Source organism: Microbacterium arabinogalactanolyticum, from assembly GCF_030268005.1.
Lineage (GTDB): Bacteria > Actinomycetota > Actinomycetes > Actinomycetales > Microbacteriaceae > Microbacterium > Microbacterium arabinogalactanolyticum.
This window is the reverse complement of record NZ_BRZC01000003.1, coordinates 1-57,483: the sequence shown is the minus strand read 5'-3', so window position 1 is coordinate 57,483 and position 57,483 is coordinate 1. Positions and strand designations below refer to the sequence as shown.

Sequence of the window (57,483 nt, the reverse complement as noted above, 5' to 3'; positions counted from 1 at the left end):
CGTTGTACTTCACCTTTCGCAGTGGGCCCACTGCAGGCGATCCCATGCTAGTCGCACAGGGCGAAGCCCCCGCTACCCCGAACAGGGCTGTGACGGCCTGTCCGTCCACATCCGTCTGGTGATCGGGGAGCCCTTCACTGAGATTGATCTCTTAACGGTGTTAACAACTGTGGATTCTGTGGATAAGTCGGTGGATAGCAGCGGAGAGTAGGAAACTACACGCTTGTCAGTTGTGGAGACCCTGAGGATTCCGGGGCTTTCGGAGGGATCCGACTCCGAGGCGGCGGTTCCTGTTATCCACAGGTGGGTCTGCTCGACAGCATCCGGAAGCCGAAGTTTCCACAAGTTATCCACAACCCCTGCGGACAACCGTCCCGATTCCGCGGGACTTCAGGCGTGTCGGGGGCGTCAGCGACGGCTGATCTGGGTGGTGATCTCGGTGACCTGGTTGTAGACCGAGCGGCGCTCCTTCATGAGCTCGCTGATCTTCTTGCAGGCGTACATCACGGTGGTGTGATCGCGGTTTCCGAACAGCTGACCGATCTTCGGCAGCGACAGGTTCGTGCGCTCGCGGCACAGGTACATGGCGATCTGGCGGGCGATCGCGATCTGCTGCGAACGGCTCGAGCCGTACAGGTCGTCGACGGTGAGCTTGAAGTACGCGGCCGTCGACGTGATGATGTCCGTCGGCGAGATCACGTTGTCCTCGGTGGTGTCGACGATGTCGCGCAGCACGGTCTGCGCCAGCGAGATGTCGAGCGCCGAGCGGTTCAGGCTCGCGAACGCCGAGACCCGGATCAGCGCGCCCTCCAGCTCGCGGATGTTCGAGGAGACCACGGTCGCGATGTACTCCAGCACCTCATCGGGGATGTGGAGCGACTCGCTCTGCGCCTTCTTGCGCAGGATCGCGATGCGGGTCTCCAGGTCGGGCGCCTGCACATCCGTGATCAGACCCCACTCGAAGCGGCTGCGCATCCGGTCCTCGAAGCCGGTGAGCAGCTTCGGGGCGACATCGCTGGTGATCACGACCTGCTTGTTGTGGTCGTGCAGCTGGTTGAAGGTGTGGAAGAACGCCTCCTGCGTCTCGGCGCGACCCTGCAGGAACTGGATGTCGTCGATCATCAGGATGTCGACCTCGCGGTACCGGCTCTGGAAGGCGGCGCCGCGGTTGTTCGCGATCGAGTTGATGAAGTCGTTCGTGAACTCCTCGCTCGAGACGTAGCGAACCTTCACCCCGGCGTACAGCGACTGCGCGTAGTCGCCGATCGCGTGCAGGAGGTGGGTCTTGCCCAGTCCGGAGTCGCCGTAGATGAACAGCGGGTTGTACGCCTTCGCAGGTGCCTCGGCCACGGCGACCGCCGCCGCATGCGCGAAGCGGTTGGACTGGCCGATGACGAAGTTGTCGAAGGTGTACTTCGGGTTGAGGCGCGATTCGTGGCGCAGAGCCTGAGGCGTCTCCGCCGCGGGTTCGGCGCGAACAGGCTCGGGAGTGGTGAAGTCGGGAACCGAGATCGGGGCCGTCGGCTGGTCGGCCAATTCGTGGTTGACCACCGTGCGATACGAGGTGACCTCATCGCCGATCTGGGACAGCGCCTCCATCAGCGGGATGCGCAGTCGCTTGTTGATCTGCGCGGCGGTGAGATCGTTCGGCACGTCCAGGTACAGCACCCCGCCCATCACGCCGGCGGGAACCACCAGGCTGAGGAAGCCGTGCAGCTGCGGCGAGACCCGCTCATCCTCGGCGAGACGATCGCGCAGAGTCGACCAGATCGGCACATCGGGGTGGGCTGCAGTGGTCATGGTGCTCCGGGCGAGGTTGTGGAAAGGTCGCTCGAAGCGTGGTCTCCCCCTGTGGATAACGTCGGATGCCACGGTAGTCATCACCCGCCAGAACATCAAGCCGCCCGCGGAAACACGAGGGTGTGTCGCGATCCGGCGCGGTCTCCACAGTTGTGGATAATGGGTGTGCGCAACTGACGGGCGGCATCGAGGCATCCGGCGGTGGATTTGCCCTGCGCGGCGGCAGGTCGTACCCTTAATCGGTTGACTTATGCCTTTTGGCAGTACCCCCTGTCTCCGGATGAAAAAGCCCGGTGACACCATTCCCGGAGTGATTCCATGAGCAAGCGCACCTTCCAGCCCAACAACCGCCGTCGCGCCAAGAAGCACGGCTTCCGTGCCCGCATGCGCACCCGCGCCGGCCGCGCCATCCTTTCGGCACGCCGCTCGAAGGGCCGTGCTGAGCTCTCGGCGTAAGCCCGCTCACCCGGACCTGCCGTGCTCGCCCGGCCGAATCGCCTGACGCGTGGCGTCGACTACCGACAGGTGGTCCGCCGCGGCACGCGATGCGGTGGGCCACGTCTGGTGACCTCGGTTCTGCCGGCGTCCGACGACCGTGCACCTCGGTTCGGGTTCATCATCAGCAAGCAGGTAGGAACCGCTGTGGTTCGGAACACCGTTCGCCGCCGCCTGAAAGCGGTGTGCGCCGAGTTCCTCGACACGGTCCCCGAGGGCACGGATGTCGTCATCCGTGCCCTTCCCGCATCCGCATCCGCCGACTTCGCCGACCTGCGGAGCGACGTGGCACGCTGTCTCAATCGGCTCGTGGCCGGGCCGGTGCGGGCATGAGCGCGCTCCCGTCCTACGCTTTCGGAACGGCGCGGTTCCGGGCATCCGATCTGATCCGCGGGATCCTCGTCCTGCCGAGGAACGCGGTCCTCGCGTTCCTCGTCGTCTACCGAGCGGTGATCTCGCCGCTGTACGGGGATGTGTGCAGGTATTACCCGTCCTGTTCCGCTTACGCTGTAGGTGCGGTGCAGCAGCACGGCGCGGTGTGGGGGACGATCCTGTCGGCCTGGCGCATCCTGCGCTGCAATCCGTGGAGCAAGGGCGGCGTCGACGACGTGCGCCCGCATGCTCATTTCCACTACGAACTGACTCCGCACGGATTCGTCGTACCCGCTCGAAAGGACTGAACAGTGGGTCTTGACCTTCTGCTCGCAAGCACCCCCAGCCCGGCCGCCGGCAACGGGGGTGGTTTCGATCTGTTCAGCCTCCTGCTGTGGCCGTTCAAGTGGATCGTCGAGGCGATCCTGGTCGCCTGGCACTGGCTCTTCACTGCATTCGGGATGGCGCCGAATGCTGGACTGACCTGGGTGTTGTCCATCGTCGGTCTCGTGATCGTGATTCGCGCGGCGGTCTTCCCGCTGTTCGTGAAGCAGATCAAGAGCCAGCGCAAGATGATGGAGATCGCCCCGCAGCTGAAGAAGGTGCAGGAGAAGTACAAGGGCAAGCGCGACCAGCTCTCTCGTGAGGCGATGAGCCGCGAGACGATGGCGCTGTACAAGAAGCACGGCACGACCCCGGTGTCGTCGTGTCTTCCGATGCTCGTGCAGATGCCCTTCCTGCTCGGCATGTTCTACACGCTGCGCGATGTCGGCGACCACGCCAAGCACGGCATCGGCGGTGTCGGTCTGCTGCACGCCGACCTCACCAAGCAGTTCTACGACGCGACCCTGTTCGGCGTCGCCCCGCTGCACATCGACCTGATCACGGCGATCAAGACCCACCCGGTGGGCTGGGAGGTCACGGTCACGATCCTCGTCGTGCTCGTGATCCTCATGATCGTGTCGCAGTTCTACACGCAGCTGCAGATCATCTCGAAGAACCTGTCGCCCGAGGCCAAGACCGGCCAGGCGTACCAGATGCAGAAGATCATGCTCTACGTGCTGCCGCTGGGCTTCATCTTCTCGGGCGTCTTCTTCCCGCTCGGCGTGGTGCTCTACTGGTTCGTCTCCAACCTGTGGACCATGGGTCAGCAGTTCCTGGTCATCCGCGAGATGCCGACGCCCGGATCGGACGCCGCACGCGCACGTGAGGAGCGCCTGGCCCGTCGCGGCAAGGCGATCAACGCGGAGGGCAAGATCGTTCCGGTCGCGGTGTACGAGGCTGAGCAGCAGCGTCTGCTCGAGGAGGCCGAGCGCGCCAAGGAGCAGGCTCCGAAGCGGGAGCAGCCCATGAGCAAGAAGCGTGCGAAGAAGAAGGGGTCGAACTGATGACGACGGATGAACTGAAGTCCTCGGCCGAGTCGACGATCGAGGAGCTCGAGCAGGAAGGCGACATCGCAGCCGACTTCCTCGAGGAGCTGCTCGACATCGCCGACATCGACGGCGACCTGAACCTCGATGTGCGCCAGGGTCGCGCCTATGTGTCGGTCGAGGCGGAGGGTGACGCACTGTCGCTGCTGTCTGAGCCCGAGACCGTGCAGGCCCTGCAGGAGCTGACGCGCCTCGCGGTGCAGAGCAAGACGGGCTCGTTCTCGCGCATGATCCTCGACATCGGCGGTTCGCGTGACACACGTCGCCGGCAGCTCGAAGGACTCGTGAACGCTGCGGTCGCCAAGCTCGACGACGGTGCTTCGCAGGCATCCCTTCCCGCGATGTCCTCCTATGAGCGCAAGCTCGTGCACGACATCGTGTCCGAGCGTGGGCTGGTCTCGGAATCGTATGGCGAGGGCGCTGATCGCCACACGGTGATCTCCCGCGGCTGACTCTCCTCCCGTGATGTTTCACGTGAAACATCACGGGTTACGCGATCGTTGAGTGAGCGACTCGCGTCGAAACGCACATCCCTCGAAGGAGCCCACCGCATGACCGAGTCGCAGCTGGAATCAGAACCCGCTGCCGCGGGGGAGATCTTCGGTGACCGCATCGATGTCGCGCGCCGGTTCACGGCATCCCTGGCCGCCGAGGGGGAGCTGCGCGGACTGATCGGTCCGCTGGAACTGCCCCGGCTCTGGACCCGGCACGTGCTGAACTCGGCGATCGCAGCGCCGCTGTTCCATGGTTCGGTGGCGGATGTCGGATCCGGAGCCGGTCTGCCGGGACTGGTCCTCGCCATCGCGCGCCCGGACGTGGAGTGGACACTCATCGAGCCGATGGAACGCCGCGTGGCCTGGCTGAACGAGCAGGTGGACTCGCTGGAGCTCCCGAACGTGCGGGTAATGCGAGCTCGCGCTGAAGATGTCGGGCTCGAATTCGACGTGGTGACGGCCCGCGCGGTGAGCGCGTTGCGCACGCTGGTCCCGATCACGGCCCCGCTGGCGAAGGACGGTGGTGAGCTGATCTTCCTCAAGGGACACAACGTGGATGCCGAGATCACGGCCGCGCAGAAGGCGCTGAAGAAGCACAAGGTGACGGACATCTCAGTCGAGGTCCTCGGCGAAGGTATCCTCGGCGAGACGACTCGCGTCTTCCGTGCGCGGGTGCGCTGAGGGGGAGTCCCCGGTCGTCGACCGAGTGTGACGAGCGTGATGTTTCACGTGAAACGCTGCGCCCGGTCCCCGGTCGTTGAGCGAGCGAAGCGAGACGAAACGCTCAGGTCCTCGGGCATTTCGTCTCCTCGCTTCGCTCGTCGCTCAATGACCGGCGGAGAGGAGTCGAACCTACTGCCCTCCACAGAAGGATGTTTCACGTGAAACATCCACAGTCACCGAGATCGAAATCCGCAAGCGTCGACGTCGCTCAGTACCGTCTCCTCATAACCGGTTACACATATATATCCTCTGCTGTGCTGACGACTCGTTCTACGTCGGCAGTACAATCGACCTCGACGCTCGACTCGCATCTCACGCGCAGGGTCTGGGGAGTGACTACACGACCTGCCGACTTCCGGTGGATCTGGTCTGGTTCGCAGAATTCGAGCGGATCGATGAGGCATTCGGCCTGGAGAAGCGCATCCAGGGCTGGAGCCACGCGAAGCGGCAGGCTTTCATCGAGGGCGGCTTCGATGCGATCAAGGGCTGGAGTGTGCGGGAGCGCGCCCTTCATGCCCCCAGTCGTTAAGCGAGCGCAGCGTGCCGAAACGGACCATGCCCTCGATGCCTCGCTCAATGGCTGTCCGCTCCGTCGATTAGAGTGGTAGACGGTCCCGAAAGGAGTCGATGTTTCACGTGAAACCATCCGACAACGCATCGCCGAGCCACGATTTCGGGATGGATACCCCGCTTGCTCGGGAACTCGCTGATCTGTCCAGCCGACGCAAGGCCCTGCGTGAGGTCAATGTCACCTTCTCGGGTCAGACCCGCATCTTCACGGTCTCCAACCAGAAGGGCGGCGTCGGAAAGACGACGTCGACGGTGAACCTGGCATCCGCTCTTGCTGAGCTCGGCGCGAAGGTCCTCGTGATCGACCTCGATCCGCAGGGGAACGCATCCACAGCGCTCAGCATCCCGCACACGGCAGACACCTCGAGCATCTACGACGTGCTGATCAACGATCTTCCGTTCGCGGAGATCGTGCAGCCGAGCCCGGAGTCCGAGAACCTCTACTGCGCGCCCAGCACGATCCACCTCGCCGGCGCCGAGATCGAGCTCGTCTCGCAGGTCGCGCGAGAGTTCCGGCTGCGTCGCGCGCTGAAGACCTATCTCGACCACAACCACATGGACGTCGTGATCATCGACTGCCCGCCGTCGCTGGGCCTGCTCACGATCAACGCCTTCACGGCCGCGACGGAGGTTCTGATTCCGATTCAGGCCGAGTACTACGCACTCGAGGGCCTGAGTCAACTGCTGGGGAACATCCAGATGATCCAGAAGCACCTCAACCCAGAACTCCACCTCTCCACGATCCTGCTCACGATGTTCGACGCGCGCACGCGCCTGTCGCAGCAGGTCGCGGACGAGGTCCGCAACCACTTCCCGCAGCAGGTTCTCGACGCCGTCATCCCGCGTTCGGTCCGCGTGTCCGAGGCCCCGAGCTTCGGCCAGACCGTGATCGCGTATGACGGCACGTCAGCCGGCGCCGTCGCCTACAGGGAAGCAGCAGTCGAGATCGCACAGCGAGGCGAACGGTCCTCGCAGAACAAGGAGCAGTGATGGCCGCCAAGCGCACCGGACTCGGTCGGGGGATCGGAGCCCTCATTCCCACCGCGGATCAGGCCGAGCGTCCCGTGGATGTGTTCTTCCCCGGGGCTCCCAAGCCGAAGACGGATGCTGACTCGGCACCCGTGGCCGCCGAAGCCGATCTTCCTGAGATTCCCGGCATCCGGCTCATCCAGGTCGACCCGAACAGCATCGTCCCCAACCCGCGTCAGCCGCGCACGCACTTCGACGAGGACCACCTCGCGGAACTCGTGCACAGCGTTCGGGAGTTCGGCGTGCTGCAGCCGGTGGTCGTGCGCAAGAACTCCGACGGTGACTACGAGCTGATCATGGGGGAGCGGCGCACGCGCGCCGCTCGCGAGGCCGGCCTCACCGAGATCCCCGCGATCGTTCGTGAGACCGCCGACGAGGACCTGCTGCGCGACGCGCTGCTCGAGAACCTGCACCGTTCAGAGCTGAACCCCCTGGAAGAGGCATCCGCCTACCAGCAGCTGCTCGAGGACTTCGGCATCACGCAGGAAGAGCTGGCCACGCGGATCGGTCGATCCCGCCCGCAGATCAGCAACACGATCCGCCTGCTGCGCCTGCCGGTTCCGGTGCAGCAGCGCGTCGCTGCCGGGGTGCTGTCGGCAGGTCACGCGCGCGCGATCCTCTCGGTGGAGGACCCCGAGCGGATGCAGCGCCTGGCCGACAAGGTGGTGAACGAGGACCTGTCCGTGCGTGCCACGGAGGCGGCTGCGAAGGCCCTTCCCGCGGCGCCGGGAAGCAAGTCGAAGCCGCAGGCGGGAGCGCGCCGCGCCTATCTGGATGAGGTGTCCGCGAAGCTTGGAGATCGACTGAACACCCGTGTCCAGATCGCTCTGGGAGCACGTAAGGGCCAGGTCAAGATCGAATTCGCATCCATTCAGGATCTGAACCGCATTCTCGGGGAGCTCGGCGAGCAGGAGTACGGCTCGCGCTGACCTTCTCGTACAGGGCCTGGGATGTTTCACGTGAAACATCCCAGGCCCTCTGTCGTTGACCAGGTCCCCCGGTCGTTGAGCGAGCGGAGCGAGACGAAACGCCTGCCTCGGAGATCGGGGCATTTCGTCTCGTCGCTGCGCTCCTCGCTCAATCACCGGAGAGCGTCGCCACCGTTTCACGTGAAACATCTCGCGTCGATCACTCCGCGTTCACAGCGGGTTCACCGGGATCCGCCACTGTGGCCGCATGACCGACAACTCCCGAAAGACCACGCGCCGCGCCGCTGGAGTCGCAGCCATCGTGACGCTCGCTGCGGCGTCGTTGCTCGCTGCGCCCGCCGCGCAGGCAGCTCCGAAGTGCCCGACGCCCGCCAAGGGGACGCCCGCCATCAACATGTGCGCGCAGCCCGGTGACCTGCTCGATGTCCGCATCGGCGACGTGCTGCCCACCCAGCCCTCCCTCGGTTACGACGAGGTCTACTACAAGCTCGGCCGGTACACGCTGGGCAAGGACAAGATCAACAAGAAGTTCGACGACTGGTGCGAGGCGAACGGGCAGGGCGAGGCCGCGACCGCTGACGCGAACTCGCGCCTGGCCGACCCCACCAGCTTCACCTGCACGATCCCCGTGGGCCAGGAGACCACGGAGAGCATCGCGCCGATGAAGACGGTGGTGATCGGTCCCGGCGGCAAGCTGTACCTCACCGATGGTCACCACACTCTGACGTCGTTCTACGAGCTGGCCGACGGCGGCCCGAACCTACACGTGCGCCTGCGCGTGCTCGGCAACCTCACCGGTCTCGGCCAGAAGCAGTTCTGGAACACCATGCAGGAGAACGGCTGGACGTACCTGAAGGACGCCGAGGGCGTCGCGATCACGCCCAAGCAGCTGCCGACCTCGGTCGGTCTCGCCAACTTCGAGGACGACGAACTGCGCAGCCTGCTCTACTTCGGTCGCGACATCGGCTACGCATCCGGTTCCGTGCCCTTCCAGGAGTTCTACTGGGCGGACTGGGTGCGCACCTCCGGTGCGGTCGATCTCGCCGGCTGGAACCGCGACGACCGCGCCAGCTACCTGAGCACGGTGGAACGCCTGACCCGCGCGCAGACCGCCCTGGCGCCGGATGCCGTGGTCGCGAACGGCCTCACGGCATCCGAACTCGGCGCCCTGACGGAGTGGAACGACGGAAAGAAGCCCACGGGCGGTGAGTTCGGGAAGCTCTCCAAGCCCTATGAGGACGCCAAGCCCGGCAAGCTCGCGTACGCGCTGGAGTTCAAGCAGCTGCACGGCATCACGAGTGCCGAGACCGTCGGAGTGCGCTGACACACGCGGAATCCACGAGAGCGCGGTCGGATGCCCTCCGGCCGCGCTCTCGTGCGTAGGCTGGAAGTCATGACCGAGTCCATCCCGCGCCGCGCGAGCCTCGAGGTGCTGCGCGCCGAAGCGTCGGACGAACTCGCGGTTCTCATCCAGGAGCGGCTGCGCGGGGGAGAGGACCCCTGGGAGTTCATGGAGGACCTGCCGAGCATCGACGAACTGGTCGTCTTCCTGCTGCGCGCCGAGAACATCAAGGCGAACGACGGTGTGCGGCCGAATTCCGCGCGTCACTACCGCGTGCTCCGGCAGATCGCACTCGAATATCCGGAGCTGACGAAGACCGTGTGGGGGATGCTGGGGGAGAGGCGTCACCGCCGTTGGGATCCCACGATCGCCGACGCCTCCTGACACGGGCATCCGGGCACCCGCCGCACCCCCGAACGGCGCCGGATACGCTGTCGTCGGAGGCGCAGATGCTGGTGGAGTACGACTCGGATTGGCCCCGTCTGTTCGATGACGCGGCTGAAGCGCTGCGCTCCGCCGGCAACCCGGCATGGACGATCGAGCACATCGGTTCCACCGCCGTCCCGGGGATGATGGCGAAGCCCGTCATCGACATCGCCGTCCGTCTCGTGGATCAGGGTGATCTCGACCATCACCGGCAGGGGCTGGAGCGGGGCGGTTGGCGTGTCGGCAGCGGGGTGCGGACGCATGTCGTGATGCTCTTCGAACAGGGCGGCGCACGCCTCAGGATCGCGCACTTCTTCGCGCCGGAGCAGTGGCCGAACGCGCATCAGCGCGTACTGCGGGACTGGCTGCGGACGCACCCGGACGATGCCGCCCGGTATCAGCATGCGAAACAGGAGGCTGCCCGCAGAGCCACGGGGCGCCGCAACTACAACGACGCGAAGACGGCGGTCATCCAGGAGATCATGGACCGCGCGCGGGCCGCCCGGGGTCTGCCCGCAGTGAACGTCCACGACAAGCAATCGCACGCATCCGGAAACGAAGAAGCCCGCCACCCCGAAGGGTGACGGGCTCGCTTCAGCAGATGGGCTGCTGAGCCGGTCGAAGGATCAGCCGATGAACGCGGCGAGATCCTGCTCGAGGGCGAACTTCGGCTTGGCGCCGATGATCGTGGTCTTGACCTCGCCACCCTGGAACACCTTCATCGCGGGGATCGAGGTGATCTGGTACTGCATCGCGAGGTTGGGGTTCTCGTCGACGTTCAGCTTGAGGATGGTGATCTTCTCGGGGTGCTCGGCCTGGATCTCGTCGAGCACCGGCGCGACCATGCGACACGGACCGCACCACGCAGCCCAGAAGTCGACGAGGACCGGGCCATCGGCCTGGAGCACGTCCTGCTCCCAGGTCGCCTCGGTGGTTGCCTTGGCAGTCATGATTCTCCTTAGTTGGATGTCACCCGATGCAACACCGGATGCGGGAAAAGTGTTCCGGATGCTCAGCCGGCGATGGCTTCGACCGGAACGGAGGCGTCTTCGAGACCGGCGAGGAAGTGCTCCACGTCCAGCGCGGCGACGACTCCCGATCCGGCGGCGGTCGCAGCCTGACGATAGGTGGGGTCGATCACGTCGCCTGCGGCGAACACGCCGGGCACCGAGGTGCGCGACGAGCGACCATCGACCCAGATCGTGCCCTCCGGGGTGAGCTCGAGCTTGTCGTGGACGAGGTGGGTGCGCGGGTCGTTGCCGATCGCGACGAACACGCCCTGCAGGTCCAGCTCGCTGAGGGTCCCGTCGACCGTGGAGCGCAGGCGCACACCGGTCGTCTCGAACTCACCGAGGATCTCGGCGACCTCGCTGTTCCAGATGAACTCGATCTTGTCGTTCGCGAATGCACGCTCCTGCATGATCTTCGAGGCGCGCAGCGTGTCCTTGCGGTGGATGACGTACACCTTCGACGCGAACCGGGTCAGGAAGGTGGCTTCTTCCATGGCGGAGTCGCCGCCGCCGACGACGGCGATCGCCTTCTCGCGGAAGAAGAACCCGTCGCAGGTGGCGCACCAGGACACGCCGTGACCGGAGAGGCGCTCCTCGCCCTCGATGCCCAGCTTGCGGTAGGCGGATCCGGTCGCATAGATGACGGCGGATGCCTCGTGCACGGCGCCCGTACCCAGGGTGACCTTCTTGACCGGGCCGTCGAGCTCGAGCGAGACGACGTCGTCGTAGAGGACCTCGGTGCCGAACTTCTCGGCCTGCTCCTGCAGCTTGACCATGAGGTCGGGACCCTGGATGCCTTCCGGGAAGCCCGGGAAGTTCTCGACGTCGGTGGTCTTGGTCAGTTCGCCGCCCACTTCGACGGAGCTGGCGATCAGCAGCGGCTCCAGGTTGGCGCGCGCCGCGTAGATGGCGGCGCTGAACCCGGCCGGACCCGAGCCGATGATGATGACCTGACGCATGTGCTCTCCTCTGTCGGCGGGCGCGCGATGACACGCGGGAAAAACCGCCACGATCTCTTCAACCCATGGTAACCGCGCGACATTCCCTGTCGCTGAGCGCGGCAGGAGCGGCGGGAGGCGCTGCGGAGAACAGGGCGGCGATCAGCGCGACGCGCGCGCCGGCAGGAACCGCTTGACCAGTCCGGACACCACGCTGAGCTCCGGGGCGCGCAGCACGAAGAGCACGACGAGGTAGACCACGAACGCCACACCGCCGACGACTCCGGTGCCGACGGCGCCGAGCAGACGTCCGGTCATGCCCGTCGAGGCGACGGCCCAGCCGTCTGCGCCGCCGATCAGCAGGTAGACGCCCCATCCGGCGAAGCCGGCGGGGATGGCGGCGATCACGAAGCGGCCCAGCGACAGGGCGACGCGGGGGAGCTCCAGGCCGCCCAGGCGGCGACGCAGCAGCACCACGGCGATGATCGTCTGCACGAGCCCGGCCAGGGACTGGCCGAGCGCGACGGCGGCGGCGAGCTGGCTGAGCGGGACGAGCAGCGGAGCCACCAGCGCCGAGACGACGATCAGCGAGCACTGGACGATCGTGAACCAGAACGGCGTGCGGGTGTCGCCGTAGGCGTAGAAGGTGCGCTGCACGATGAACAGCAGGGAGAGCGGCAGCAGGCCGACGAGGTAGCAGATCAGCACGGGCGCAGCCTGCTCGGCGAAGGCGCCGTTCTCGGTGAAGATGCGTGTCGCGGGAACGGATGCCACGGCCAGCGCCACCGCGGAGATGACGATGAACAGGCTGATCGCGCGGATGCTGCGGGCGACGTCGCCGCGCACCTGGTCATGCCGGTCCTCGGCCGTGTGCTCGGCGATCTGCGTGAAGTAGGGCGTTCCGATCGAGACCGCGAAGATCGAGTAGGGGAGCATGAACACCAGCCAGGCGGCCATCATGATCGTCCCTGCCGGGTGGTCGCCGGATGCCTTGGAGACGATGTTCGACTGGGCGAGGCCCGCCAGCTGACCGGCGATGACCATCATGAACGTCCAGCTGGCGAGCTTGCCGACCTCGCCGAGCCCGACGCCCTTCCAGCGGAAGTCGGGTCGCAGATGCAGCCCCGTGCGGCGCCAGGCGAGCAGCAGCAGGGCCGCCTGCACGGCGATGCCCAGGGTGGCGGTGCCGCCCATGACGGCGATCATCGTCGGATCCCACATCTCGACGTGGTTGCGGTTGTCGCCGAACAGCATCATGAAGACGATGAAGCCGATGATCGAGATCACGTTGTTCGCGATCGGAGCCCAGGTGTAGGGGCCGAACACGCGTTTGGCGTTGAGCGTCTCGCCGATGAGCGCGTAGAGACCGTAGAAGAAGATCTGCGGCAGGCACCAGTAAGCGAACGCCGTGCCCAGGGCCAGCTGATCCGGAGTGAACTGGCTCGAGTACATGAACACCAGCCACGGCGCGAGCACCATGGCCACACCGGTCGCGGCGAGGAAGACGACGGTTCCGAGCGTGAACAGCTTGGAGATGAACGCCTGTCCGCCGTCCTTGTGGCTGGCGGACTTCACGATCTGCGGGATGATGACGGCGGTCAGGATGCCCGTCTGGATGATCGTGAAGACGTTGTTCGGCAGCTGGTTCGCGGTGCTGAAGGCGTCACTGGCCCGCCCGACGGAGCCGATCGCCGCGAGCAGCACGATCGTGCGCACCAGACCGGTGACGCGCGAGATCAGCGTCCCGGCCCCGAGGATCGCGCTGGCGCGGCCGAGACTGCTCATTCGTTCTCCTTCGTCGGCGAGGTCGGTGCCTCGTCCGGACGGGTGTCGTCCGCCGGATGCTCGTCCGCCGGATGCTCTTCCGAACCTGTCCCGTCGATGCTCGCGCGGGCCCGGCGCCGACGCACGGTGCGGATCAGGCCGAACACGAACAGCAGTCCGATGATGCCGCCGAGGATGCCGAGTCCGATCGCCTCCCAGTCGGCGCGCAGAGTGACATCGGCGGTCTCCGCCGAGCCGATCGCGACGCCGGTGGGGCTGGTGAGCCGGAAGTCGACTTTCACCTCGCCGCTGGCGACGCGGGCCGAGATGGGAACGTCCACGCGCGTGCTGCTGGCACGGCCGGCAACGATCTCGGTGGTCTCCTGGATGTCCAGGCGTGGATCGGACGGCGTGCTGTGCAGCGACACGTTCACGTTCCAGGGCAGATCGTTGCGCACCCACACGGGCAGCGGTGCGGATGCGGCGATCAGCTGCACGGGCTTCGGGCGCTGGATGCTCACCGTGCCCAGGAGATCCTGCACGTGCTTCGCGCGATCCGTCGTCGCCGTCGTGAAGGCGGCGTCGGAGAGGCCGACCGCGATCGTCCTCAGCATCCGGATCCGCTCAGGGGCCAGCATCAGCGCCGGAATGTCGAGGATCGACGAGAACGCCTGCAGCCGCTGCTCGTCGGCCAGCATCGCGGTAAGCGCGCCGGCGCGCACGGTTCCCGCCGTCGTCCGGAGAGTGGCGGATGCCGGGGGTGAGTTGCGCAGCGTGGCGAGGCCGACGGCGGGAGACGCGAAGGCGCTCAGCACGTCGCGCAGTGCGACGGGGGAGCGCTTCTGCGAGCGGTCGAGGCCCACGAGCACGGTCTGCGAGGTGCGGGACGTGAAGAAGAGGTGCCCGGCGGCGGCGGCGATCTCGCGGTCCGTCGCGATGGGGTCGGTGCTCGTCGCGGCGGTGGAGAGGCGAGCGGAGGCCGCGGCGTCCGTCACCAGCACGCTGTGGCCGTCCACCACCGCGTGCGCGCCCGGGTTTCCCTCGAACGAGGTGGAGGGGACGATCGTGGTCCCCGGAGCGCCCAGGTACCCGTCGAAGGTCGCGAGGTCGGACGAGGTGAGGTCGCCTCGGGGCCACAGGATGCCGGGCTGCGATCCCGCGACGGCCATCAGCGCGGCGTTGTCGGGCAGTGCCGGGGTCGGGGTCGCCGTGCTCGGCGCGGTCGGGGCGGAGGTGCTGGTCGGGAAGTCCGCGGTCTGCAGGAGGGGCGTGAGATCCGGCGCCGTGAGGAGGGACTTCTGACCGGCATGTGCCTGGGTGGCGGGGTCGGCGTCGCCCAGCTGCAGCGCGAACTTGTCGTTGGGAAGCCGCTCCAGCCGCTGCAGCCAGGCGATCGCGGAGGCCGGGGCGCTGGTCCCCAGCATCCGGATGGCGGCCGGAATCGCGGGGTCGACGGCGAGGATCGCCGGGGTGTCGGTGACCGCGTCGATCTGGCCGGACAGCATCCCGTTCGGCGCGGTCAGCTCGGCCAGCTCGTCGGCGCTCAGCAGGACGCCGTCGTCGGGAGTGGCGGTGATCGGCACGACGATCCCGACGCTCTGCGTGTTCGCCGGGGCGATGACGAGCACGGAGGTGGCGGTCAGGGTCCACGCCGTGGCCTCGGGATCGTTCGTGGTCGCTCCGGTGAGCCGCGCCCGCACCGCGTAGACACCGGGCGCCAGGGCGCCCAGCTCCGCGGCATCCGCGACGCTGCCGACGTCGATGCTGTCGCCCGCCGCGACGGGCGGTGACGGTTCGGTGGCCACAGTGCGGAAGTCGCCTGCGGCGCTGCCGTCGTCGAGCCACGAGTCCAGGGCGGCGGCGTCTCCGAGCGGAGTCGGGTTGACCTCGAGGTCGACCGAGCCGGCGCTCAGGGCGTCGTCGGTGCTGTTCGCGATCGTGATCGTGCTCACCAGGGGCCCGTTCGGCTCCACCCGGGCGCCGGAACCGGTGGAGATGCCCAGCGCGACCACCTCGTCGGCGGATGCCTTGGGTTCATCGGTCGCAGCGGATGCCGGCGCGCTGCCGCCCAGTGCGATCCCGGCGACGACGAGCACCGCGGCGAGTCGGCTCAGCAGCCTACGCGCGCGCGGGTGGGAGCCGTTGCGGGGGGAGTTCGCGGTCATGGTGTCGGGTCGACGGGGCCGGGAGACCGGCGCAGGCGACGCCCCGATTCTAGCCAGCGCGCCGCGGTGAACCCTGAAGGCGCGTAGAGTGACGGCCGTGCCGGATCGTGCCCACCCCCGCCCCGACCTCGTTCTCGCGCAGGCGCTCGCCGCCGATCTGGACGCCGCCGACTTCCGCTCCGAACCCCTGCGACGGCTGTGGGGCGAGGAGGCCGATGACGCGCTGGCCCGCGGACTGCGCGAGCCGATCCTGCGCGCCATTGCCGATCGCGACGATCCGCTGGCGACGCTGGGCAGGCTGTGGGTGCTCGGGATGCCGCAGCCGCACGCCGCCGTCGAATGGGCGGTGCCGCGCGTGGGCGTCGACGGGCTCGAAGCCCTGGGACTGGCAGTGGCCGATGGTGCCGATGTGCGACCGCTCGCCGTCATCCGTCCGCAGTCGTTCGTGGATGCCGACGGTGTCGGCGAGTGGTGGATCGCGAGTGACCTCGACGAGATCGCCCTGGGCACCTCGCTTCCCGCCGACCACGTGCTCGGCGTGGGCGGGGCTTCCCGCACGCTGGCGGAGCTCGTCATCCCCACGCCGGTGGAGCGCGCCCTGGACCTCGGCACCGGATGCGGCATCCAGGCTCTGCTGGTGTCACGGCGTGCGCAGCACGTCGTGGCGACCGACATCTCGGCGCGGGCTCTGGCGTATGCCGAGCTGAACGCGCAGCTGAACGGCGTGCGCAACGTGGAGCTGCGCCTGGGCAGCATGTTCGAGCCGGTGGCGGGGGAGGCGTTCGATCTGATCGTCTCCAACCCGCCGTTCGTCATCACGCCGCGCGTGTCCGGGGTTCCGGAGTACGAGTACCGTGACGGCGGGCTGGTCGGCGATGCGCTCGTCCAGCAGTTCCTGCAGACCGCGCCCGCTCACCTCACGCCGGGTGGCGTGGCGCAACTGCTCGGCAACTGGGAGTCGCGCGACGGCGAGGACGGCCTCGAGCGGGTGCGCTCCTGGATCGGCGAGGAGCTGGACGCCTGGGTGATCCAGCGCGAGCAGCTCAGCCCGCTCTCGTACGCCGAGCTGTGGATCCGCGACGGCGGGACGCTGCCGCGCGATTCCGGCTTCACTCCGCTCCTCACCGCCTGGCTCGACGACTTCGCGGCCCGCGGTGTGACCGCCATCGGATTCGGCTACATCCTGGTGCGGCGACCTTCGGCGCCTGCGTCTGTCGAGGGATCCGCTCCGCTCCGCCGTTTCGAGACCATCACGCAGCCGGTCTCGAACCTGGGCCGGGCTCTGGGCGCGGGTCTCGCCGCGCATGACGTGCTCGCCGACGGGATCCCGGATCGCCTGGTCGTCGCATCCGATGTCACCGAGGCCCGCCATCACATGCCGGGCAACGACGATCCGAGTGTGATCGAGCTGCGGCAGGGCGGCGGTTTTGCCCGCACGATCAGCGTCGACTCCGCGCTCGCCGGTTTCGTCGGCGCCTGCGACGGCGAGCTCACCGTGATGCAGATCGTGCAGGCGCTGGCGGACATCTTCGAAGTGCCGCTGACCGATCTCTGGGCCGATCTCGAACCCCGCATCCGCCGCCTCGTCGAGGACGGCCTGCTCCTGCCCGCGGAATAGCCGCAGGATATATGCGGTTGCATGCAGCATGAAGGCTTTCGGGTTCCTCTCCTTCGGGCACTACGCAGACGTGCCCGGCTCCGTCACGCGCACTGCCGGCGACATGCTCAAGCAGACCATCGAGATCGCCGAGGGCGCGGACGAGCTCGGTGTGAACGGCGCATACGTGCGCGTGCACCACTGGGCCCGGCAGGCGGCATCCCCGATCCCCCTGCTGACCGCCATGGCCGCGCGCACCGAGCGCATCGAGGTCGGCACCGGCGTGATCGACATGCGCTACGAGAACCCGTTCCAGTTCGCCGAGGAGGCGGCGGCGCTCGACTACATCGCCGACGGCCGCATCGCGCTCGGCGTGAGCCGCGGGTCACCCGAGACCGCCATGCGCGGCTACGAGGTGTTCGGATTCCACGACCCGGAGGACCCGGAGCGCGGCAGCGTGATGGCCCGCGAGAAGTTCGAGCTGTTCCTGCGCGCGATCGACGGCGAACTGATCGCCCCCGGCGATCCGCGCATGGTCGGTGCCGGCCACTACCTGGCGATCGAACCGCACTCGCCGACGCTGCGCGACCACATCTGGTGGGGCGCCGGATCCCGCGCGACGGCTGAGACCACCGGTCGCATGGGCCTGAACATGATGAGCTCCACGCTCCTGACCGAGGCGACCGGCCAGCCGTTCCACGAGCTGCAGCGCGAGCAGATCGACCTCTTCCGCGCCGCGTACAAGGAGGCCGGGCACACCGGCAGCCCGCGCGTCTCGGTCAGCCGCAGCGTCTTCCCGCTGGTCAGCGACAAGGACCGCGCCTACTTCGGCCTGCGGTCGGAGGAGTCGAACGACCAGATCGGCATCATCGACGGCATGCGCTCCACGTTCGGCAAGACCTACGCGGCCGAGCCGGACGTGCTGATCGAGCAGCTCCGGGCTGACGAGGCTGTGATGGCCGCCGACACGCTCATGCTCACCATCCCGAACCAGCTGGGCCCGGAGTACAACCTGCACGTGCTGCAGGCCTTCGCCGAGCACGTCGCGCCCGCCTTGGGCTGGAAGCCCAACACCGAAGGACCCGTGCAGGGCGATCCGATCGCCTGAGCAGCGCCGCTGCGTGCCCGGCGCCCCGCCTTATGAAGGCGGATTCCGCTTCTGAAGGATGCTGAATGCCTCAGCATCCTTCAGAACGTCGAACGTCCTTCAGAAGCGAGCCGCCGCGACGCTGTTCCCGGCCACTCGGTCGCCTTCATGCGACGCTTCTCGGCATGGATGCTGACCACGACACCTCGATCTCAGGCCGGGAGGCCCGCGTCAACGCCGAGTTCCAGAAGCGCCAGACGCAGCTGTTCACGCGCTTCGCGCTCGCTGAGGCGTCGGTGCTCGCGCTCGCCGTGCTCGCGATCTTCGTGTTGAAGCTCGTCGAGCTCGAGACCGGCATCCTCATCCTGCTGGGCATCGCCGTCCTGAGCGGCGTGGTGCTGACCGGTCTGCTGATGCGCACGATCAGGGCCAGGCAGCAGGCGCTCGCCCAGGCCCGAGGCGAGGCCGGCAGCATCTGGTGAGCCGCTGACCCGACTCGCCCTCCTCGAGCGCGCGACGCGGTGACACGCCGCACGTCTCCCCGTCTTCCGCAGACGTTCACCTGAGACGCGCGTTCGTTCTCAACCCGCAACCTGTGAGCCACCTGGGATCCCTATAAAGGGGACGGCTCCTCTGCCGTCCTCCCCCAACGGAACAGGTTCTCCCGTCATGCCCCATACGCCCCTGAGAAGGATCGGCGCGGGCACGGTCGCCGCGGTGATCACCGCAGTGCTGTGCACGTCCGCGCTGCCGCTCGCCGCCGCGCCCGCGTTCGCCGAGGATGCCGTCTCGACCCCGGTTCCGACGCCCGGCGCGACGGAGTCCCCGACGCCCGCGGAGACTCCGACACCGACGGAGACCCCGGATGCCCCGACGCCGCAGCCGACCCAGGACCCGGAGCCTGCACCGACCGGCACTCCGACCCCCGGCGCGACGTCGCCGGCCGAGACGCCGGCGCCAGAGCAGACGCCGGAACCCGATGCCGCGATCGCCCGCATCTCCGGCACCTCGGGCAACGCGGGTGAGCACTGGCCGCTGGCCATCACCGAGATCAATGGTGACAACGACGGCGCCGACACCTACGAGTTCCTCGAAGTCGCCAACACCACCGACCAGCCCATCGACCTCGATGCCGCGGGCGTCCAGTTCCGGTACCACACGTCGCAGTGGAACACGGGCGCCGTGCAGCCCCTCATCCACCTCGACGGCGAGGACGACGCACCCGCGGTCATCCCCGCCGGCGGCGTGGCCGTGCTCTGGATGAACTACGCCGAGGGCGACGCGCGCCGCAGCCTGACCAAGGACCAGTTCCGCGCCTTCTACGGCATGCAGGACGCCGACGTGCCGATCATCCGCTTCGGCCCGCAGGGCGGATTCGCCAACAGCGGGAACCGCGGCTTCAGCATCACGGATGCCGGTGGCACGACGCTCATGCGGGCCTGGGTGCCGGCGGACGACGGCGACGGCTCCACGCCGTGGAACGCCCAGTTCGGAGTGCCGGACCAGACCGACAGCGTCGACGCCCGCATCCTCGCCCACGACGTGACCGGTGCGACAGCGGCGCCCACCCCCGGCGCCATCACGACCGAGCAGATCACCAGCCGGCTGATCAAGCCGACCGACCCCTCATCCGAAGGGCCGCTGCTGCAGATCACCGAGGTGGCGCCCGACACCGCGAACGTGGCCGGCTCCGACGCCTACGAGTACATCGAACTCTACAACGCCTCCGATGCGCCGATCGACTTCGGCGACTACGTGCTGAGCTATCTCAGCACCGACAACGACCTCACCGATCCCAAGGCGCTCGCGTCCACCCTGTGGCCCGCCGGCCCCGGTGAGCCGACGATCGAACCCGGCGCGACGATGGTGCTGTGGATCCAGAATCCTGCCGTCATGTCGGCAGGTCTCACCGTCGCCGACTTCAACACGGCGTTCGGCAGCGACCTGACTCTCGGCGAGAGCATCCTGACGATCCAGTCCGGCGGCATGGCCAACGGCGGGTCCCGCGGTCTGCAGCTGATGACGAAGTCGGGGCACGTGATCTCCCGCGCCTTCTACTTCGACGACGCGCAGACCACCTCCAGCACGGCCATCCAGTACGCCTGGAATCCCGGTGACCCCGCCGCCGCATGGAAGCCCGCCGATCCGTCCGGCGTCACGCAGACGATGCTCGGCCTCGCCGCGCCCACACCCGGCGCGGTCACCGAGGCGCAGGTCGCCCCGACGTCCGTCGCCTACCCGGCGCCCGGCTCCGCACCGAAGATCGTCGACCTGACCGGCGGATCCGAGCTGCCCGACTCCGGGAACGTCGAGCTCGGCTTCGACATCACCGATGATGTGCTCGTGCGTCGCGTGACGCTCACACTGAAGGACAGCCTGGGCGCGACCGATGTGCGCGACCTGACCTTCGGCTCCGGCGACCGGTACCAGTACGCGATCCCCGCGGTCGACGTCTACGGAAAGCGCTGGATCGAGTACACGGTCACCGCGGGCGACGGCAGCCAGGTCACCACTCTCGGGCCGGTGCGCATCGCACTGGACGACTCGCCGGTCGACCCCGTTCGACTCAACGTCGCCGACGGGCAGTTCGTCAACGCGCAGACCCCGCTCGTCGGCACCACCGACGGCGACCCGGGCGCGCTGCAGGTCGGCATCGACGGAGAGCCCGCGGGCGAGACCGTCCCGTCGCTGGAGAGGGCGCCGAAGTTCGCGATCGACGCGACCAGCACGGACTCCTTCTTCCGCAACGGGATCAAGCTCGGCGACAACGTGCTGAAGATCTTCGACGAGGGCTACTACGACCGCATCGTGACGGTCGACGCCGATGTCCCGGTCGAGGAGGTCGTGCGCGGCGAGAAGCTCACGCTCGGCGTGTACGCCGGCACCAAGGCCTGGCCCGAGCCGAACCTCGACGAGAACAACGACGACTTCACGATGATGAACCCGCGCCTGGCGCTGCCGGACGGCCGGGTGCTGCGTCCGACGACGTGCGCCGGTGCGGGCGAGGGCAAGGAGCTCGTCGAGCGGGCATGCCCGGCGGATGCCGCGGAGCGGATCGCCCTCAGCGACGCCAACCTCGTCTACATCCTCTTCACCTTCACACTCCCGGACGACGCGTTCGACTCGGTGTCCACCACCTGGGACACCACGGCTGTCGCCGACGGCGAGCACGTGATCACGGCGTCCGAGGGCGATCGCACCGCGACGCGCACCGTGATCGTCGACAACACCGCCCCGCGCATCGAGAGCACCGTCACCGACGGCAGCCAGTACCGCGGCGACTTCACGATCGACGCCTCCGTCACCGATGAGGGGTCGGGCTTCAAGAGCGTCAGCGCGACGCTGGACGAGCAGGACATCACGCTCCCGCTGCAGACCTCCTCGCTCACCCTGACCCCGGGTGACCACACCGCGGTCATCACCGCGAGCGACAGCGTCGGCAACATCTCCACCAGCACCGTCACGTTCTCGACGGCCGACGAGAAGCCGCACACCACGCTGATCAGCCCGGACGACGGCGCGAAGATCGACGCCGACCAGGTGGACCTCGTCGCGAGCCCCGGCTCGAACGTCGACGACCGGCTGGAGCTCTGCTTCGCGGAGGGCTACCGATTCGTGCCGACGGATGCCCAGGTCCACGTCGCCTCCGGCACCACGACCGACAGCCGCTCCACCGAACGCGGCGACGCCAGGGCGCTGAGCGCCGACGAACTGGCCCGGATCACCCGTATGGACGGCATCGAGGTCGCCGAGACCTCGGGGACGGCGCTGCCGTACCAGCTGTTCACGGTCGACGTTCCGGCGAACGCGAAGGACGGCTCCGACGTGCGCGTGGCCTGGGAGGGCTCCGCGAACGCCGACGCCAAGGTGCTGCTGTACGTGCAGACGGCGAAGGGGGACTGGAACGAGGTCGACCGGTACGTCACGACCGGCGGCGCCCCCACGTCGTTCACCCTCGACGCGCAGGTTCCCGTCACCGGCAACGCCCGGGACGGGAAGGTCACCTTCCTCGTGCAGCACTCCGAGGGCTGGGCGGCGACCGGCCGCAGCGGCCGCGACTCGCAGACGACGCCCTACAACCCGGGCGCCACCCCGCGCGATCAGTACGACTTCACGCTGGCATGGGAGTCGGACACGCAGTACTACAACAGCAACGAGGGCAAGCGTGCCGGCACCGGCGGGACGGATGCCTGGTACCGGCACCAGCTGAACATCAACCGGTTCCTGATCGACCGCCGCGACGAGCTGAACCTGCAGTACGTGGCCCACACCGGCGACATCGTCGACAACCAGGACCAGGACTACCAGTGGCGCAACGCCGACGACGCCTACCGGATGCTCGACGAGGCCGGCGTGCCCTACGGCGTACTGGCCGGCAACCACGACGTCGGTCACTTCGAGGGGAACTACGGGCCGTACAGCTCGTACTTCGGTGAGAAGCGCTTCGCGCAGAACCCCTGGTACGGCGGCTCGTACAAGGACAACCGCGGCCACTTCGATCTGGTGAGTGCCGACGGCGTCGACCTGCTCGTGCTGTACATAGGCTGGCCCGACCCCAACGACACCGTGTCGAACTCCGAGGACATCGCCTGGATGAACTCGGTGATCCGGCAGTTCCCCGAGCGCAAGGTCATGATCAACCTGCACGAGTTCATGCTCACCACCGGCGGGCTCGGGCCGTTCCCGCAGCGGATCTACGACGAGGTCGTGGCACCCAACTCCAACGTGATCGCCGTCGGATCCGGCCACTACCACGACGCCTACACGCGGCTGGACGAGTTCGACGACGACGGAGACGGCGTCGCCGACCGCACCGTCACCTCGATGCTGTTCGATTACCAGGCGCTGCCGGAGGGCGGCCAGGGCTACCTGCGCCTGTTGCACTTCGACAACACGAACGGTCGCATCATCGTGCGCACGTACTCGCCCTCGCTGGACGACTTCGACTCCGACGAGGCGTCGCTGAACAGCCCCGCGGGGATGCAGGAGTTCGAGATCCCGTACGCGGCCGGGGGCATCAGACCTGCGCAGAAGACACTGTCGACCGACTCGTTCCGCGCCGACGTACTCACCGCGAACCGGATCGGCTGCGTGCAGGACGTCGTGAGCGGTGAGAAGACGTCGGTCACCTGGAAGGATCTGACCTCGGGCGCGGCTCCCGGCCAGGCATCCGCTCGTGCGCGGCTGGCGGCCGCGACGCCGGCGAAGCGCGGCTGGTACGTGCGCACGACGGGTCCGTACGGCGGCGTCGAGTACACCGAGGTGCGCACCTTCACGGCGACCGGCGCGTCGACCGACCCCACCGATCCGGGTGAGGGCGGGAACACCCCCGGCGGCGGGAACGGCGGCACCGGCCCCGGCCAGGGCGGCAATGGCGGAGGCGGCGACGGCCACGGCAACGGCCGCCCCGGCGCCACCCGCCCGGGCGATCTGGCGACCACAGGTGGCTCCGCCCTGTGGCCGATCGGGCTCGCGGCCGGCGCACTGCTGGCAGTGACCGTCGGCGGCATCCTCGTCCGCCGGGGTCGCCGGGACGCCTGACCCTCGCAGTTCTGAAGGATGGATGCCGTTCTGAAGGATGCCGTGACCCGGATCGTCCTTCAGAACGAGCATCCTCCTTCAGACCCGGGCACGCTGCCGCGCGCCGTGCTGCAGTGACCGCCCCGGTAATCTGGAACCCATGCTCAACATGGCCGAGGGCCTGTCCCGACTCGGCGCGCTCGCCGCGCATCCGGTCGTCCGCACCCTCGGCGAGGCCTTCCAGGCGGCCGGCTTCGAGCTCGCGGTGGTCGGCGGCCCGGTCCGCGACGCCCTGCTCGGCCGCGAGACGCACGACCTCGACTTCACCACGAACGCACAGCCCGACGAGATCCTCGCGATCGTCAAGCCGCTGGCATCCGCTCATTGGGACATCGGCCGCGCCTTCGGCACGATCGGCGCGCGCGTGCAGGGCGAGCAGGTGGAGATCACCACCTACCGTGCCGACAGCTACGACGGTCTGACCCGCAAGCCGGTCGTGGAGTTCGGCGACAGCATCGACGGCGACCTGCTGCGTCGCGACTTCACGGTGAACGCCATGGCGCTCCGCGTTCCCGAGACGAAGCTCGTCGACCCGACCGGTGGCGTGGAGGACCTCGTCGCCGGCATCCTGCGCACCCCGATCGACCCGGCCGTCAGCTTCGGCGACGACCCGCTGCGGATGCTGCGCGCGGCGCGCTTCAGCTCCCAGCTCGAGTTCGCGATCGACGACGCCACCTTCGCCGCCATCGAGCAGCTGGGCCAGACGCTCAGCATCGTCAGCCCCGAGCGGGTGCAGAGCGAGCTGATCCGGCTGATGAGCACCTCCGACCCGGTGCGCGGACTGCGCGTGCTGGTGGACAGCGGGCTGATCGAGCAGTTCCTTCCCGAGGTCAGCGCGCTGCGCCTCGAGGTCGACGAGCACCACCACCACAAGGACGTCTACGAGCACTCGCTCACGGTCGTGCGGCAGGCCATCGAGCTCGAGAGGACCCGCAACCCCGGCGCCGACCCCGACGTGCCGCTGCGGCTCGCCGCGCTGCTGCACGACATCGGCAAGCCGCGCACCCGCAAGCTCGAGCCGGGTGGGGGAGTGACCTTCCACCATCACGACGTGGTGGGCTCGCGCATGGCGCGCAAGCGACTGCAGGCGCTGCGCTTCGACGGAGAGACGACGGATGCCGTGGCGAAGCTCATCGAGCTGCACCTGCGGTTCTTCGGGTACGCCGAGGGAGCCTGGACCGACAGCGCGGTGCGCCGCTACGTCCGCGACGCCGGAGACCTGATCGAGCGCCTGCACATCCTGGTGCGCGCCGACGTCACCACCCGCAACAGGCGCAAGGCGGCGCGCCTCGCCGCCGCCTACGACGACATCGAGCGCCGCATCGCCGAGCTCCGCGAGCAGGAGGAGCTGGACAGCATCCGCCCGGAGCTCGACGGCAACGACATCCAGCGCATCCTCGACATCCCGCCCGGTCGCGAGGTCGGAGAGGCCTACCGTTTCCTGCTCGACGTGCGGCTGGACGAGGGCGTCATCGGGGCGGATGCCGCCGCGCAGCGCCTGCGCGAATGGTGGGCCGCGCGCGACTGATACGGCCGTGTGAACGCCGTGTGTCGGTCTAATCACGATCCTGACCGCTCGGTTGGGTATGTACATGCGGGTGATTAGATTGACAATCATGAGCCGCGCCGACGACGTGCGCGGAAACCCGACATCACAGGGCAGGTCATATCAATGAAGATCTCCAGAGGCCGACTCGGCCTTGCCATCGGCGCGCTCGGCGTCGCGGCAGTCGTTCTCTCCGGTTGCGCTACGAGCACGGCCGACAAGGGCGGCGACAGCGGCAATGCGAAGGGCGGTGACCTCATCGTCGGAACCACCGACAAGATCACCTCGCTCGACCCGGCCGGTTCCTACGACAACGGCTCCTTCGCGGTGATGAACCAGGTGTACCCGTTCCTGCTGAACAGCAAGTACGGCGACGCCAAGGTCTCGCCCGACATCGCGGAGTCGGCGGAGTTCACCTCGCCGACCGAGTACACCGTCAAGCTCAAGAAGGGGCTGACCTTCGCGAACGGCCACAAGCTCACCTCGAGCGACGTGAAGTTCACCTTCGACCGCATGGTCAAGATCAACGACCCCAACGGCCCGGCCTCGCTGCTCGGCAACCTGGCCTCGGTCGCCGCACCCGACGACACCACCGTCGTCTTCACGCTGAAGAACGGCAACGACCAGATCTGGCCGCTGATCCTCTCCAGCCCCGCTGCTCCGATCATCGACGAAGAGGTCTTCTCGCCCGACGCCGTCACCCCCGACGCCGACATCGTCAAGGGCAACCCCTTCGCCGGCCAGTACACGATCGACTCGTACAAGGTCAACGAGCTCATCTCGTACAAGCCGAACAAGGACTACCAGGGCAACCTCGGCGCAGCCGAGAACTCGGGCATCCAGGCGAAGTACTACGCCGACGCCTCCAACCTGAAGCTCGCGATCGGCAACGGCGACATCGACGTGGCCTTCCGCAGCCTGTCGGCCACCGACGTCGAGAGCCTGAAGGGCAACTCGAAGGTGAAGATCGTCGACGGCCCCGGCGGCGAGATCCGCTACATCGTCTTCAACTTCGACACGATGCCGTTCGGTGCGAAGACCCCTGAGGCCGACCCGGCCAAGGCGCTCGCCGTGCGTCAGGCGATGGCCGACCTGATCGACCGCGACGCCGTGGCGAAGGACGTCTACAAGGACACCTACAGCCCGCTGTACTCGTTCGTCGCAGACGGCATGCCCGGCGCCACCACCGTGCTGAAGGACATGTACGGCGACGGCAAGGGCGGCCCCGACCAGGCCAAGGCCGAGAAGGCGCTGAAGGATGCCGGTGTCACCACGCCGGTCACCCTGAACCTGCAGTACAACGGCGACCACTACGGCCCCTCCTCGGGTGACGAGTACGCCGCGTACAAGACGCAGCTCGAGAAGGGCGGCCTGTTCAAGGTCAACCTGCAGCAGACCGAGTGGGTGCAGTACTCCAAGGACCGCACGGCCGACGTCTACCCGATGTACCAGCTCGGCTGGTTCCCGGACTACTCCGACCCCGACAACTACCTGTCGCCGTTCTTCGTGAAGGACAACTTCCTCGCGAACCACTACGACAACCCGGCGGTCAACGACGCCATCGTCAAGCAGCAGACCGAGACCGACTCCGCCAAGCGCGAGGAGCAGATCGGCCAGATCCAGGAGATGGTCGCGAAGGACCTCTCCACCCTGCCGATCCTGCAGGGCAAGCAGGTCGCGGTCGTGGGCAAGGACGTTCAGGGCACCACGCTCGACGCCTCGTTCAAGTTCCGCTACGCGCCGCTGAAGAAGTAACGCGTTCCGCATTCGGGGGTGCTGCCCAGCGCAGCACCCCCGAGTGCGCTCGCCCCGAAGAACGCAACAGTTAGGTAGTACCCCATGGCCGTCGACGGCGCCGTCCTCGCCCCTGTCCAGCCCCGAAGCCGCTCAAAAGGCGGCGGGCTGTGGCGTTACATCCTGATCAGACTCCTGCTGATCATCCCCACGGTCTTCATCCTGGTGACCACCGTCTTCTTCCTGATGCGGATCACCGGAGATCCGATCACAGCCGCGCTCGGCGGCCGGCTCCCACCGGAGCAGCTGACGCAGCGCATCCACGAGGCCGGCTACGATCGGCCCCTGATCGTGCAGTACCTCGAGTACCTCGGCAACGTGTTCCGCGGTGACTTCGGCACCACGATCACCGACCGTCGTCCTGTCACCGAGATCCTGCTGCAGTACGGCTCCGCCACTCTCGAGCTCGCGATCTACGCGCTGGTCGTGGCGCTGATCATCAGCATCCCGCTCGGCCTGATCGCCGCCTACCGCCGCGACCGCTGGCAGGACGCGTCGCTGCGCGTCATGGCGATCCTCGCCTACGCGACTCCGATCTTCTTCGCGGGTCTGCTGCTCAAGCTCATCTTCTCGGTGTGGCTGGACTGGCTCCCGGTCTCAGGCCGGGGGAGCACCCGCACCGAGCTGTTGATGGGCGGCATCGACACCCCCACCGGCATCTACCTGCTCGACGCCATCCGCCTCGGCAACGGCGCCGCCATCGCCGACGTGCTGCAGCACGCCATCCTCCCCGCCATCGCGCTCGGGCTGCTCACGGCGGGCGTCTTCCTGCGCCTGATCCGCACGAACGTGATCGGCACGCTCGGTCAGCAGTACGTCACCTCGGGCCGCTCGCGCGGCGTGAGCGAGTACCGTCTGGTCACCAAGCACGCGTACCGTCCTGCGCTCATCCCGATCATCACCGTCATGGGCATGCAGATCGCCATGCTGCTGGCGGGAGCGGTGCTGACGGAGACCACCTTCGAATGGAAGGGCATCGGCTTCATGCTGGCCGACTACCTGAAGTCCCGTGACTTCGTGGCCGTGCAGGGCATCGTCGTGATGATCGCCGTGGTGGTCGCCGTCACGAACTTCCTCGTCGACATCATCGCGGCGTTCATCGACCCGAGGGTGAGGTACTGAGATGTCGATCCCCGACTCCTACGACGAGATGCCCACGCCCCAGACCGCGGTGCTGGCCGCCGCTCCGGTGCGGAAGAAGCGCTGGACCGAGAGGGTCCCGGTCATCAAGGAGCTGCGCCAGAGCGTCGGCCTGCAGCGCGGGATGCTGATCACCGGCCTCGTGATCACCCTGCTGTTCGTCGTGATCGCCCTGCTCGCCCCGGTGCTCGCCCCGTACACCTGGGCGCAGCAGCAGACCGCCGACGGACACTCCTTCGGCACGCAGCAGGCCCCGAACGCGCTGAACCTGCTTGGCACCACCGTCTCCGGCTTCGACGTGCTCTCCCGCGTGCTGTGGGGAGCGCAGACAGCGCTGCTCGTGATCATCGCGGCCATCGCCTGCTCGATCTTCATCGGCATCGCGCTCGGCCTGATCTCCGGCTACTTCGGCGGATGGCTGGACCGGCTGCTGGTGGTCGTCGCCGACGCGATCTACGCGTTCCCTTCGCTGCTGCTGGCGATTGTGATGTCGATCGTGATCAGCCGCGGGCAGTCGACCCTCGGCGGCGGCATCATGGCCACCGCGATCGCGATCACCGTGGTGTTCGTGCCGCAGTACTTCCGCGTCATCCGCGCCGAGGTCGTGCGTGTGCGGGCCGAGCCGTTCGTGGACTCCGCGAAGGTGATCGGCGTTCCGACCACCCGCATCCTGCTGCGCCACGTGCTGCGCAACTCGACCCGGTCGCTGCCGGTGATCATCACGCTCAACGCCTCCGAGGCGCTGCTGACGCTCGCCGGCCTGGGCTTCCTGGGCTTCGGCATCGAGGCGACCGCCGCGGCGGAGTGGGGCTACGACCTGAACCGCGCCGTGGGAGATGTGACCAGCGGCATCTGGTGGACCAGTGTGTTCCCCGGCGTTGCGATCGTGCTGGTCGTGCTGGGCGTCACCCTGGTCGGCGAGAGCCTGAACGACCTGGCCGACCCGCGACTGCGGCTGCGCCGCCGTGCGGGCGGCAAGAAGAAGGCCGGGGCTGCGAATGAGGGAGCGAAGGCATGAGCGCCGCTGAGAAGAACCGGATGCCGGCCGACCTGGCGCCCGCGGTCGCCGAGATCCGCGACCTGAAGGTCGTGTTCGCCACCGACGACGAGCCTGTCGAGGCCGTCAAGGGCATCTCGCTGAGCGCCTACGCCGGCGAGGTGCTCGCGATCGTCGGCGAGTCCGGGTCGGGCAAGACCGTCACGGCCAACACCCTGCTGGGCCTGCTGCCCGAGACAGCCACCACATCGGGCGCGGTGATCGTGCGGGGCCGCGCGGGGGACGAGACCGACATCGTGCACGCCGACCACGCCCGCATGCGCCGCATGCGCGGGCGCGACGCTGCGATGGTGTTCCAGGAGCCGTCCACGGCGCTGAACCCGGTGTACACCGTGGGCTGGCAGATCGCCGAGGGCATCCGCGCGCACGCGAACGTCTCGAAGAAGGAGGCCAGGGCGCGCGCGATCGACATCATGCAGCGCGTCGGCATCCCGGACGCTGCCAACCGCGTGGACGACTACCCGCACCAGTTCTCGGGCGGGCAGAAGCAGCGCATCGTCATCGCGATGGCGCTGGTGCTGGATGCCGGGTTGATCATCGCCGATGAGCCGACGACGGCGCTCGACGTGACCGTGCAGGCCGAGATCCTCGACCTGCTCCGCACGGCGCGCGACGAGTTCGGCGCGACCATCGTGCTGATCACGCACAACATGGGCGTGGTCGCCGATCTCGCCGACCGCGTGATCGTGATGTACCAGGGCGACATCGTGGAGGAGGCGCCGGTCCGCGAGCTGTTCGCGAACCCCCGCGAGGAGTACACGAAGAAGCTGCTCGCTGCGGTCCCGCACGTGGGCCAGGGCAAGTCGGCGGCGAGCTCCGCTGCGCGGGTGACGGAACCGGATGCCGGGCCGCACACCGCTCCGTCGGTGCCGGAGGGTTCGCTGATCGTGGCATCCGGAGCCGAGATCGGCTACCCGGGCCGCTTCGGCCGCAACGCGGTGGTGGCGGTGAAGGGCGTCGACTTCCACGTCGGCCCCGGCGAGGTCGTCGGCCTGGTCGGAGAGTCCGGCTCCGGCAAGACCACCATCGGCCGCGCCGTGGTGGGTCTCACGACCGTGCTCGGCGGCTCGCTGACCGTGCTCGGGCAGGAGATGCGCGGCGTGAAGCCGCGCACCCTCACCCCGCTGCGTCCGAAGGTCGGGTTCGTGTTCCAGGACCCGGCGACCAGCTTCAACCCGCTGCTGTCGATCGCCGAGTGCATCGCCGAGCCGCTGATCGTGCACGGCCGGGCGTCGAGCCTGCAGGCGGCGCGCCCGCGCGTGAACGAGCTGCTCGACGCGGTGCGGCTGCCGACGAGCTTCGGCGACCGCTATCCGCACGAGCTCTCCGGCGGTCAGCGCCAGCGGGCGTCGCTGGCGCGCGCGCTGGCACTCGACCCCGAGCTGCTCATCGCCGATGAGCCGACCAGCGCGCTGGACGTCTCGGTGCAGGCGACGGTGCTGGAGCTGTTCGTGCAGCTGCAGGCCGATCTGGGGTTCGCGTCGCTGTTCATCAGCCACGACCTGGCCGTGATCGATGCCGTGTCCGACCGGATCATCGTGCTGCAGCAGGGCCGCATCCAGGAGCAGGGCACCACCGCCCAGGTCCTCGGCGACCCGCGCGACCCGTACACCCGCGAGCTGCTCGCCGCCCTGCCCGTGCCCGACCCGGTCGCCCAGGCCGAGCGTCGTGCCCAGTGGGAGGCGGTGCGGCGGCACTAGCCGGCCGTTCCGCAGGCATCCGCTCCGATCAGGGACTGAGAACAGGAGAAACGCCCGGAACAGGAGGGAACACGCGAGATCTCTCCTGCACTGAGCTGTTCTCCTGTTCTCGCCCGCGCGCCACCCGTTCCCCGTGACCGGGCATCCGACCTACACTGGGCACACCCCGTCAGCGCCGAACGGAGGCTCTGTGCCGTCTGGATGGTCATCGTCGCGCGACCCCTCGCCGGAGGCGTCGCGGCTGCTCATCGAGCGCGCGCATGAGGAGCTCGTCGCCGGCAATCTCGACGATCGGCGCCTGCAGCAGGTGCGTCCGATCGTGCGGGACTCGTGGCAGCGCGCCTGGCGGGACCGGGTCGGTGCCGAAGGGCTGCCACGGCTGGACTTCACGCGGGAGGCGCTGGAGACCTACCGCACCGCGCACCCCCTGGCAGGGGCGATGGACCTGATCCGCACGCTGCTGCTGCCCGGCGCACCGGAGGACTCCGGGGTGATCGTCGCGGTCGGCGACCACGCGGGGCGGCTGCTGTGGGTGGAGGGCGATCTGCAGCAGCGGATGCTCTCGGGCGAGATGGGCTTCGTCGAGGGGGCGAACTGGTCGGAGGCCGTCGTGGGCACAGCCGCGCCGGGCACCGCCCTTGCGCTGGGCGAGTCGGTGCAGATCCACCACGCCGAGCACTACAACCGGCTCGTGCAGCCGTGGTCCTGCACGGCGGCACCCGTGTTCGACCCCGAGACGCGCCGCATCCTGGGCGTGCTCGACGTCACCGGCGGGAGCGAGGCGGCGACGCCGCAGGCGCGGATGCTGGTGGACGCCACCGCGCGCGCGGTGGAGGCGGAGCTGATGATCGCGCGGCTCCGGGCGCGCGCCGAGGCGCCGGCCACGGCATCCGCTCCCCGCCGTCCCCTCCGTGCCAGCGTGCAGCGAGCCCAGCTGCAGGTGCTCGGTCGTGACCGCGCCCGGCTCGAGGCCGCCGGGGACGCGTCTTCGGGGGAGCGGGTCATCGAGCTCAGTGCCCGGCATGCCGAGATCCTGCTGATGCTCGCGGTGCACCGGCAGGGCCTCTCGGCGGACCGGCTGGCCGAGCTCGTCTACGGCGAGGGTGCGTCGCCGGACACGCTGCGGCCGGAGATGGTGCGCCTGCGCAAGGTGCTGGAGCGGATCTCTCCCGAGCTCGTGCCGCAGTCCCGCCCCTACCGGCTGCCGATCGCGCTGGAGACCGACGCGCAGAACGTGCTCTCGCTGCTGGATCGCGGTGCGCACCGGGTGGCGCTCTCGGCCTACCGGGGTCCGGTGCTGCCCGACTCCGACGCCCCGGGCGTCGTGGAACTGCGGGAGGGGCTGCGCGGCACGCTGCGCGAGACCATGCTCACCGAGGCGAGTGTGGACGTGCTGCTCAGCTACGCCGACATCCCCGAGGGCGCCGACGACGTCGAGGTGCTGCGCCTGTGCCTGGAGATGCTGCCGGCGCGCTCGCCGCGGCGAGCGGGTCTGGTCAGCCGGATCGAGAAGCTCGAGGCGTCCGCCTAGTCGCAACCCGATGCAACGTGACGCACGGGACTGCAACCTCGGGCGACCTACTTTCGACGCATCAGATCGTGCGGCATCGGAGCCGCCGGATGTCGAAGGAGACGCCATGACCATCGTCGAGGAGAGCGTGTCGACCGCCTATGCCGCCCCCGGGCGCCCGGGGGCCATCGCGAACTACCGCCCGCGTTACGGGCACTACATCGGCGGCGAGTTCGTCGATCCCGTGAAGGGGCAGTACTTCGAGAACATCAGCCCCGTCAACGGCAAGCCGTTCACCGAGATCGCCCGCGGCACGGCCGAGGACATCGATCGGGCGGTCGAGGTCGCGTGGAAGGCGTTCGAGTCGTGGAAGCGCACCACGCCCGCCGAGCGCTCGGTGATCCTGAACCGCATCGCCGACCGGATGGAGCAGCACCTCGAGGAGATCGCGGTCGCCGAGACATGGGAGAACGGCAAGCCCGTCCGCGAGACGCTGGCCGCCGACATCCCGCTGGCGATCGATCACTTCCGGTATTTCGCCGGGGTGCTGCGGGCGCAGGAGGGCGGCATCAGCCAGCTCGACGAGAACACGGTCGCGTACCACTTCCACGAGCCGCTGGGCGTGGTCGGCCAGATCATCCCGTGGAACTTCCCGATCCTGATGGCCACGTGGAAGCTGGCGCCGGCGCTCGCCGCGGGAAACTGCGTGGTGATCAAGCCGGCCGAGCAGACCCCGGCATCCATCCTGTTCCTGTTCGAGATCATCGGCGACCTGCTGCCGGCCGGCGTCGTGAACATCGTCAACGGATTCGGCATCGAGGCGGGCGCCCCGCTCGCTCAGCACAAGCGCATCCGCAAGGTGGCCTTCACGGGTGAGACCACCACGGGCCGGCTGATCATGCAGTACGCCTCGCAGAACCTCATCCCGGTCACGCTGGAGCTCGGGGGCAAGAGCCCGAACGTGTTCTTCGAGGACGTCGCCCGTGCCGACGACGCCTTCTACGAGAAGTCGCTCGAGGGGTTCACGATGTTCGCGCTGAACCAGGGCGAGGTGTGCACCTGCCCGTCGCGTGCGCTGATCCAGCGCTCGATCTACGACGGCTTCCTCTCGGACGGGCTCGCGCGGGTCGGCAAGGTCATCCAGGGCAACCCGCTGGACCCGGCGACCATGATCGGCGCCCAGGCGTCGAACGACCAGCTCGAGAAGATCCTCAGCTACATCGACATCGGCAAGCAGGGCGGCGCGAAGCTGCTGACCGGCGGCGAGCGGGTCGATCTGGGCGGCGACCTCACCGAGGGCTACTACGTCGCACCGACCGTGTTCGAGGGCACGAACGACATGCGCATCTTCCAGGAGGAGATCTTCGGCCCGGTGCTCTCGGTGACCAGCTTCAGCGACTTCGACGACGCGATCTCGATCGCGAACGACACGCTGTACGGCCTGGGAGCCGGCGTGTGGAGCCGCAGCGGCGACACCGCCTACCGTGCCGGCCGGGCGATCGAGGCCGGCCGCGTCTGGACGAACACGTACCACCAGTACCCGGCGCACGCCGCGTTCGGCGGGTACAAGCAGTCCGGTGTCGGCCGCGAGAACCACAAGATGATGCTCGACCACTACCAGCAGACCAAGAACCTCCTGGTCTCGTACGCGGAGGGCCCGATGGGCTTCTTCTGATCCACCGTCCGGGCGGGGCCGGGAGGCCCCGCCCGGATTCCATGCACGCAGGAGGGAAGAGGGCCCATGGTCAGCATCGGCAGGTACGAGCGGGTGGACGTCACGGATGCCGCGGCATCCCTCATCCGCGATCTCACGGCGCAGCACGGCCCGCTGATGTTCCATCAGTCGGGCGGATGCTGCGACGGGTCGTCGCCCATGTGCTATCCGGTCGGGATGTTCATCACGGGACCGAGCGATGTGAAGCTCGGCGACCTCGACGTCGGGCTGGACGCCCCCGTCGAGATGTACATGTCGGAGTCCCAGTTCGAGTACTGGAAGTACACGCACCTGACCGTCGACGCGGTGCCAGGCCGCGGTGCGGGGTTCAGCGTGGAGGGCCCGACCGGGATGCGTTTCCTCACCCGGTCGCGGATGCTGAACGACGCGGAGCTGGAGTATTTCGGGCTCGCGCCCGCGCAGTCCTGAGCTTCCGGCGTCAGCGGAAGAGGGCGAAGCCCAGGATGCCCAGGAACTGCGGCACGATGAAGAAGCCCAGCATGAGCAGGATCGCCACGATCGTCACCCACGAGACGCCCCGCTTCAGACGGCGGCCCTGCACGGCGACGCCGGGCGGCGGAGCCAGCATCCCGGCGGGCGGCGCGAAAGGCAGCGGTCCGGCGGGCGCGGGGACCGCGTCGAATCCCGCGGGGGCCGTCGGCGCCGGCATGCCGGGCTGCAGCGGGGGAGCGGTCGGACCCTTCGACAGGCTCAGGGACCCATCTGCCGAGGACTGCGCCTCGCGCAGCCGGTCATCGCGCCAGCGCGCCCACTGGTCGAACTTCGTCATCAGGGCACCGACGGTGCCGAACAGCCACGCCCAGGTGGCGGCATCCGTCGTCGACGCCGGCCGCTGCATGTAGAGGAACATCCAGTCGTCGACGATCTCGACGTCGAGCTGGGCGGCGTGGTCGATGAAGCGCGCCATGATGTCGGGTGTGAACAGGTACAGGGCATCCGCCTCGTAGCCGCGGGGGCAGTACAGCGAGAAGTACCGGTCGAAGTCGCCCTCGAGCGAGAGGCGCTGGTCGCGCGAGAACGTCGCAGGCAGGTTGCTGCCCAGGGCGTTGTTGCCGAGCGCGTCGAGCACGATGTTCGGCAGCGGCACGTCGAGCTTGACGGCCACATAGCCCCAGTGGTGGGTGGTCTGGTTCTTGCCCGAGCCGGTCGTGTACCGGTAGTTGCCGAACTCGACGAACCGCGGCGAGTAGCCGCGCACCAGTGAGGACCCCACCCGGCTGGAGCCGTTGCCGAAGATCATCCCCGGAAGGGCCGGCTGGTTCACCTGGTGCTCGTATGCCATTCCGTTCGCGGCCGCGAACTGCGCGATTCGGAACGCCTCCGCGCGCTTGCGGCGCATGCTCACGATGCCGATCGGCACACCCGCGCCCAGGGCGACGAGCATGATGAGGAACGGGATGCTGAACACGCCGCCCGCCGGCCCCATGCCGGAACCGCTGGCGATGATGCCGATCACGGTGATCCCGAACATCGGCACGAGGATCATGATCGCGACGACGCCGATGATCACCCAGGCCACGATCGTGCTCGCGGAGGTGGGGTGGCGGGAGCGGATCGAGCGCCAGAACTCGCTGACCGCGCGCGGGTCGACCGGATCGGTGAGCGGCCGCGTGTCGAACGGGTACGTCTGCGTCGGCGGGTTGGTCATCGGTTCACCTCGTCGGCATCCCAGGTCAGATCGGCGTTCTCCGTGACGGGCAGCGCTTCGATGGCGGGATCCTCGCAGATTGCGCGGATGAGGTCCGCCGAGCCGGCGACGATCGTGGAGTCGTAGTCGATCTCGCTGATCAGCGCCCACGCCCGGTCGTCCGGCCAGATCAGGCTCGGATGCTGTGCCGACGGCGAGAAGCCGTGCTCCTCGGCCTCGACGTCCCGCCAGGGGGCGTCGAGCACCCAGGCGGGGTCGGCGAACGCCCGCGGCGGCGCGGAGAACAGCACGTGGTCACGACCGGGGAGCTCCAGGCGTGCGCCCTTCGAGATCTCCTCGGACAGGATGCCGGGCTGCCAACGGGGCTTGCGGAACGCGTCCTCGAACGGGTTGTGGATGCTGCGCTCCAGCATCCGCTCGTGGCCCGGCTCGTCGCCGAACATCAGGAACGCGCGCGACGGAGTCTGCCCGAAGTGCCCCAGCAGGCCGCCGTGGCCCTCCCAGAGCGCGGCGAACCCGGCACCCGGCGTCGTGGTGTGCGCGACCAGGTGGCGGGCGATCGCCGCGAGCAGCTCGGGCGGCATCGAGCCCTCCTCGGGCGAGGTGAACTCGCGCCCGTCGGGTGCGTTCCTGGTGCGCCAGTCGCCGTCGCCGGGGGTGCGCACCACGCGCTGCCACTGGGCGAGGGGATGAAGCTGCGTGCCGAATGCCTCGGCGGTCTCCGCCCAGGTCGTGGTCTCGTCGATGTAGGCGCCGTGCAGGGCGGCGCTCTCGGCATCCGTCATCCGTGCGTAGTCCTGCGGCGTCGGCACCGCGCGATCCGGCAGCGACCGCACGTAGGCCGGGTGGAAGATGCGCGCATACGCCGGGAACCCGCGTGGCACCACGCCGTGCATCGTGGCGTACCCCTCGTCCAGCCGCTCGCGCAGCCATCCCCCCGGGGAGGGGTCAGCGATCCACTCCATGGCACAACGGTACCTGCCATGATCTATGGGTGACTCAGACAAGCACCCTCCCCACGCTCGACGGCCGCACCTTCAGGATGGTCTCGTCCACGACCTCGGCGGTCGACCCCGACGCGCCGAGCGTCTTCCGCTACTTCGAGCAGGACGGCGTGATCTGGGGCGACTACACGGGAGACACCGTCACGATCGGACGATTCGTCGGCACCCGCAGCGGTGACACGATCCAGGTGTCCTTCGTGCACGTGCTGGCCGCGACCGGTGAGGTCGTCACAGGAGACGGCGAGAGCGACATCGAGCGCGGCGATGACGGGATGCTGCGCCTCGTCGAGCACTACGAGATGCACGGCGCTCCTCAGCTCAGCGTGTGCGTGGAGACTGCGGCGGGCTGATCCCGGCGGGGGTGTCCGGTGCCGTGTCAGCGCGGCGGCAGGGCATCCCGCCCGGCGGTCGCGGGCGTCCACTGGGTCATCCCGAGCGGTGCGTCCAGGTTGCGCTCGGGAAGGTCCGGGGGCAGCACGTAGGGGCGCCGGATCACCTCGTCCAGCACCACCACGCTGACGACGGTGCGGACTTCGGGCAGCTGCGCGATGACGCCGGTGGAGAAGGCGTGCACCCCGCTGACATCGGTGGCGCGGATCAGCAGCATCGCGTCGTGCTCGCCGGTGGTGACCGCGCAGTACTCGACGTCGGGCATGTCCGCGATCTGCGCACGGAACGAGGCCCACGCCTGCGGGTACACCGTGACGAAGATCATCGCGCCGATGGAGAGCCCGGCCCGCGCCGGGTCGACGCGGGCGCTGAAACCGGTGATCACGCCATCCGCCATGAGCGATTCCACCCGGGTGTACGCGTTCGCGCGCGAGATGCCCACCTTCTCGGCCAGCGCGGCGATCGAGATGCGTCCGTTCTCGCGCAGAAGATCGAGGATGCGGTAGGCGACAGCATCCAGGGCGGCGGCACTTCGTCCAGAATCCTTGTTGTGTTCAGCCTCAGTGCTGGACATTCTGCATTCCAATCTCCATTGTTCGAGCAGACTCTGTCTTCATGACGCAATGTCATTGGACAGATCGTCGCACATCATGGGAATCTGATCACGGTCGTCCACTGTAGGGCGATCTGGACTCCCCGAATCCACCCTGCCAACGGAGGTACCCATGCTGTCGACCCTGCGCACGTCGGCGATCGCCCTCGGAGCGGTCGCGCTCCTCGCCCTCACAGGCTGCTCGGGAGGAAACTCCGCGAACAACAGCAGCAACGGATCGAACACCTCCGGTGGTTCGCTGGTGATCGACACCGCGTTCTCGGTCGAGACCGCAGACCCGGGCCACACCTACGACCCGACGGGCAACATGCTCGCGAAGGCGATGTACGAGACGCTCGTCGACTTCAAGGGCTCCGACGTCTCCACTCCGATCCCGGGCCTGGCGTCGTGGAAGGCCAACGACACGGCCACCGAGTTCACCTTCACGATCGAGGACGGCCGGGTCTTCTCCGACGGCTCGCCGGTCGAGGCGAAGGACGTCGTCTTCTCGCTGCAGCGCATCCAGGGGATGGCCGACGCCAAGCCGAACTTCCTGCTCTCCGGCGTGACCATCAAGGAGGTGGATGCCAAGACGGTCACCTTCACCACCGAGACGCCGCTGCTGCAGCTGCCCGCGATCCTCGCGAACCCGGCCCTCGGCATCGTGAACTCCGACGTGGTCAAGAAGAACGGCGGCGCGACCGACGGCAAGGACACCGCGCAGAAGTACCTCGACGGCGCCTCCGCCGGCTCCGGCCCCTTCGTGCTCGGCTCTCTCGACCTCAGCTCGCAGATCGTGCTGAAGAAGAACGACAAGTACAACGGCGACGAGAAGCCCGCCTACGACCGTGTCGTCATCCGCAACGTCACCGAGAGCGCCACCCAGCTCGCCAACCTCAAGGGCGGCGACTCGATGGTCGCGATGGACCTCAACGGCGACCAGGTCGCCGGGCTCGGCGACGGCATCAAGGTCGACTCGGTGCCGTCCGGCCAGACCATCTTCCTGCTCCTGAACCAGTCCAAGGGCATCGCTGGTGACCTCGCGAACGTGAAGCTCGCCGAGGGCATCCGCTACGCACTCGACTACCCGAAGCTGCTCGAGCTCGCCGGCGCCGGCGCCGTGCAGGCCACCGGCGTCATCCCGCCCGGGTTCGAGGGCGCGCTCCCGAAGGGCGTCAGCCAGGACCTCGCGAAGTCCAAGGCCGCGCTCGCCGAGGCCGGGTACACCGGCCAGACGCTCAAGCTGCAGTTCCCGAACGACTACCCGGTCGGCGGCGTCGAGTTCACCCCGCTGGCCGAGCGCATCCAGTCGCAGCTGAAGGACGCGGGCGTGAACGTCGAGCTGGCACCGGCGCCGTTCGCCACCGAGCTGGACGCGTACGTCAACGGCAAGGAGGGCTTCGGCCTGTGGTTCTGGGGCCCGGATTACGCCGACTCCGCGAATTTCCTGCCCTTCGCCCCGGGCCTGAAGGTCGGCCTGCGCTCCGGCTGGGAGGCATCCGCCGATCCCGAGATCGCAGGACTCGCCGCCGGCGCCGCCAGCGCGACCGACCCGAAGCAGCGCGAGGAGGCGTTCACGAAGTTCGCCGAGGAGATGCAGGCCAAGGGCCCGTTCGTGCCGATGATCGTCCCCGGCCGCAACATCGCCACCTCCGGCAAGGTCGCAGGCGCCGTGTACAACTCCGTGTGGGAGATGGACATCGCCGAGATCACGCCCGCCGGCTGAACGGACCGACCGTGATGACGACAGTGGCTGTGCGGACCCAGGCGCAGCGGAAGAAGTCACCCCTCGCGGGGTACCTGCTGCGCCGGGCCGGCACGTCCCTGCTGCTGCTGATCGGCGTCACGGTCGTGACGTTCCTGCTCACCAACCTGGTGCCCGGAGACCCCGTCTCCGCGGCACTGGGTGAGGGTGCATCGCAGAACCCCGAGACCCGCGCCGCGTTCATCAAGGCGCAGGGCCTGGATCAGCCCCTGTTCGTGCAGTACTTCATCTACATGGGCAAGCTGCTGCGCGGTGACCTGGGCGTGTCCCTGGTCACCGGGCAGCCGGTGACGAAGGACCTCGCCACCGCCGTGCCCGCCACGATCGAGATCGCGATCTGCGCGATCATCCTCAGCCTGGCGGTGAGTCTGGTGCTCGGCACCCTCGCCGCGTACCGCCGCGGCCTGGTCACCGACCAGATCGTGCGCATCGTCACGCTGATCGGGCTGAGCGTGCCGACCTTCTGGCTGGCGCTCGTCAGCTTCTACGTGTTCTTCCTGAACCTGCGCATCGCGCCGGGCTCCGGGCGGGTCTCGCCGTCGATCATCCCGCCGCCGCGGGTGACCGGGCTCTACACGATCGACTACCTGCTCGACGGAGACGGCGTCGGCTGGGCGGATGCCATGGCGCACCTGGCGCTGCCGGTCATGGTGCTGTCGCTGGTGACCATCGGACTGCTCACCCGGTTCATCCGCACCTCTGTGCTGGAGGTGCTCGCCAGCGACTACGTGCGTGCGGCGCGTGCCAAGGGCCTGCCGGCCCTCCGCGTGATCGTCGACTACGTGCTGCGTGGTGCGGCCCTGCCGGTGCTGACCGTGGTGGGCGTGGCCTTCGGGTCGTTGCTGTCGGGCACCGTCCTGGTCGAGTCGGTGTTCGCCTGGCCGGGCCTGGGCACCTACGCCTACAACTCGGCGGCCAACCTGGATCTCCCCGGGATCATGGGCGTCGGCCTGGTGGTCGGCGTCATCTACCTGGTGATCAACTTCGTCGTCGACCTGCTCTACGGCGTGCTCGACCCGAGAGTGAGGATCGCATGAGCACCGTCGAACCGCGGATGCCGCTGCGGCTGAAGCTGCGCTGGCCGCGCGCGTGGCGCACGCCGCTCGGCATCATCGGCACGGTCATCGCCGTCGCCTGGATCATCGTCGCCTTCACGGCGCAGTGGTGGGTGCCGTATCCGCCCAATGCCCAGTCGCTGCCGCGGCTGCAGGCGCCGGGGGTCGAGACGCTGCTCGGCACCGACGGCAACGGGCGGGACATCTTCTCCCGCCTGATGACCGGCGCCACCGTCACCATCCCGCTCGCACTGACCCTAGTGGTCGCCGCGCTGGTGATCGGCACGATCATCGGGGCGCTCGCCGGATACTTCGGCGGCTGGATCGACGAGACGCTGATGCGCATCACCGACCTGTTCATGGCGTTCCCGACCGTGATCCTGGCCATGGTGGTCGCGGCCTCGCTCGGCCCGTCGCTGTTCAACGCCGTGATCGCCGCGGTCGTGGTGTCGTGGCCGCAGTACTCCCGCGTCACCCGCAGCATCGTGCTGTCGCTGCGCAACCAGAACTACGTGATCGCCGGGCGCCTGCTCGGGCATTCGCCGGCGCGGACGCTGGTAGTGGACATCCTCCCGAACGTCGCCGGCCCGCTGCTTGTGCTCGCCACGCTCGACATCGGAGCGGCGATCCTGCTGCTGTCCGGGCTGTCGTTCCTCGGCCTCGGCGCGCAGCCGCCGATGGCCGAGTGGGGATCGATGATCTCCGCGGCCATGCAGAACTTCGACGCCTGGTGGCTGGGTGTGTTCCCGGGTCTGGCGATCCTCACGGTCGTGCTGGCCTTCAACTTCCTCGGAGATGCGATGCGCGACGTGCTCGACCCCACTGCTGAGGTCACTCACGAGAAGCAGAGCGAGCTGGCCGCGAGCGGAGCGGCCGCATGAGCATCCTCGACATCCGCGACCTCACCGTCGACATCGGCCGTCCGCTGGTCAAGGGCCTGTCCCTGCAGCTCGAGGCCGGCCGCATCCACGGTCTGGCCGGCGAGTCCGGCTCCGGCAAGACGCTCACCGCCATGTCGGTGCTCGGCCTGCTTCCGCGGCACGCCCGCACGGGCGGCTCGATCCGCCTGGGCGACACGGAGCTGCTCGGGTTGAGGCGTCGCGCGCTCAACCGCATCCGAGGCCGCCGCATCGCGATGGTCTTCCAGGATCCGTCGTCGTCCCTGCACCCGCAGATCCCGGTCGGCCGTCAGCTCACCGACCACATGCGGGTGCACCTCGGGCTGCGCGGCGCGGCGGCGCGGCAGCGTGCCGTCGAGCTGCTCGAGCGCGTGCAGGTCCCCCACCCCGAAGAGGCGCTGAAGCGGTATCCGCACCAGTTCTCCGGCGGCCAGCGGCAGCGCATCGCGATCGCGTGCGCGCTGGCCTGCGACCCCGAGGTGCTGCTGGCCGACGAGCCGACCACCGCGCTCGACGTGACGGTGCAGGCCGGGATCCTCTCGCTGCTCCGCGAACTGGCCGACGAGCGACAGCTGGCCGTGCTGCTGGTGACCCATGACCTCGGCGTGATGAGCGCCGTCGCCGACGTGGTCACGGTCATGAAGGACGGCCGCGCCGTGGAGCACGCCGACCGCGCGACGCTGTTCCACGATCCGCAGCACGAATACACCCGGCAGCTGCTCGCGGCTCTGCCCGGATCGAGCATCGAAGGAGGCGATCAGGATGCCTGAGAGCGTTGTCCTCGACGCGCAGAACATCGTCGTGCGCTACCCGGGCAACCCGCCCGTGGTGGCGGTGAACGACGTCTCGCTGCAGGTGCACGCCGGTGAGACGGTGGCGCTGGTGGGCGAATCCGGCAGCGGCAAGTCGAGCCTGGCCCGCGCGGCCGTCGGCATCGAGAAGCTCGCCGGCGGGCAGGCCCGCTTCCTCGACGGCGAGGTCACCCCGATGCGGGTGCGCCGTCGGCCGAAGCACCTCACCGGTATCCAGATGGTGTTCCAGGACCCGTCGACCTCGCTGAACCCGCGCCGTCGCATCGGCGACCAGATCGCCGACGGCATCGCCACCGCCCGCGCCCGCGGCGCGGAGGGGTCGAAGGTCGAGGAGTGGCTGGAGAAGGTCGGGCTGCCCGCAGCATCCGTCTCGAAGTACCCGCACCAGTTCTCCGGCGGGCAGAAGCAGCGCATCGCGATCGCACGGGCGCTCGCCGCCCGTCCGCAGCTGCTGGTGGCCGACGAGCCGATCTCCGCGCTGGACGCCTCGACTCAGACCAGCGTGGCTGCGCTCATGCGCGACCTGGTGCAGGAGGCGGGGGCCGGGATGCTATTCATCTCGCACGACCTCGCCGTCGTGCAGCGCATCGCCGACCGCACCTTCGTGATGTACTCCGGGCGGGTGCTGGAATCCGGTCCCACCGCGCAGCTGTGGGCTGATCCGCAGCATCCGTACACGCAGGCGCTGCTGGCGGCGATCCCCGAACCGGACGGGCTGGGCCGGATCCCGGCCGCGCCATCGACCGAGGAGCGGGCGATCTGGGCCGACGTGCCGGCGGTGCAGCGCTGAGCACCGGGTGAAGTCCTCAGGTCGCTGATCGCGTCACCCGCCGTTCACCCGCGCGTCGGCAGCGTGTAAGCGCGGCCCTGCACCATGACCCGGTGGCATCTCCGACCGTGACCGTGATCGTGCCCGCCAAGGACGCCGGCGAGTACATCGGCACGGCACTCGAGACCCTCACCCGGCAGTTCGCCGACCCGGCGCGGCTCAAGCTCGTCGCGATCGACGACGGGTCCTCGGATCACACCGGCGAGGTCATGCGGCAGTACGCCGAACGGTTCCCGCACGCGGAGGTGCTCGTCAACCCTGCGCCCCGCGGCCTCGCGACCGCCCGCAACCAGGGACTCGCGCACGTCGATGGCGAGGCGTTCACCTTTCTCGACGGCGACGACTGGATGCAGCCCGGCCGCCTGCCCGTGCTGGCCGCCGCGCTGCACGACCTGGACTGCGACTTCGTGCGCACCGATCACGTCGCGGTCAAGCGCTCGGACCGCACGCTCGTGCGTGCGCCGTTCACGCACCGCGGGGTGGTCGCCGATCCCCGGGCCGCGATCCTGCCCGTCGACGACCGCAGCATGGTCGACTATCCGTACGCGTGGGCCGGGATGCTGCACCGCCGCGTGCTCGAGCGCGGACTGGCCGGCTTCGGCGACGGCCTGTTCACCGCCGAGGACCGGCCGTGGATCTGGCGGCTGCACCTGGAGGCGGAGTCATTCGCCGTGGTCGACGCACCGCACCTGCTGTACCGGCGCGGGCTGTCCGACTCGCTGTCGAAGACCCTCGATCATCGGCAGCTGCACTTCACCCGCGCGCTGGGCGAGGTGCTCGACCTCGTGGAGGCCGATCGCGAGGCGGAGCGGATGCTGCCCAAGGCCGTCTTCTCGGCGCTCGCGCTCAGCTCCCATCACCTGGTGCGCGCTCGCCGCATGCAGCCCGCGCTGCGCAGGCGGCTGCGCAGCGGCATCCGGGACCTCCTGGCCCGGCTCCCTCGGGACCAGGCGGAGGCGGCGATCGCCCGCATCGGCGGGCCGCGACGGCGTGTCCTCGCGCGCGTGCTCAGGGAGGCGGATCACGCATGATCCAGCTGTTCGCGCTGCACAGCGGCTACGGTCTGATGGCCGCCGCCGCCGCTCTCGACTCCGGGCTGCTCGGAGAGGCGGAGCAGCGCATCCTCGTGCCGATGAACACGGCGTCCGTGCCCGAGACGGCCGTCGATCTCGCCGGCTCGCCGCGCTTCGCCGCGCTGCGCGCCCGGTTCGACCGGGTGGAGCCCCTGAACGCCCTGATCGATCCGCTGCATCCGACGGCCTGGAAGCCGGACGAGCAGGACCTGCCGATGCTGGAGAGGCTGTTCCGCCGCGCGTGGGGATTGGGCGGTGCGCAGCTGGAGCTGTTCGTGCAGTCGCCGCAGGTCGCCCCGGCGCGCACGCTGATGGCGCTGTTCCACGACGCGCAGCTGGGTGTGATCGGCGACGGCCTGATGACCTACGCGCCGATCCGCAGCCGGCTGCCGCGGCGCATCACCGAGCGCGTGGGCCGTGTCGTGCATCCCGACGTCGTGCCCGGGGTGGAGCCCCTCGTGTTCGCCTCGACCGACGCCGCGTGCGTGCCCGTGCCGCCTCCGGCCTTCGCGGCGGTGCTGCAGGAGGTCGGCGAGGCCGAACCGGATGCCGCGCTCGATGCGCTCGCCGGCGACCCGGTGCCCACCGGGCTCGTGCTCGGCCAGTACCTGGCGGCGCTCGGCCTGGTGTCCGCCGCCGAGGAGCAGGGCATGCAGGTGGCGATGATCGACCGGGCGGCGGATGCCGGGGTGCAGCGGATCGTGTTCAAGCCGCATCCCTCCGCCGCACCCGGCCTGACGGCGTCGCTCGCTGCGCGAGCGGGGGAGCGGGGCATCGGCTTCGCCGTGTATGCGGGAGACCAGCCCGCCGAGCACGTCGCCGCCCGCCTGGCGGCGACCGATGTGGTCGCCGGGTTCTCCACGGCGCTGCCGACGGTGCGCGCCCTGTACGGCACGCGCGTGCACGCGGTGGGGACGGGCACCGTGCTCGCGCGGCTGCATCCGTATCAGAACAGCAACCGGATGCCCGCGACGATCGTCGACGCCATGGAGCGCTCGGCCCCCGACCTGCGCGGGCTCGTCGAGGCGGTCGGCTACGCGATGCAGCCCGAGATCATGGCGCACCTGCGTTCGCGCGCCGTCGACGTCCTGGGGGCGCTGCCCGCGGCGGAGCGCGAGCGGTACGTGCCGGCAGCCCGGCTGCGTGCCCTCGAACTGCCCGGAGCGCCGGCGCCCACCCGGATGCAGCGCCTGATGGAGCCGGCCGGCGGCATCGGACGGCTCGAGGAGCTGCGGCTCACCGCGGCCGGGGCGAAGCGCCGCGCCGCCCGGGTGTGGAAGGCGGCGAGCGGACGATGAGCGCGACATCCGCACTGTCGCATCCGCGGCACGTCCGGCCTGCACGGGCTGCACGGGCGCTACCGCTCCAGTTCGTCGCATCCGCGCCGTCGATCTGTGGGGCGGATGCCGGAAAGTGGCGCGGATGCAGGAAGAGGCTGTCATGACGGAACCGACGGCGCTCACGGTCGCGATCATCCCGGCGAGGGGCGGTTCGAAGGGCGTACCGGGCAAGAACCTGCGTCGGGTCGGCGGCATCCCGCTCGTCGAGCGGGCGGTGCGCGCGGCATCCGCGGCATCCGGCGTCGACCTCGTCGTGGTCTCGACCGACGACGCCGCGATCGCGGCGGTCGCCGAAGGCGCCGGTGCACGGGTGGTCGCGCGCCCGGCGGAGCTCGCCGGCGACACCGCGTCGTCGGAGAGCGCGCTGCTGCACGCGCTCGACGTGCTGGAGTCCGAGGGGGCGAGGGTCGGCACCATCGTGTTCGTGCAGGCGACCTCGCCGTTCATCCCCAGCGAGGGGATCGCCGAAGCCGTCGACCAGATCGTCTCGGGCCGGTTCGACAGCGTCTTCTCGGCATACGAGACCTACGGGTTCCTCTGGCGGCGCAACGCGGAGGGGAGGGCCGCCGCGATCAACCACGACGCCGCCCACCGGCCGCGCCGGCAGGACCGCGAACCCCACTACCTCGAGACAGGGGCGTTCTACGCCTTCGATGCCGTCGGATTCCGTCGCTTCCAGCACCGCTTCTTCGGGCAGGTCGGCATCGTCGAGGTGCCCGAGAGCTCGGCCGTGGAGATCGACGACGAGCAGCAGCTCGCCCTCGCGGAGGCGCTGGCTGCGGCATCCGCTCTGCCTGAGCCGATCACCGCATCCGTCCTGGTCACCGACTTCGACGGCGTGCACACCGACGACACCGCCACGGTCGACAGCGAGGGGCGCGAGTCCGTGCGGGTGAGCCGGGAGGACGGCATGGGGGTGTCGCGGCTGCGCCGCGCCGGCATTCCGATGCTGATCCTCTCCACCGAGCAGAACCCCGTCGTCGCCCGCCGAGCCGAGAAGCTGAAGGTGCCCGTGCTGCACGGCATAGACGACAAGGCGTCCGCGCTCGCCGCCTGGGCCGCGGAGCACGGCATCCGCCTGGCCGACATCGCCTACGTCGGCAACGACGTGAACGACCTCGGCGCCCTGGGCATCGTCGGCTGGCCGATCGCCGTCGCGAACGCGCATCCGCAGGTGAAGGCCGCTGCCCGCGTCGTGCTCTCCCGCCGCGGCGGCGAGGGCGCCGTCCGCGAGGTCATCGAGCGGATGCTGCCGCGCTGACCTCTGAGTCCCGATTCCACTTCGGGGGCCGACACGCCAGATCTCGGACGTTTCCCCCGAATCGGGCCGAAAAGTGGCGTGTCGGCCCCCGATCTGTATCGGGCACGACACGTCCGGCCACGGTTCAGTGGGCGAGTTCGTCGCGTGGGCTTCCGCGAACGGTCACCCGAGCGACGACGGCGGTTCATCTGGCGCCCGTAGACCAGGAAGACGGACCGGAGAACCAATCGAACGGAGCGTCCTCATGACCGTCAGCATCGCAGACCGGGTGGTCGGTGGGGGCCGTCCCACCTACGTCATCGCCGAGATCGGCCTGAACCACAACGGCGACGTCGAGATCGCCAAGCAGCTCATCGACGTGGCGCGCGCCGCCGGCGCGGACGCCGTGAAGTTCCAGAAGCGCACGCCCGAGATCGCCACGCCCGAGCACATGCGCGACGTGCAGCGCGAGACGCCCTGGGGCACCATGAGCTACCTCGCCTACCGCCGCCGCGTGGAGTTCGGCCGGGACGAGTACGTCGAGATCGGCGACTACGCCACGATGGCGGGCCTGCACTGGTTCGCCTCGCCGTGGGACGTGCCGAGCGTCGAGTTCCTCGAGGACCTCAATGTCGTGGCCCACAAGGTCGCATCTGCGAGCCTGACCGACACCGAGCTGCTGCAGGCTCTGCGCGACACCGGCAAGCCCGTGATCCTCTCCACCGGCATGTCCACGATCGAGCAGATCGACACCGCGCTCGAGACCCTCGGCACCGACCGCACGATCCTCATGCACGCGACCTCCACCTATCCGATGGAGCCGGGCGAGGCGAACCTCAAGATGATCTCCACGCTGCGCGACCGCTACGCGGGCATCCCGGTCGGCTACTCCGGCCACGAGCGCGGCCTGCAGATCTCCCTCGCCGCGGTCGCCCTCGGCGCCGTCGCGGTGGAGCGTCACATCACGCTCGACCGCGCCATGTGGGGCTCCGATCACGCCGCTTCGCTCGAGCCGGGCGGGCTGGAGCGCCTGGTGCGCGACATCCGCGTGATCGAGGAGGCCCTCGGCGACGGCGTCAAGCGGGTCTACCCCGGCGAGCTCGCGCCGATGGCCAAGCTCCGCCGCGTGGGCGCATGACCTATCCCGGCAGCCGCCCGCCCCGGCTGCGCGTCGTCGCGATCGGCGACGCCGACTCGTTCGTCAAGTGGGCCGCGCACCTCGTGGACCGCGTCGACGACATCAGCCAGCATCTGCTGCTGGTGCAGACGCCGCTGGTCGTCAGCGATGCACAGAAGGATGCTGCGCTCGCAGGCACCCGGTTCGCCGACGATCCGCGCAGCGTGACGCGCATCGCCTTCGCCGACGTCGTCGACTGGCTTGCCCGCGATGTGCCGGATGTCGTGGTGCTGGCGGGCCGGGCGCCGTTCGTGCGTCTGATGAGCCGGCAGATCGATCGTCTCAGCCGACGTCCGGTCGTGGTCAGCGGGCTGCCCGGCATGTCGATCCCGGCGCTGCGCGGAGCTCTGGAGTACCGCCGGCACTGCGATCTGATGGTGGTGCACTCCCGCCGGGAGGTCGCCGCATACGCGCGCCTGGGTCGTGCGATCGGTGTGACGGTGCCCGTCGCCCTGGCCACGCTGCCGTTCGCGCAACGCACCTCCGAGCGCACCGGCGGCACCGACCTGGTCTTCGCCGCGCAGGCCCTGGTGCCGGCGGCCCGCGACGACCGCCGCCGGATCGCGGAGATCCTGCGCCTCGCGGCCGTGGCCGATCCCGCGCGCCGCGTCGTGGTGAAGCTGCGTTCGCGGCCCGGCGAGGTCGAGGCGCACCAGGAGCGCGACGGCTACACCGAGCTGCTCGAGAACGCGCCGGACAACCTGGTGTTCTCGTTCGCCCCGATGGCGGAGGCGCTCGCCACCGCCGAGGGACTCGTCACCGTCAGCTCGACGGCGGCGATCGAGGCGATGGGTGCCGGCGTGCCGGTGATCGCACTCGACGAGTTCGGCGTGCGCCCGGAACTTCTCAACGGGGTCTTCGCGGACAGCGGCCTGCTGGGCGGTGCGGATGACGTGGTCGCCCGCAGGTTCCGGCATCCGAACCCGCGCTGGGCGACGACCAACTACTTCCACGACCCGCGCGACTCGCGCTGGTGGGAGCAGACGCAGCGCCTGGTCGCGCAGCGGCGCAGAGGCATGCTGCCCGCCCGCGCGGTCCCGCGGGCGCGCGGCGGCGCGCTGCACGAGGCATGGCATCGGCACAACGTGCTCGGGTCCGAGGACCGCTCGATCTCGGGCCGGATGGCCGGGGTCGTCGTCACGCCGGTGATCGCTCTCCTGGCGAGCGTGAAGCGTCGACGGGGAGCTGTCGTCACGGATGCCATGGCCGAGGACTTCTCGCTGGCGCCCTCGCCCCTGCGCGAGCCGGTGGCGCAGCCCGTGCGCCCCTGATCCGGTGACGGAACGCAGTGCAGGGATCGGGCGACATGCCCGATCCCTGCACGAATCCGTCTGAGATCAGCGGATCACATCGGTGCGACGATGTCCTGCTTCACGTCCCACTCGGTGACCTCCATCGAGGAGTCGACCTTCATGCCGTTCGCCTCGGCAGTGCTCTTCGTGGCGAGCGAGGCGTAGTCGGCGGTCACCTCGTAGGTGGTGTCGGCGCTCGCGCCGTTCGTCTGCACCTTGCCGGTGAGGACGAACACCTCCTGGCCCAGGCGCGTGCCCGTGCCGGTGACCGTGAACGTGCCGTTCAGCGCTGCGGCCACTGCTGCCGGGTCGAGAGTGGAGACGTTCTGGGCCGCTGCGCTGAGCCCCGCGATGATCGGGTCCGCGGAGCCGGTGTCGGCCTTCTGCCAGTCGCCGGTCGCGCCCTTCACGTATGCGGCTCCGTCGACCAGGATCATCGAGCCCATCGGCGACGTCGTCTCCATGGCCTTCTCGGCGGGGTTGTACCGGGCCTTCGTCTCCATGCCCAGGGTGCTGGTGGTCGCGGCGTACCCGGCGATGGTCTTCAGGTGGTCCGCGATGCAGGTGCCGAGCACGCTGCCCTCGATGGTCGCTCCCTCGGTGAGCTCTGGGCAGTTCTGGGCGGTGCTGTCGGCCGGCTTCTCGCTCGCCTGGCTCTGGCTCTCCGGCTTCTTCTCGCCGCTGCCGGCCGGTGCCGAGCATCCGACGAGCATGGTCATGGCGATCAGCGTCGCCCCGATCCCCCACTTGCTGACGCGCATGGCGTCTCCCTCCGTTCGTGCACGCCGACATGGCGGTGCCGGAACAGTCTGTCAAAAGGCGGAGGGCGACCCGGATGGGGTGAACTCACCATGGTCGCGAGGAGACGCGGACTCCGGTAGACTGTTGTGGTTGTCTGCCCGGCGGCGCCATGCCGAAGGAGCAGATGACACGCAACACACCCTCCTGCTTCCGGGAAAGTCCCGGGAGCCGTTCTAGTCCGAAGGAGGTGGGTAAGTGACGCACCAGTACGAGCTCATGGTCATTCTGACCCCCGAGCTGGACGAGCGCCAGGTTGCCCCCAACCTCGACAAGTTCCTGAAGGTCATCACCAACGATGGTGGCTCGATTGACAAGGTCGACGTGTGGGGCAAGCGCCGTTTCGCCTATGAGATCAACAAGAAGAACGAGGGCATCTACGCCGTCGTCAACTTCACCGCGACGAGCGAGGCCACCCAGGAGCTCGACCGTCAGCTGAAGCTGAGCGAGCTCGTCTTCCGCACCAAGGTCCTGCGCGCCGAAGAGGCACAGGCCATGGTCGCCGCCGAGGCGAAGCGCGCTGCCGACAAGGCCGCCCGCAAGCCCAAGACGGCCGCGAAGGCGTAAGCATCATGGCCGGCGAAACCGTCATCACCGTGGTGGGCAACCTCACGGCGGACCCCGAGCTGCGTTACACGCAGAACGGCCTGCCCGTGGCGAACTTCACCATCGCATCGACCCCGCGCACGTTCGACCGTCAGGCCAACGAGTGGAAGGACGGCGAAGCGCTGTTCCTCCGCGCATCGGTGTGGCGTGAGTTCGCCGAGCACGTGGCAGGTTCGCTGACCAAGGGCATGCGCGTGATCGCGCAGGGCCGTCTGCGTCAGCGCTCCTACCAGGACCGCGATGGCAACAACCGCACGGCGATCGAGCTGGAGGTTGACGAGATCGGTCCGTCGCTGCGATACGCGACGGCACAGGTCACGCGGGCCGCATCCAACGGTGGTGGGGGCGGAAGCTTCCAGGGCGGTGGCCGCCCGCAGCAGCAGGTCTCGGAGGAGCCGTGGTCGACCCCCGGTTCGTCGAGCGCTGACGCGTGGAGCACCCCGGGCAGCTTCGGCGACGACACCCCGTTCTAACTTCTGGATCCCCGAGCCCGTTCAGGGCTCAGGCATCCGATCTCATCTTTAAGGAAAACTCATGGCTGGAAAGTCGAGCGGCGATCGCCGCAAGCCGCGGAAGGGTGGCAAGCCCACCGCTCCCGCGAAGTCGATCCGCGTGGGCGTCATTGACTACAAGGACGTCGCAACGCTTCGCAAGTTCATCTCGGAGCGTGGGAAGATCCGCGCCCGTCGCATCACCGGTGTCTCGGTCCAGGAGCAGCGTCTGATCGCCAAGGCGATCAAGAACGCTCGCGAGATGGCCCTGCTGCCCTACGCCGGCGCTGGCCGTTAAGGGGTACGAAAATGGCAAAGCTGATTCTCACGAACGAGGTCGCCGGGCTCGGAAGCGCCGGTGACGTCATCGAGGTCAAGAACGGGTACGCCCGCAACTACCTCATCCCGCAGGGCTTCGCTGTCGCGTGGACCCGCGGTGGCGCCAAGCAGGTCGAGTCGATCCAGGCTGCCCGCAAGGCGCGCCAGATCCACGACCTCGACGAGGCGACGGCTCTGAAGAACAAGCTCGAGGGCACCAAGGTGCGTCTGGCCGTCAAGGCCGGCGCCGAGGGTCGCCTGTTCGGCTCGGTGAAGACGGCCGACGTTGCCGACGCTGTCGCCGCTGCCGACCTCGGCTCGATCGACAAGCGCAAGGTGCACTTCGCCGCCCCGATCAAGTCGGTCGGCGAGCACGAGGCGACCGTCCGTCTGCACGACGACGTCACCGCCGTGATCACCCTCCAGGTGGTCGCTGCGAAGTAATCGCCGCACGCATCGAACGCCCCGCCCTCCTCGGAGGTCGGGGCGTTCTGCGTTTCTCCGGTCTATTCACGGCCAGAATATTGGCTCTTCACAGCATTGCCCGACGGGTGTAGCCTCCGAGTGAAGACCGGGGGGGGGGTGATTCCGATGCAGACAGGCGACTCCGCAGTGCGTAGCAGCGCCGCCCACCCCGGCATGCGCATCGGCCTCATCGGTCTCGCGGTCGGCGCCGCCTGGTTCGCGGTCAGCCTCTTCACCGGTGCGCAGGGCGCATCCGCCGCGACCGGCGACTCGGATGCCGGACTGCTGGGCTCCCTGGTCAGCCAGGTCGAGAGCACCGCTACGCAGGCCGTTCAGGCGGTCACCGCCCCCGTGAAGCCGGTCGTCGCGCCGGTCCAGAAAGTCGTCACACCAGTCGCGCAGGTCGCGGCGCCCGTGGCCGAGGTCGTCAAGACCGTACCGAAGGCCGCCGCATCTCCGGCATCCGTCACGAAGGTCGTCGCGCACGTGCCCGACGCGGTCGCACAGACCGTGCGGAGCACGGTGGCGGTCGTCGAGAGCGCCCCGAAGACAGTCGCAGACGTGGTCGACTCCGTTCCCGCGGTTCTCGATGCGGTCGAGGTCGGCGACATCACGGCACCCGTCACGCGGCTCCTCGACACCGTGGTGAACGACACCGTGGGACAGGTGCCGCTCGCCGGCGACCTGGTCACGGGACTGCTCGGCGATGCGCCGACGGGAGACCTGCTCACGCCGGTCATCGGCGGGGTCGACGACGTCGTCGATGCCGTGCACGGCACCCCCGGGGCGCTCATTCCCGCACCGCCGGGGGCTCCGGCGGAGGACGCCGTCTCCGAGACTGTCCCCGTCCCTGGCGCGGCACCCGCTGCGTCCGCCGCCATCGCCGCGTCCGCATCCGCGCTGGTCGCTCTGCCTGCTGCGGATGCCGACGCTTCGCCCACGGCCGTCGTCGCGGACGACAGCCCTGCTGATTCGCCGACGGGTGGCGAGCTGCCCCCCGTCGCGCCTGCCGCGCCCGCCCCGTCCGGGGGCTCGGGCACGTCCGCGGGCGGCTCCGGCGCGGCCGGGGCATCCATGATCTCGGATGCGGCGGCCGCTGCATCCCTTCACGAGGCCACGGCCTCTCTGGCGCTGAGCACCGTGCACGACGAACTGCCTTCGTCGCCGGTGTTCGACACCGACTCCACCCCCGACTGAGCGAGGGAGCGTCGCGCTGCGTGCGCGACGTGCGTGATTCATCAGATGTGAATCCACTCTTCTTCGTACTCAGAAAGGGTTAGGCATGAACAAGTACGTTTCGCGCGGTCTGCTTCTCGCAGGCTTCGCAGGCGGCCTCTGGGTCGCAGGTACTGGTGTCGCTGCCGCCGCTGAAACACCTGCCGGGGATGAAGCCCCGGCGGTCGTCAATGTCCAGCTGCCTCTCACGCTCGAGGGTCAGGCCGTCTCCGCGACGGGCACGTCCACCCAGGACCCGCCCGCCGAGAAGCCGAAGCCTGCTCCGATCGTCTCCGTCGACCTCAAGGCCGTAACAGGCGTCTTGAAGGGCGAGAAGGCGGTGGCCGCTGTCTCGACGCCGGTGACGGTGTCGGGTAACGCGGTGAGCGTGACCGGGAACGCGAAATCGACGGCTTCGTCGGTCACGCAGGCCCCGGCGCAGCCGAAGGACGCTCCGAGCTCGAACGATCCGCTGGGAGTGCTCACGGGCGCCCAGGGACTCGTCGACGTCTCCGCGCCGGTGACGGTGGCGGGTAACGCGGTGAGCGTGTTCGGCGATGCGGAATCGCATGGCTCGGCAGTGACGACCACAGGTGCAGGTGGCGATGGCGACGGTAGCGCTCTCGAGAATGAGGGCATCGGCGTGGGGACGGGCTGGCAGGCTGCCGGCGACCTGACCGCGCCGCTGACCGCGGCGGGCAACGCCGCGAGTGTCTTCGGGGATGCGTCCTCGAACGGCTCTCGCGTCGATGTGCGCGACGCTGACGGCACCGCCGGCGGTGCGGGCACGATCTCGAACTCGGGGATCGGGCTCAACACCGGATGGCAGGTGCCCGCTGATGTGACGACGCCGCTCACGGCGGCCGGCAACGCCGGCTCCCTGTTCGACGACGCCGCATCGAACGGTTCCCAGGTCGCGATCGAGGATCGTTCCGGAGTCGCGAACTCCGGTGGCCGGATCGAGAACTCGGGAATCGGCAAGGACACGGGATGGCAGATCCCCGCGGATGTCGTCGCTCCGGTGACGTTCTCGGGCAACGCGATCTCCGGCACGGGTGAGGCAGTCACCTCGGGCTCGGATGTCGCGGTCTCCAACCGGGCGGGTGTCGCGAACGGCGGCGGCGAGGTGTCGAACACAGGCATCGGCTGGCTCGTCGGATGGCAGATCCCCGCTGACGTGTCCGCTCCGCTGACGGCATCCGGTAACGCCTTCTCGGCGACGGGTGATGTGGCGAGCCGGGATTCGGGCGTGACGGTGGCCGACTCGGCCGGTGTCGCGAACAGCGGCGGCGAGGTCGGCAACGCCGGCTACGGCGTCGGTTCCGGCTGGCAGATCCCTGCCGACGTGATCGCTCCGGTGACCGTGTCCGGCAATGCCGGATCGGTGCTCGGCGACGCGGGAACGTCGGGTTCGGATGTCGCGATCGTGGACCGCTCCGGTGTGGCGAACGGCAACGGTGAGGTGACGAATGCAGGGTACGGTGTCGGCGCAGGCTGGCAGATCCCTGCGGATGTCACCGCTCCGCTGACGTTCTCCGGCAACGCGGTGTCCGGCTCCTGTGACGCGGTCACGACGGGCTCGGATGTCTCGGTGCTCGACAACGCCGGTGTCGCCGACGGCGGCGCGGCCTCCAACGCCGGTTACGGTGTCGGCGCAGGCTGGCAGATCCCCGCGGACGTGACGATGCCGGTGACGGCGTCGGGCAACGCAGGGGCGCTGCTGGACAACGCCACCTCGACCGGTTCCGGGGTCGCGATCGTCGACAACGGCAGCGTGGCCGACGGTGGCAGCGAGATCGGCAACGCCGGCTTCGGACTCAACTCGGGTTGGCAGATCCCGGCCGACGTCACCGCTCCGGTAACGCTCGCGGGCAATGCCGTCTCGGCGGGGAACGAGGCCGTCACGACCGGTTCCGGTGTCGGCATCGTCGATGACGCGAGCGTCGCGGACGGTTCCGGTGAGGTCTCGAGCATCGGTGTCGGAAAGGACACCGGCTGGCAGATCGTCACCGACTGGACCACGCCGCTGACGGCATCGGGCAACGCCGTCTCGGGTGCGGGTGACGCCGTCACCACGGACTCGGGCGTCGGCATCATCGACCGCGGCGACGCGGTGGACGGCGCAGGCGAGGCGTCCAACACGGGCATCGGCTGGCTTGTCGGCTGGCAGGTGCTCGGCGATGTGACCGCTCCGGCCACGGCATCCGGCAACTCGGGTTCCGTGCTCGGGGATGCCGGGACCACCGGCTCCACGGTCGGCGGCGTCGACAACGCCGGTGTCGTGAACGGCGACGGTGACGTCTCGAACGCGGGGTACGGTGTCGGCGCAGGCTGGCAGGTGCTCGGCGACGTGACGGCTCCGGTGTCGTTCTCGGGCAACGCGCTCTCGGGCAGCGGTGACTCGCTCACCACTGACTCGGGTGTCGCGGTGGTCGACGACGCGGGCGTCATCGACGGTGACGGCGACGTCTCCAACACGGGCATCGGCCTCAACTCCGGTTGGCAGGTCGTGACCGATTGGACGACGCCGGGTACGGCATCCGGGAACGCGATCTCTGGTGTGGGTGACGCCAGGACCGTGGACTCGGATGTCGCCGTGGTCGACCGTGCAGGCGTCATAGACGGCTCCGGCGTGATCTCGAACGACGGCATCGGCAAGGACTCGGGCTGGCAGGTCGCCGGCGACGTGACCGTGCCGCTGACGGCCTCGGGCAACGCCGGTTCCGCTTTCGGTGATGCGGATGCTGTCGATTCGGGCGTCGGCATCGTCGACGACACCGCTGTGATCGGCTCTGCCGGTCAGGCGACCGACACCGGGGTCGGCTTCGGCACCGGCTGGCAGGTCGTGGGCGATGTCGTCGTGCCGGTGACCGGTTCGGGCAACGCGGCGTCGGGCTTCGGCGACGTGGTGACCGACGGCTCGGATGTGGCCGTGGTGACCGAGGGCGATTCGATCGTCTCCGGCCACGCGGACGACTCTGGCATCGGCGTCGCCTCCGGGTGGCAGGTCGTGGGCGGCGTTGTCGCTCCGATCACCGCCTCGGGCGACGCGGTCACGGTCGCGGGTGACACCGGGTCGCACGACTCGCTCGTCACCGTGCACGGCTCGAACGGCGACCTCGGCGACGGGGCTCTCGGCAACGAGGGCGTCGGAGTCGGAACCGCCTGGCAGCCCGTCGTCGAGATCACGACTCCGGTCACCGTCTCGGGCGATGCGGTCGCTCCGGTGGGCGCGGTGTCGGGTGACTCCACTGTCATGGTCGAGCCTGGGATGTCCGGTTCGCTGAACCCGGGGCTTCCCGGTGTTCCGTCGATTCCGGTTCCCGACCTCGGCGACGCAGCGGGCGACGCCCTCGGCAACGTGCACGGTCTGCCCTCACTGCCCGGCGGCGAGCTGGTGGGCGGTGTGATCGGTGACGTGATCGGCGCCGGTGAGCCCGGAGACCCGGCTGTTCCGGGTGCCGGAGACCTCATCCACGGAGTGATCGGCGCTGTTCCCGGCCTGTCCACTGCGCCCGGCGTGCCGGAGCTCGGAGGCTCGCTGGGTGACGCGGTCGACTCGATCGGCACCGTCATCGGCGGCGGCCTGCCCGAGGTGCCCACGGAGCCTTCGGTTCCGGGGGAGCCGGAGGTCCCGTCGCTGCCCGTCATCGGCGCCCTCCCGGGCGTCGGAGAGGTCGTCGGCGCCCTTCCCGGTGTCGGTGGCGTGATCGGGAGCCTTCCCGGGATTCCGGCTCTGCCGGTTCTTCCGGGGGAGCCCCACGGTCCCGTCCTCGACCTCGGCGACCTGGTCGGTGACATCACCGACTGCCCGTGCGACGCGATCGGTGGTGTCGTCGACACCGTCGGCGACATCGGCGGAACGATCGGTGATGTCGCCGGCTCCATCGGCGACATCACCGGTGGGCTGCCTGGGCTGCCTGGGCTGCCTGGTGGTGACCCTACGGTTCCGGGTCTTCCGGGTCTTCCTGACCTGGGTGGGGTTGTCGGTGGTGTCGTTGACACCGTCGGTGGCCTGATCCCGGGTCTTCCGGAGCTGCCGGGTCTTCCCGGTGGTGACCCCACCGTTCCGGGTCTTCCGGGTCTTCCGGGTCTTCCGGGTCTGCCTGACCTGGGTGGGGTTGTCGGTGGTGTCGTTGACACCATCGGTGGCCTGATCCCGGGTCTTCCGGAGCTGCCGGGTCTTCCCGGTGGTGACCCCACCGTTCCCGGGCTTCCCGGTCTTCCGGGTCTGCCTGACC

Annotated in this window: 50 protein-coding genes; 41 read left to right on the top strand and 9 right to left on the bottom strand. The window is 68.9% G+C overall.

Annotated features, from left to right (window positions below; translation table 11 throughout):
* Positions 1–408: 408 nt before the first annotated feature.
* Positions 409–1,800: a chromosomal replication initiator protein DnaA gene (gene dnaA, locus MIAR_RS02655; protein WP_285630885.1), complete on the bottom strand. Its 1,392-nt coding sequence runs from the start codon at positions 1,798–1,800 to the stop codon at positions 409–411.
* 318 nt (positions 1,801–2,118) lie between these two features.
* Between dnaA and rpmH the strand changes: the two genes are divergently transcribed.
* The 12 genes from rpmH to MIAR_RS02595 all read left to right on the top strand — a co-directional run bounded on the left by rpmH (position 2,119) and on the right by MIAR_RS02595 (position 10,194).
* Positions 2,119–2,256, top strand: a complete 138-nt coding sequence (gene rpmH, locus MIAR_RS02650) for a 50S ribosomal protein L34 (RefSeq protein ID WP_045250217.1) — start codon at positions 2,119–2,121, stop codon at positions 2,254–2,256.
* A gap of 21 nt (positions 2,257–2,277) precedes the next feature.
* A complete protein-coding gene (gene rnpA / locus MIAR_RS02645) occupies positions 2,278–2,628 on the top strand; it encodes a ribonuclease P protein component (RefSeq protein WP_285630869.1) in 351 nt (116 codons plus the stop codon).
* Positions 2,625–2,975, top strand: coding sequence for a membrane protein insertion efficiency factor YidD (gene yidD, locus MIAR_RS02640; protein WP_285630866.1), 351 nt, complete (start codon positions 2,625–2,627; stop codon positions 2,973–2,975). The genes rnpA and yidD overlap by 4 nt, the downstream gene beginning before the upstream one ends.
* A gap of 3 nt (positions 2,976–2,978) precedes the next feature.
* A complete protein-coding gene (gene yidC / locus MIAR_RS02635) occupies positions 2,979–4,055 on the top strand; it encodes a membrane protein insertase YidC (protein ID WP_285630863.1) in 1,077 nt (358 codons plus the stop codon).
* Positions 4,055–4,549 (top strand): Jag family protein, encoded by a 495-nt coding sequence (locus MIAR_RS02630; protein WP_285630861.1) that lies wholly within the window; start codon positions 4,055–4,057, stop codon positions 4,547–4,549. The genes yidC and MIAR_RS02630 overlap by 1 nt, the downstream gene beginning before the upstream one ends.
* Positions 4,550–4,648: 99 nt before the next feature.
* Positions 4,649–5,272 carry a 16S rRNA (guanine(527)-N(7))-methyltransferase RsmG gene (gene rsmG, locus MIAR_RS02625; RefSeq protein ID WP_285630858.1) on the top strand — a complete coding sequence of 208 codons (624 nt, stop codon included), beginning with the start codon at positions 4,649–4,651 and terminating at the stop codon, positions 5,270–5,272.
* Positions 5,273–5,495: 223 nt separating this feature from the next.
* Positions 5,496–5,843 (top strand): GIY-YIG nuclease family protein, encoded by a 348-nt coding sequence (locus MIAR_RS02620; protein WP_344289800.1) that lies wholly within the window; start codon positions 5,496–5,498, stop codon positions 5,841–5,843.
* Positions 5,844–5,992: 149 nt separating this feature from the next.
* Complete coding sequence (locus tag MIAR_RS02615; protein ID WP_285630855.1) at positions 5,993–6,874, top strand: ParA family protein; 882 nt, start codon at positions 5,993–5,995, stop codon at positions 6,872–6,874.
* Positions 6,874–7,842, top strand: a complete 969-nt coding sequence (locus MIAR_RS02610; RefSeq protein ID WP_285630852.1) for a ParB/RepB/Spo0J family partition protein — start codon at positions 6,874–6,876, stop codon at positions 7,840–7,842. Before MIAR_RS02615 ends, MIAR_RS02610 begins: the two co-directional genes overlap by 1 nt.
* Positions 7,843–8,089: 247 nt before the next feature.
* Entirely contained in the window at positions 8,090–9,166 is a 1,077-nt protein-coding gene (locus MIAR_RS02605; RefSeq protein ID WP_285630849.1) for a ParB/Srx family N-terminal domain-containing protein, read from the top strand.
* Between the two features lie 69 nt (positions 9,167–9,235).
* A complete protein-coding gene (locus MIAR_RS02600) occupies positions 9,236–9,568 on the top strand; it encodes a tryptophan synthase subunit alpha (RefSeq protein ID WP_285630847.1) in 333 nt (110 codons plus the stop codon).
* A gap of 65 nt (positions 9,569–9,633) precedes the next feature.
* Positions 9,634–10,194: a GrpB family protein gene (locus tag MIAR_RS02595; protein ID WP_285630844.1), complete on the top strand. Its 561-nt coding sequence runs from the start codon at positions 9,634–9,636 to the stop codon at positions 10,192–10,194.
* A 42-nt stretch (positions 10,195–10,236) separates the two neighbouring features.
* On the opposite strand, the gene trxA is transcribed toward MIAR_RS02595, so the two are convergent.
* From trxA to MIAR_RS02575, 4 genes are all read right to left on the bottom strand, one after another.
* On the bottom strand, positions 10,237–10,560 hold the full coding sequence (gene trxA / locus MIAR_RS02590) for a thioredoxin (RefSeq protein ID WP_285630841.1): 324 nt from the start codon (positions 10,558–10,560) through the stop codon (positions 10,237–10,239).
* 62 nt (positions 10,561–10,622) lie between these two features.
* Complete coding sequence (gene trxB / locus MIAR_RS02585; protein WP_285630837.1) at positions 10,623–11,579, bottom strand: thioredoxin-disulfide reductase; 957 nt, start codon at positions 11,577–11,579, stop codon at positions 10,623–10,625.
* 141 nt (positions 11,580–11,720) lie between these two features.
* Positions 11,721–13,343: a murein biosynthesis integral membrane protein MurJ gene (murJ, locus tag MIAR_RS02580; RefSeq protein ID WP_285630835.1), complete on the bottom strand. Its 1,623-nt coding sequence runs from the start codon at positions 13,341–13,343 to the stop codon at positions 11,721–11,723.
* Entirely contained in the window at positions 13,340–15,487 is a 2,148-nt protein-coding gene (locus MIAR_RS02575; RefSeq protein WP_285630831.1) for a DUF6049 family protein, read from the bottom strand. The genes murJ and MIAR_RS02575 overlap by 4 nt, the downstream gene beginning before the upstream one ends.
* Positions 15,488–15,575: 88 nt before the next feature.
* Between MIAR_RS02575 and MIAR_RS02570 the strand changes: the two genes are divergently transcribed.
* From MIAR_RS02570 to MIAR_RS02515, 12 genes are all read left to right on the top strand, one after another.
* On the top strand, positions 15,576–17,105 hold the full coding sequence (locus MIAR_RS02570; protein WP_285630828.1) for a DUF7059 domain-containing protein: 1,530 nt from the start codon (positions 15,576–15,578) through the stop codon (positions 17,103–17,105).
* Between the two features lie 28 nt (positions 17,106–17,133).
* Positions 17,134–18,192, top strand: a complete 1,059-nt coding sequence (locus MIAR_RS02565; RefSeq protein WP_285630825.1) for an LLM class flavin-dependent oxidoreductase — start codon at positions 17,134–17,136, stop codon at positions 18,190–18,192.
* A gap of 164 nt (positions 18,193–18,356) precedes the next feature.
* A complete protein-coding gene (locus MIAR_RS02560) occupies positions 18,357–18,653 on the top strand; it encodes a hypothetical protein (RefSeq protein WP_285630822.1) in 297 nt (98 codons plus the stop codon).
* A gap of 187 nt (positions 18,654–18,840) precedes the next feature.
* Positions 18,841–23,712 (top strand): lamin tail domain-containing metallophosphoesterase family protein, encoded by a 4,872-nt coding sequence (locus tag MIAR_RS02555; RefSeq protein ID WP_285630819.1) that lies wholly within the window; start codon positions 18,841–18,843, stop codon positions 23,710–23,712.
* Between the two features lie 139 nt (positions 23,713–23,851).
* Positions 23,852–25,279 (top strand): CCA tRNA nucleotidyltransferase, encoded by a 1,428-nt coding sequence (locus MIAR_RS02550; protein ID WP_285630816.1) that lies wholly within the window; start codon positions 23,852–23,854, stop codon positions 25,277–25,279.
* Between the two features lie 144 nt (positions 25,280–25,423).
* A complete protein-coding gene (locus MIAR_RS02545) occupies positions 25,424–27,052 on the top strand; it encodes an ABC transporter substrate-binding protein (RefSeq protein WP_285630813.1) in 1,629 nt (542 codons plus the stop codon).
* Between the two features lie 84 nt (positions 27,053–27,136).
* Positions 27,137–28,213 carry an ABC transporter permease gene (locus MIAR_RS02540; protein ID WP_285630809.1) on the top strand — a complete coding sequence of 359 codons (1,077 nt, stop codon included), beginning with the start codon at positions 27,137–27,139 and terminating at the stop codon, positions 28,211–28,213.
* 28 nt (positions 28,214–28,241) lie between these two features.
* Positions 28,242–29,249, top strand: a complete 1,008-nt coding sequence (locus MIAR_RS02535) for an ABC transporter permease (protein ID WP_285631865.1) — start codon at positions 28,242–28,244, stop codon at positions 29,247–29,249.
* Positions 29,246–30,988 carry a dipeptide ABC transporter ATP-binding protein gene (locus tag MIAR_RS02530; RefSeq protein ID WP_285630806.1) on the top strand — a complete coding sequence of 581 codons (1,743 nt, stop codon included), beginning with the start codon at positions 29,246–29,248 and terminating at the stop codon, positions 30,986–30,988. The genes MIAR_RS02535 and MIAR_RS02530 overlap by 4 nt, the downstream gene beginning before the upstream one ends.
* Before the next feature lie 190 nt (positions 30,989–31,178).
* On the top strand, positions 31,179–32,519 hold the full coding sequence (locus MIAR_RS02525; RefSeq protein ID WP_285630802.1) for a GAF domain-containing protein: 1,341 nt from the start codon (positions 31,179–31,181) through the stop codon (positions 32,517–32,519).
* A gap of 106 nt (positions 32,520–32,625) precedes the next feature.
* On the top strand, positions 32,626–34,173 hold the full coding sequence (exaC, locus tag MIAR_RS02520; RefSeq protein WP_285630799.1) for an acetaldehyde dehydrogenase ExaC: 1,548 nt from the start codon (positions 32,626–32,628) through the stop codon (positions 34,171–34,173).
* A 66-nt stretch (positions 34,174–34,239) separates the two neighbouring features.
* The gene (locus tag MIAR_RS02515; RefSeq protein ID WP_285630796.1) at positions 34,240–34,641 is read left to right on the top strand and encodes a DUF779 domain-containing protein; all 402 of its coding nucleotides are present in this window, start codon (positions 34,240–34,242) and stop codon (positions 34,639–34,641) included.
* Positions 34,642–34,651: 10 nt separating this feature from the next.
* Here the strand turns inward: MIAR_RS02515 and MIAR_RS02510 are convergent, their stop codons facing one another.
* The gene (locus tag MIAR_RS02510; RefSeq protein ID WP_285630793.1) at positions 34,652–35,881 is read right to left on the bottom strand and encodes a hypothetical protein; all 1,230 of its coding nucleotides are present in this window, start codon (positions 35,879–35,881) and stop codon (positions 34,652–34,654) included.
* Positions 35,878–36,846, bottom strand: a complete 969-nt coding sequence (locus tag MIAR_RS02505) for a hypothetical protein (protein WP_285630790.1) — start codon at positions 36,844–36,846, stop codon at positions 35,878–35,880. Before MIAR_RS02505 ends, MIAR_RS02510 begins: the two co-directional genes overlap by 4 nt.
* Before the next feature lie 29 nt (positions 36,847–36,875).
* Between MIAR_RS02505 and MIAR_RS02500 the strand changes: the two genes are divergently transcribed.
* Positions 36,876–37,235, top strand: coding sequence for an avidin-fold protein (locus MIAR_RS02500; protein WP_285630787.1), 360 nt, complete (start codon positions 36,876–36,878; stop codon positions 37,233–37,235).
* A gap of 26 nt (positions 37,236–37,261) precedes the next feature.
* Here MIAR_RS02500 and MIAR_RS02495 read toward each other — a convergent pair whose 3' ends face one another.
* On the bottom strand, positions 37,262–37,849 hold the full coding sequence (locus tag MIAR_RS02495; RefSeq protein WP_285630784.1) for an Lrp/AsnC family transcriptional regulator: 588 nt from the start codon (positions 37,847–37,849) through the stop codon (positions 37,262–37,264).
* Between the two features lie 151 nt (positions 37,850–38,000).
* On the opposite strand from MIAR_RS02495, the gene MIAR_RS02490 reads away from it, so the two are divergent.
* The 10 genes from MIAR_RS02490 to MIAR_RS02445 all read left to right on the top strand — a co-directional run bounded on the left by MIAR_RS02490 (position 38,001) and on the right by MIAR_RS02445 (position 49,328).
* Complete coding sequence (locus MIAR_RS02490; RefSeq protein WP_285630781.1) at positions 38,001–39,593, top strand: ABC transporter substrate-binding protein; 1,593 nt, start codon at positions 38,001–38,003, stop codon at positions 39,591–39,593.
* A gap of 14 nt (positions 39,594–39,607) precedes the next feature.
* The gene (locus MIAR_RS02485; RefSeq protein WP_285630778.1) at positions 39,608–40,669 is read left to right on the top strand and encodes an ABC transporter permease; all 1,062 of its coding nucleotides are present in this window, start codon (positions 39,608–39,610) and stop codon (positions 40,667–40,669) included.
* Entirely contained in the window at positions 40,666–41,568 is a 903-nt protein-coding gene (locus tag MIAR_RS02480) for an ABC transporter permease (protein ID WP_285630775.1), read from the top strand. Before MIAR_RS02485 ends, MIAR_RS02480 begins: the two co-directional genes overlap by 4 nt.
* Positions 41,565–42,356: an ABC transporter ATP-binding protein gene (locus MIAR_RS02475; protein ID WP_285630772.1), complete on the top strand. Its 792-nt coding sequence runs from the start codon at positions 41,565–41,567 to the stop codon at positions 42,354–42,356. Before MIAR_RS02480 ends, MIAR_RS02475 begins: the two co-directional genes overlap by 4 nt.
* Positions 42,349–43,188, top strand: a complete 840-nt coding sequence (locus MIAR_RS02470) for an ABC transporter ATP-binding protein (protein ID WP_285630771.1) — start codon at positions 42,349–42,351, stop codon at positions 43,186–43,188. The genes MIAR_RS02475 and MIAR_RS02470 overlap by 8 nt, the downstream gene beginning before the upstream one ends.
* 92 nt (positions 43,189–43,280) lie before the next feature.
* On the top strand, positions 43,281–44,258 hold the full coding sequence (locus tag MIAR_RS02465) for a glycosyltransferase family 2 protein (RefSeq protein WP_285630768.1): 978 nt from the start codon (positions 43,281–43,283) through the stop codon (positions 44,256–44,258).
* Positions 44,255–45,598 carry a polysialyltransferase family glycosyltransferase gene (locus tag MIAR_RS02460; protein ID WP_285630766.1) on the top strand — a complete coding sequence of 448 codons (1,344 nt, stop codon included), beginning with the start codon at positions 44,255–44,257 and terminating at the stop codon, positions 45,596–45,598. Before MIAR_RS02465 ends, MIAR_RS02460 begins: the two co-directional genes overlap by 4 nt.
* A 142-nt stretch (positions 45,599–45,740) precedes the next feature.
* A complete protein-coding gene (locus tag MIAR_RS02455) occupies positions 45,741–46,901 on the top strand; it encodes an acylneuraminate cytidylyltransferase (protein WP_285630763.1) in 1,161 nt (386 codons plus the stop codon).
* A gap of 244 nt (positions 46,902–47,145) precedes the next feature.
* Entirely contained in the window at positions 47,146–48,018 is an 873-nt protein-coding gene (locus MIAR_RS02450; RefSeq protein WP_285630760.1) for an N-acetylneuraminate synthase family protein, read from the top strand.
* Positions 48,015–49,328: a DUF6716 putative glycosyltransferase gene (locus tag MIAR_RS02445; RefSeq protein ID WP_285630757.1), complete on the top strand. Its 1,314-nt coding sequence runs from the start codon at positions 48,015–48,017 to the stop codon at positions 49,326–49,328. Before MIAR_RS02450 ends, MIAR_RS02445 begins: the two co-directional genes overlap by 4 nt.
* Positions 49,329–49,402: 74 nt before the next feature.
* On the opposite strand, the gene MIAR_RS02440 is transcribed toward MIAR_RS02445, so the two are convergent.
* On the bottom strand, positions 49,403–50,110 hold the full coding sequence (locus MIAR_RS02440; RefSeq protein ID WP_285630754.1) for a hypothetical protein: 708 nt from the start codon (positions 50,108–50,110) through the stop codon (positions 49,403–49,405).
* Positions 50,111–50,345: 235 nt separating this feature from the next.
* On the opposite strand from MIAR_RS02440, the gene rpsF reads away from it, so the two are divergent.
* The 6 genes from rpsF to MIAR_RS02410 all read left to right on the top strand — a co-directional run.
* Complete coding sequence (rpsF, locus tag MIAR_RS02435; protein ID WP_285630752.1) at positions 50,346–50,714, top strand: 30S ribosomal protein S6; 369 nt, start codon at positions 50,346–50,348, stop codon at positions 50,712–50,714.
* Positions 50,715–50,719: 5 nt separating this feature from the next.
* Complete coding sequence (locus tag MIAR_RS02430; protein WP_285630749.1) at positions 50,720–51,226, top strand: single-stranded DNA-binding protein; 507 nt, start codon at positions 50,720–50,722, stop codon at positions 51,224–51,226.
* Positions 51,227–51,287: 61 nt separating this feature from the next.
* The gene (gene rpsR, locus MIAR_RS02425; RefSeq protein WP_071641238.1) at positions 51,288–51,542 is read left to right on the top strand and encodes a 30S ribosomal protein S18; all 255 of its coding nucleotides are present in this window, start codon (positions 51,288–51,290) and stop codon (positions 51,540–51,542) included.
* Between the two features lie 11 nt (positions 51,543–51,553).
* A complete protein-coding gene (gene rplI, locus MIAR_RS02420; protein WP_285630735.1) occupies positions 51,554–52,006 on the top strand; it encodes a 50S ribosomal protein L9 in 453 nt (150 codons plus the stop codon).
* A gap of 168 nt (positions 52,007–52,174) precedes the next feature.
* The gene (locus tag MIAR_RS02415; RefSeq protein ID WP_285630732.1) at positions 52,175–53,224 is read left to right on the top strand and encodes a hypothetical protein; all 1,050 of its coding nucleotides are present in this window, start codon (positions 52,175–52,177) and stop codon (positions 53,222–53,224) included.
* 85 nt (positions 53,225–53,309) lie between these two features.
* Positions 53,310–57,483 (top strand): beta strand repeat-containing protein (locus MIAR_RS02410; protein ID WP_285630729.1); only part of this gene is annotated, 4,174 nt, incomplete at its 3' end.

What these genes read in the sequence shown, in the direction of transcription:
- MIAR_RS02505 (WP_285630790.1), bottom strand. Translation starts at nt 36,846, where the DNA reads ATGGAGTGGATCGCTGACCCCTCCCCGGGGGGATGGCTGCGCGAGCGG.
- rplI (WP_285630735.1), top strand. Translation starts at nt 51,554, where the DNA reads ATGGCAAAGCTGATTCTCACGAACGAGGTCGCCGGGCTCGGAAGCGCC.
- MIAR_RS02595 (WP_285630844.1), top strand. Translation starts at nt 9,634, where the DNA reads ATGCTGGTGGAGTACGACTCGGATTGGCCCCGTCTGTTCGATGACGCG.
- trxA (WP_285630841.1), bottom strand. Translation starts at nt 10,560, where the DNA reads ATGACTGCCAAGGCAACCACCGAGGCGACCTGGGAGCAGGACGTGCTC.
- MIAR_RS02545 (WP_285630813.1), top strand. Translation starts at nt 25,424, where the DNA reads ATGAAGATCTCCAGAGGCCGACTCGGCCTTGCCATCGGCGCGCTCGGC.
- MIAR_RS02515 (WP_285630796.1), top strand. Translation starts at nt 34,240, where the DNA reads ATGGTCAGCATCGGCAGGTACGAGCGGGTGGACGTCACGGATGCCGCG.
- MIAR_RS02530 (WP_285630806.1), top strand. Translation starts at nt 29,246, where the DNA reads ATGAGCGCCGCTGAGAAGAACCGGATGCCGGCCGACCTGGCGCCCGCG.
- MIAR_RS02450 (WP_285630760.1), top strand. Translation starts at nt 47,146, where the DNA reads ATGACCGTCAGCATCGCAGACCGGGTGGTCGGTGGGGGCCGTCCCACC.
- MIAR_RS02610 (WP_285630852.1), top strand. Translation starts at nt 6,874, where the DNA reads ATGGCCGCCAAGCGCACCGGACTCGGTCGGGGGATCGGAGCCCTCATT.
- rsmG (WP_285630858.1), top strand. Translation starts at nt 4,649, where the DNA reads ATGACCGAGTCGCAGCTGGAATCAGAACCCGCTGCCGCGGGGGAGATC.
- MIAR_RS02485 (WP_285630778.1), top strand. Translation starts at nt 39,608, where the DNA reads ATGACGACAGTGGCTGTGCGGACCCAGGCGCAGCGGAAGAAGTCACCC.
- MIAR_RS02565 (WP_285630825.1), top strand. Translation starts at nt 17,134, where the DNA reads ATGAAGGCTTTCGGGTTCCTCTCCTTCGGGCACTACGCAGACGTGCCC.
- MIAR_RS02535 (WP_285631865.1), top strand. Translation starts at nt 28,242, where the DNA reads ATGCCCACGCCCCAGACCGCGGTGCTGGCCGCCGCTCCGGTGCGGAAG.
- MIAR_RS02555 (WP_285630819.1), top strand. Translation starts at nt 18,841, where the DNA reads ATGCCCCATACGCCCCTGAGAAGGATCGGCGCGGGCACGGTCGCCGCG.
- MIAR_RS02510 (WP_285630793.1), bottom strand. Translation starts at nt 35,881, where the DNA reads ATGACCAACCCGCCGACGCAGACGTACCCGTTCGACACGCGGCCGCTC.
- exaC (WP_285630799.1), top strand. Translation starts at nt 32,626, where the DNA reads ATGACCATCGTCGAGGAGAGCGTGTCGACCGCCTATGCCGCCCCCGGG.
- MIAR_RS02470 (WP_285630771.1), top strand. Translation starts at nt 42,349, where the DNA reads ATGCCTGAGAGCGTTGTCCTCGACGCGCAGAACATCGTCGTGCGCTAC.
- MIAR_RS02495 (WP_285630784.1), bottom strand. Translation starts at nt 37,849, where the DNA reads ATGTCCAGCACTGAGGCTGAACACAACAAGGATTCTGGACGAAGTGCC.
- dnaA (WP_285630885.1), bottom strand. Translation starts at nt 1,800, where the DNA reads ATGACCACTGCAGCCCACCCCGATGTGCCGATCTGGTCGACTCTGCGC.
- MIAR_RS02560 (WP_285630822.1), top strand. Translation starts at nt 18,357, where the DNA reads ATGGATGCTGACCACGACACCTCGATCTCAGGCCGGGAGGCCCGCGTC.
- MIAR_RS02605 (WP_285630849.1), top strand. Translation starts at nt 8,090, where the DNA reads ATGACCGACAACTCCCGAAAGACCACGCGCCGCGCCGCTGGAGTCGCA.
- rpmH (WP_045250217.1), top strand. Translation starts at nt 2,119, where the DNA reads ATGAGCAAGCGCACCTTCCAGCCCAACAACCGCCGTCGCGCCAAGAAG.
- MIAR_RS02630 (WP_285630861.1), top strand. Translation starts at nt 4,055, where the DNA reads ATGACGACGGATGAACTGAAGTCCTCGGCCGAGTCGACGATCGAGGAG.
- MIAR_RS02445 (WP_285630757.1), top strand. Translation starts at nt 48,015, where the DNA reads ATGACCTATCCCGGCAGCCGCCCGCCCCGGCTGCGCGTCGTCGCGATC.
- trxB (WP_285630837.1), bottom strand. Translation starts at nt 11,579, where the DNA reads ATGCGTCAGGTCATCATCATCGGCTCGGGTCCGGCCGGGTTCAGCGCC.
- rpsR (WP_071641238.1), top strand. Translation starts at nt 51,288, where the DNA reads ATGGCTGGAAAGTCGAGCGGCGATCGCCGCAAGCCGCGGAAGGGTGGC.
- MIAR_RS02540 (WP_285630809.1), top strand. Translation starts at nt 27,137, where the DNA reads ATGGCCGTCGACGGCGCCGTCCTCGCCCCTGTCCAGCCCCGAAGCCGC.
- MIAR_RS02615 (WP_285630855.1), top strand. Translation starts at nt 5,993, where the DNA reads ATGGATACCCCGCTTGCTCGGGAACTCGCTGATCTGTCCAGCCGACGC.
- MIAR_RS02600 (WP_285630847.1), top strand. Translation starts at nt 9,236, where the DNA reads ATGACCGAGTCCATCCCGCGCCGCGCGAGCCTCGAGGTGCTGCGCGCC.
- MIAR_RS02575 (WP_285630831.1), bottom strand. Translation starts at nt 15,487, where the DNA reads ATGACCGCGAACTCCCCCCGCAACGGCTCCCACCCGCGCGCGCGTAGG.
- MIAR_RS02455 (WP_285630763.1), top strand. Translation starts at nt 45,741, where the DNA reads ATGACGGAACCGACGGCGCTCACGGTCGCGATCATCCCGGCGAGGGGC.
- MIAR_RS02480 (WP_285630775.1), top strand. Translation starts at nt 40,666, where the DNA reads ATGAGCACCGTCGAACCGCGGATGCCGCTGCGGCTGAAGCTGCGCTGG.
- MIAR_RS02430 (WP_285630749.1), top strand. Translation starts at nt 50,720, where the DNA reads ATGGCCGGCGAAACCGTCATCACCGTGGTGGGCAACCTCACGGCGGAC.
- MIAR_RS02440 (WP_285630754.1), bottom strand. Translation starts at nt 50,110, where the DNA reads ATGCGCGTCAGCAAGTGGGGGATCGGGGCGACGCTGATCGCCATGACC.
- MIAR_RS02475 (WP_285630772.1), top strand. Translation starts at nt 41,565, where the DNA reads ATGAGCATCCTCGACATCCGCGACCTCACCGTCGACATCGGCCGTCCG.
- murJ (WP_285630835.1), bottom strand. Translation starts at nt 13,343, where the DNA reads ATGAGCAGTCTCGGCCGCGCCAGCGCGATCCTCGGGGCCGGGACGCTG.
- MIAR_RS02550 (WP_285630816.1), top strand. Translation starts at nt 23,852, where the DNA reads ATGCTCAACATGGCCGAGGGCCTGTCCCGACTCGGCGCGCTCGCCGCG.
- MIAR_RS02460 (WP_285630766.1), top strand. Translation starts at nt 44,255, where the DNA reads ATGATCCAGCTGTTCGCGCTGCACAGCGGCTACGGTCTGATGGCCGCC.
- yidD (WP_285630866.1), top strand. Translation starts at nt 2,625, where the DNA reads ATGAGCGCGCTCCCGTCCTACGCTTTCGGAACGGCGCGGTTCCGGGCA.
- MIAR_RS02490 (WP_285630781.1), top strand. Translation starts at nt 38,001, where the DNA reads ATGCTGTCGACCCTGCGCACGTCGGCGATCGCCCTCGGAGCGGTCGCG.